At 47.4% G+C, this 57,671-nt stretch carries 9 protein-coding genes (1 of these 9 cut by a window edge); 1 reads left to right on the top strand and 8 read right to left on the bottom strand.

What is annotated here, in order from left to right; genetic code table 11:
* Positions 1-110 precede the first annotated feature (110 nt).
* Positions 111-2,054: a serine hydrolase domain-containing protein gene (locus ACUYLD_RS06165; RefSeq protein WP_446674623.1), complete on the top strand. Its 1,944-nt coding sequence runs from the start codon at positions 111-113 to the stop codon at positions 2,052-2,054.
* A 185-nt stretch (positions 2,055-2,239) separates the two neighbouring features.
* On the opposite strand, the gene aspS is transcribed toward ACUYLD_RS06165, so the two are convergent.
* The 8 genes from aspS to ACUYLD_RS06125 form a co-directional block, all read right to left on the bottom strand.
* Positions 2,240-4,009 (bottom strand): aspartate--tRNA ligase, encoded by a 1,770-nt coding sequence (gene aspS, locus ACUYLD_RS06160; RefSeq protein ID WP_446674921.1) that lies wholly within the window; start codon positions 4,007-4,009, stop codon positions 2,240-2,242.
* A 65-nt stretch (positions 4,010-4,074) separates the two neighbouring features.
* Positions 4,075-6,348 (bottom strand): ACP S-malonyltransferase, encoded by a 2,274-nt coding sequence (gene fabD / locus ACUYLD_RS06155; protein ID WP_446674622.1) that lies wholly within the window; start codon positions 6,346-6,348, stop codon positions 4,075-4,077.
* 31 nt (positions 6,349-6,379) lie between these two features.
* Positions 6,380-7,333 (bottom strand): acyltransferase domain-containing protein, encoded by a 954-nt coding sequence (locus ACUYLD_RS06150; protein WP_446674621.1) that lies wholly within the window; start codon positions 7,331-7,333, stop codon positions 6,380-6,382.
* 61 nt (positions 7,334-7,394) lie between these two features.
* Positions 7,395-8,270, bottom strand: a complete 876-nt coding sequence (locus tag ACUYLD_RS06145; RefSeq protein WP_061828465.1) for an SDR family NAD(P)-dependent oxidoreductase — start codon at positions 8,268-8,270, stop codon at positions 7,395-7,397.
* A gap of 60 nt (positions 8,271-8,330) precedes the next feature.
* Complete coding sequence (locus ACUYLD_RS06140) at positions 8,331-17,210, bottom strand: SDR family NAD(P)-dependent oxidoreductase (RefSeq protein WP_446674620.1); 8,880 nt, start codon at positions 17,208-17,210, stop codon at positions 8,331-8,333.
* A 31-nt stretch (positions 17,211-17,241) separates the two neighbouring features.
* A complete protein-coding gene (locus ACUYLD_RS06135) occupies positions 17,242-30,642 on the bottom strand; it encodes an SDR family NAD(P)-dependent oxidoreductase (RefSeq protein ID WP_446674619.1) in 13,401 nt (4,466 codons plus the stop codon).
* 50 nt (positions 30,643-30,692) lie between these two features.
* Complete coding sequence (locus ACUYLD_RS06130) at positions 30,693-50,390, bottom strand: SDR family NAD(P)-dependent oxidoreductase (RefSeq protein WP_446674618.1); 19,698 nt, start codon at positions 50,388-50,390, stop codon at positions 30,693-30,695.
* Positions 50,374-57,671, bottom strand: the 3' portion of a protein-coding gene (locus ACUYLD_RS06125) for an amino acid adenylation domain-containing protein (RefSeq protein ID WP_446674617.1). Its footprint extends 3,844 nt past the window's final position; 7,298 of the gene's 11,142 nt are visible here — the last part of the coding sequence; its start codon lies beyond the right edge, outside the window; its stop codon occupies positions 50,374-50,376. Before ACUYLD_RS06125 ends, ACUYLD_RS06130 begins: the two co-directional genes overlap by 17 nt.

Here is a 57,671-nt window from a genome sequence, read left to right as displayed (position 1 = left end):
AAAAAGTAAGGAACAGGAGAGAAATAAGAAAGACTTGACTGCTACACTAAAAATGTTCCAAAAAACAGACTGCTCTTAAAGATCCAAGCGCAGCAAAAAGGAGACTTGATATGAAATTGAAAAAACGATTTGCCTCTTTGTTCCTGTTGGCATTGATGGCATTTATCCCGGTTCAGGCATATGCTTCTGGGTCCGTTCCAACCACTCCCTCTGGAATTCCGATTTCCGAAATCGAAAACAGAACAGATCAAATTATGAAAAAATATATAGGAACGGCGATTCCTGGTGCTGCGGTTTCCATAGTAAAGGACGGAAAAATTGTTTTTTCAAAAGGTTACGGATACGCAAACATCGAGAAACAAACACCCATGAGTACGGAAACAACCTATATGGAGGCCGGTTCCGTATCGAAATTGTTCACCTGGACGGCAGTAATGCAACTGGTTGAGCAAGGAAAGCTGGATTTGAATACGGACATCCGCACATACTTGCCTGACGGCTTTCTTAAGCCTTCTTTTGATAAGCCTATTACCCTGAAATCACTGATGAGCCACACGGCAGGTTTTGAGGAGCGCCTGGAAAAACTTCTGGTTCATGACGCTGCTGATCTTAGGCCTCTCAAGGAGCATATCGCACCCGGAAATCAGCCTCAACAGATTTATGAGCCTGGAACAGTGATTGCTTATTCCAACTATGGGACCAACTTGGCCGGTTATATTATAGAACGTGTATCCGGAATGCCTTTTGAAACCTATATTCAGAAACATATATTTGAGCCCCTAGACATGAAACATTCTTACTTTACACAACGATATGATCTTATCCCGGAAGTTATCGAACATAAAGCAACAGGCTACTCCAAGAAGGATGGAAACTGGGTGCCAAAGCCGAATGTTTTCTTTAATGATGTGCCGGCTGGTGCGTTAAACATTACTTCGGAGGACATGGCTCATTTTATACTTGCTCATCTGAACATGGACCATTCCTTAAAATATTCGCTGTTCAACAAGAATGAAACCTTGCGAGAAATGCATGAGGCTTCGTATACCCACTATCCCGAGCTTCCGGGGAATGCCCATGGCTTTTGGGAACGGTTCGCGGGAGATTATCGTGTTATCGAGCACGGTGGAAATACAGATTCATTCTCCTCTCTGGTCTCTATCGTGCCGGATCAAAACTTTGGGATCAGTATTCTGACTAATGTGGAAAATGAAATGTCCGGGGCGAGAAGCGAACTCATTGACCTGTTTGTCGGGGGTTCCGACGCTACTCCGCAAGCGGACAGCACGTTGAAGCATAGCGGGGATGTGGCGGGAAAATACCGTTCTGCTCGCGCAGTATCATCTGGTATATTGAAGCTTATACCCGTATTATCCAATGCGGAAGAAGTGGTCACAGCCAACGGCCATGGCGGAATCACTCTGAGTATTCCATCCATGAATATTAATGTTGATTATGTAGAAACCAAACCCTATTTTTTTGAACGCGTGACTCCAGGGAGCACTCCTTATGATCACGCGGGCCTAAATATCAGCCGTCTTTTTTTCTTAACCAATGCCGATGGTAAAGTGACGCAGTTGTCATATGGAGTGATTGATGACCAATTGCCGATATCCTTCCTGCAAACATCCATTTTCAGTTATATTCTGGTCGGGGGATGTGGTATTTGGTTTGCGCTTGGGTCTATTCTCGGTATTATTGGATGGCTGCGGAAGCTCAAGGACACAAGAAAACAGAAGAGTACTTCGCGGCTTCCCTTCCCTGACAGTGTAACCGTAATCCCCTTGCTGGGTCTGCTTGTGATCGTCAATCTCATTGCTTCAAGCATCCAATTGATAGGCGACCCCTATCAGCCTATGTCCAATTTCAATTTGAATATTATCTTTTTCTGGGTACTGGGGCTTGCCTTTGTATCGGCCGCCTATCTTGCTGTAAGAAGATGCAGTGTTACCCAAACTACATTGTTAAGAAAGGCATACACCGCGACGCTGATTCTTTCGTTTCTAGCTATTTCGATTTTCCTGTATTCCTATAATTTCTACTTTTTGGTATAGCTCCACTCGATAAGCCTGCATACCTTCCAGTGTACCGATAAAGATTGTCATCGTGAACAACCCTAATCTGAGCTAAATAAAAAAAACTCTCCTCTGCATCTAGCAGGGAGAGTTTTTAACACACTCAATGAGATTTAAATACGTGCCGGATTGAGCCTTTGCTTTCAGTATGTTGTTGAATCTGTTTATTCTGTTTCTGGCTGAGTATTTACCAATTTTATATGAACATCTCTCAATTGTTTCTCAGTAACCTCCGAAGGTGCTCCCATTAATATATCCTGCGCTTTGCTATTCATTGGAAAAGCAATAACCTCGCGGATATTCGATTCATTTGCAATGATCATAACAATCCTATCAATTCCAGGTGCTATACCTGCATGAGGCGGCGGCCCAAATTGAAAAGCATTAAAGAGTGCAGGAAATTTACTCTTGATGTCTCCATATGTATAACCTGCAATCTCAAAGGCTTTTACCATAATCTCCGTATCATGATTCCGGACAGCACCCGAGGACAGTTCAATCCCATTACATACAATATCATATTGGTACGCAAGGATATCAAGAGGATTCATATTCAGCAGCGCATCCATACCACCTTGTGGCATCGAAAAAGGATTATGGCTAAATCCAATTTTATGAGTATCAGGATCCAATTCAAACATAGGAAAATCAACTATCCAGCAAAATTTATATATATCCTTTTCCAGCAAATCCAGTCTTTTTCCTAATTGATTTCTGACAGCACCGGCTATTTTTTCTACATTTTTAAGTTGGTCAGCAGCAAAAAACAGTGCATATCCTGAACTAGCTTGCGTAACATGTATTAATTGGGTTTTCACCTCTTCAGAGATGAATTTTGCAATAGAGCCACTAAGAGACATATCATCATTGAACTTAATCCATGATAGGCCTTTCGCTCCAGCCTCAACAGCAAAGTTTACTATATCGTCATAAAAGCTTCTTGGCTGTGCTCCACAACCAGGAACAGCAATAATTCTTATCGTTTTATTTTTAAATACTTTAAAATCAGTCTCTGTAAACAGCTCTGTAACATCATGGATAATTAATGGATTTCTTAAATCAGGTTTATCGCTCCCGTATTTGAGCATGGCTTCTTGATATGGAATCCTGCTAAAAGGCTTTGAGATTTTAAAATTTGTAAATTCGGAGAAAACTTCATATAGCATATTTTCAACTACATTAAAGACATCTTCCTGTGTTGCGAAAGCCATTTCCAAATCCAGCTGATAAAACTCGCCTGGTGATCTGTCTGCCCTTGCATCCTCATCTCTAAAGCAAGGAGCAATTTGAAAATATTTATCAAAGCCCGAAACCATTAATAATTGTTTAAATTGTTGAGGTGCTTGAGGCAAGGCATAAAATTGACCTGGATGCACTCTACTAGGAACTAAATAGTCTCTGGCGCCTTCTGGAGATGAACTTGTCAGGATAGGTGTCTGAATCTCTAAAAAATTCAAATCGATCATCTTTCTTCTGATACTTTGAATTACTTTAGAACGAAGTATAATATTATTGTGTAGTTTTTCATTCCGCAGATCCAAGAAACGATACTTTAATCTTAAATCCTCCCGAGCTTCATTTGCTAAAGTTACTTCAAAAGGTAATGGATTCACTACCTTCCCTAAAACTTTTATCTCATTGGCAGCTAACTCAATATGCCCGGTTTTCATAGTGGGACTAATCGTATTTTCAGATCTGTTACATACAGTACCTGTAACAGAAATGGTTGACTCCCTGCTGATCTTTGATACAAAATCTTTCAATTCGTTATTATCAGAAACAACAACCTGCGTTACTCCATAATGGTCCCTAAGGTCAATAAAAATAACCCCGCCATGGTCACGCATATTTTTTATCCATCCTGCGATTCTCACTACTTCGCCGACATGTTTTTGATCCAGTTCTCCACAGTTATGAGTCCTATAACTATGCATGAAAAACCTCACTTTCTTTTATCCCCTATTATCTTAGTAATTTCTATTTTTCTCCATACTTATACTCACATTATCGTTAAAGCTTTATACCTTTCATTCAGGTATTCCGCAGTTTCAACCATTATTTTTTGTCCTATTTCATCAACATGCCTGTTCTTCCAATTCTCAAAGACTGTTCCCTTGACCCATTGGTTAAAAGCGCCAAGGGCTGGTCCGCAGTGTACTTGATAATCAACCTTACTGTGTTTGTCTCCATTCATTGCAAGTCGTGTAGAATAAGTAAAGTACCATCTAAATATCAACGCCATCTTACGTTTAGGAATCCTTTCAGCTTTTTCAATGATCTCAGCCGGGTAATAAGCTTTAATATCTTCATATACTTGTTCAATACTCTTCTTAAAATACTTTTCTTCAATATATTTTTTGGTTCCGCTATCAATTTCATCTATGGAGTTATAATTACGGTAAAGATCATATAATTTATTCGCCCTGGCCGGGAAAAAAACTCCTTTTTTCATAACCTGAATTTTCGCTCCTATTTCAAACATATCCCCTGCGGGAGCGTAGTCTGTATCCTGTATATTTAACTGCTGGAGCAAATCTTTTACATCATCACTTGTCCCTGCTTCAACCGTACATTGGTTGATTGATCCTGTCATGATAAAATCCGCACCCAGTATAAACGCTGCCGCAGCTGCTTGTGGAGTCCCTATCCCCCCGGCTGCCCCTACCCTTATACTTTTATTGTATTTATACTTAAGTAACGCTTCATCCCTCATTTTAAGCATCAACGGAACCAGTACATATGCAACCGCATGATCCGTATGCCCGCCTGAATCAGCCTCGACGCACAGATCGTCTACCATAGGAATTTCCATCGCCATCCGGGCCTCATCCCGGCTTATCCTATTTTCCTCTAGCAGTTTATTTACGATATTCTGAGGCGCAGGACTCAAGAATGCGTCCACAACCTCGGGTCTTGATACTTTCGCTATAATCCTGTTCTGCGCTGTTACGATCCCCTTTTCATCTCGTTTCAAACCTTTCAATCTGTACCTTACCAAAGAAGGCGTTATACTCATATACGCAGAGGCTTCAATAGTTCTAACACCGTATTTTATGTATAAATCAACGATGTTATTTTCTATTTCCAGGTGATCAGGAACATGAATAAGATTCATTCCATAGGCTTCGCCTTGGTTCAATTCTTTCTGAATATACTTTATAGCTTCTTCAAGGGCCCCAATTTTGACTCCCCCTGCCCCAAAGAATCCCATCATTCCTGCCTTACCTGCCTTAACGACCATCTCTTTTGAAGATATTCCCTTATACATCGAACCCATAAGATACGCGTATTTAAGTCCATAATATTGTTTGAATTCGCTATGGCCAAGAGACTCCGCTGTAAATCGTTGGCCGGATATACTATTCCTCGACTTTACTTCCTGTACCTGCTCGCTATGTTCTTCATCCTCCCTCACAATCAGCGGTTCTGCTTCTCGTTGTATTGCATTAACTAACCCTGTTATGACTTTTCCAGGTCCAACCTGGATGAATTGGGTTACATTTTTACCCATTAGATATCTTATACTTTCCGACCATTTGACCGGACTTACGATCTGGTTGATCAGCGTATTTCTTACATCTTGCTGCCTGTAGGGTCTGGCATAGATATTTGAAATGACTGGTATTTTTAATTTTGAGAATTCGAACTGTGACGCATAGGCCTCAAATCTCTGTCTGGCATCTTCCAAATACCTAGAGTGAAATGCTCCGCTTACATTTAAAATTACATAGTTTGTGGCTCCTGCATCCTCAAAAATTGGCTGCGCCCGTTCAATCATGCCCTTCGGTCCTGAGATGACAATCTGGCTTGGCGAATTAAAATTAGCAACATCAATCTCCCTTAAATTATTTTTCTCGATAACTTCTCTAAATACTTCCTCCTTCAAGCCTATGACCGCAGCCATACCACCACCGGTAGCCTTGACCATCAGCTCTCCTCTTTTTTTAACCAGCTTCAAGCCCGTTTCAAAGTCAAATGCCTCTGCGGCAAATAAGGCATTGTATTCACCCAGGCTATGTCCTGCAACATAATCGGGTTTTCTTCCAGTCTCTTTTAATGTATTAAGATAACTCAAAGCGTTTACGACAAATAGCGCCGGTTGGGTAAAATCCGTTTGTCCTAGTTGATTGGCAGGATCTTCAAGACACAGTTTTTTAATAGAATAACCAAGAATAGCATCCGCTTTTGCAACCAATTCCTGAAATTCGTCAAATAGTTCTACTCCCATGCCTTTGGCTTGAGCCCCTTGTCCAGGGAACAGATATGCGATCATTTGTGTCCTCCTTTTTGCTAGTGAATGCATATTAGTCGAATATTTCAAATAGACGATCCAAATTTTTCATATCGTTTTGAAAAGGTGAAAGAATAGAACAAATACTTGCCATTTTCTTGCTACCAAAATTGTACTTCACAAAATTAGCAAGAGTGCCTGAGGGGCCAAGGTCAATATAGATAACCCCGTCCCCGTCTCCCAGACATTTTAAAGCGTTCCGAAAACGGATAGGTTTTCTAGCAACATCCCAAAGAAAACGGTTGTCAAGGGATGTCGCCTTGCCTCCGTACATAGATGAGACCATATTTATGGTCGGATTCCTTAGAGTTTTAAGCTTTAAAAACGCTGTATATTCCAAGGCTATAGGGTCCATTAAGGAAGAGTGAAAAGCAAACTGGACCGGCAGTCTTTGACATATAATCTCATTAGCTACCAAGTATCGTTCAATTTTTTCCAGTTCCTCACAGCTGCCCGAAATGACAAAATGCGAGTCATAATTGATTGATGCTAACTCTGAGTTGGCATTCAATACGGATATTTGGTCATACAGACTGAGGTCGCCAATTACGGCCAGCATGCCACCCTTTGGACAGTAGTTTTCTACCATTTGTGCTTGCTTGACAAGGCATTGAAGAGTATCTTCATAACTCATACAGCCAGCCACAGCAACAGATGCAAACTCACCGAGGCTGGAACCCAAAACATAATCAGGATAAATCCCCTTTTCCAGTAATACCTGTGTGAGGGCATACTCCACCATGAAAATTGCAGGGTGAGTATATAACAGGCTATCAAACACGTCCCCCCTCCCACGGTTGTCGTCGTACAGCATTTTTAATACGGACCTGCCTGTAATATCCGTATGAATCTCATCCAGCTTGGTCATCCATTTCCGAAAAACTGAATTTAACCTATATAATTCTCTTCCCATGCCGTAGTATTGTGAGCCTTGGCCTGAAAACATAAAAATCACAGATCTGTCCATTCTAACCTCCCACAACATACTCATTGATAAAATCCTAATAAAACCATTTAAAATAAATATTTCACAGTAAATTGCGAACTAATTGCATTTGGGAAGGTGTAGGATTGCTTTCGTTAAGAACATTCTCCATATGTTGTCTTATTGCAGGTTTGAATTTCGGCTCTGTTATGATATATAGCTGCCCTTTTTTGATTCCCTCAAACATCTGATTTGCTACATCCTCTGGAAGTATTCCATTCTGGACTGCCTTGCGGGCCAATTGATTAATGACTTGTCTTTCCGGGGGAAGATTTCCTAGTCCAGTCTGCTTACTCAGCTCCGTCGGTCGGTTCCGTTCCGCATCCATAATTTGGGTACGTACGAACCCAGGGCAGACAACCGAAACTCCTACATTGGAACCTATCAATCTGAGTTCTTGGTGTAGCGTTTCAGACAAGCTTAAAACGGCATGTTTTGACGCGCTATATATTCCATTACCGGGGCCGGACAATAGTCCAGCGATGGATGCTGTATTCACAATATGACATGCGGTTTTCTGTTTCAGCATAATAGGAACAAAAACTTCAGTTGCAAAGAGAATCCCCCATATGTTTACGTTTATTACCCACTGCCAATCTGCCACCGTATTTTCCCACAATAAGCAGCCCGTGCCGGCGTCCACCCCTGCATTGTTGAACAAAAGATGCACAGCTCCAAATGTCTGAACCGTTTTTTGCGCTAATGCACGTATATCAGCTTCTTTGGAAATATCCGTCACTACGGATAACGTTTCTGCGCCCATGTCTTTCAATTGTTTTTCGGCCCTTAGAAGGGCCTCCTCCTCAATGTCCGCGAGGACGACCTTCATGCCCTCATTTACACATCGGTCCGCAATAGCGCGGCCAATCCCACTGGCAGCTCCTGTAACTACGGCTATCTTATCTTTAAATTCCCTCATGATTTACCTCCAGAATAATTTGTAATTTCCATCTGATAGTGATCGGTTCCCTGTTTATGTTTAAAACTGGGTTATCGGTAGGGGAATCCTGCAGACATCTTTATCCTCATGGAGTGCCTCCCATGAAATCCTGCCCCCCTGGGTCCAATACATCGCTATATTTTCCATGTTTTTCTCCTCTAGCAGCAATTGAGAAACGGTCTCTCCTATTTTCCCTGAGAGAAGCGCACTCGTGTTTGAGTCTTCTACGCTTTCTCCTATAAATAAAGGAATAGATGCCCCTTCGGGTCCGTTGCCGCTATCAGCTATTTCGAGAAGTTCCCTAAGACCCGTGAGTAGATCCTGCCGCGTACTCGCTACGATTGCCGCCCGGCATGTCATCGCTTCGCGACCTGTCTGAAGTGTAAAGGCAATATCTTGTAAGGCATCATCGCTCTGCTGCTCCAGATATCCCAGTAATTGATTGGCAAGCGCCATCAGTCTCTCCCGGTTTATGTCCGAGAGAATCACCACTTCGGGCTGATCTGCCACTCGTAAATGAATGTTGTCTTTTTCTGAAGGGATATATTCTTCCAGAATGAAATGCACATTAGAGCCTCCCGCACCAAAGGAGCTTACGGTTGCCCGCAACGGGAATTCCCGTTTTTCTCCCTGCATCTCAATTACAGGCCGCTCCCATTCCTGAACTTCCCGCTGCAAATAAAATGGAGTATTACTGAAATTAATATTAGGGTTAAGCTTCTCGGCCTTAATGGTAGGAACCAGTTTTCGATGCCATAATTGCAATATGACCTTGGTTAGCTGTGATATCCCCGAAGCCGCTTCTGCATGCCCAATATTGGATTTGACTGAGCCAATGGCACAAAATTGTTGCTCGGTTGTGAATTTCTGGAATGCTTTATTCAAAGCAGCGAGTTCAATAGGGTCTCCCAATGTAGACCCATTTGCGGCTGCCTCTACATAACTGATCGTCCGGGGGTCTATACCGGCTTTCAAAAAGTTTTCTTCGACTAGTTGCGCCTGCGCATTGGGGTTAGGGATTGTATATCCATTGCTATGTCCCCCATGATTGGTTGCCGTGGATTTAATAACCGCTAAAATGCAATCTCCATCCTGTACAGCCTTATGAAGCGGTTTTAAGAGTACCGCTCCAACTCCTTCCGCTGGAAGGTACCCATCCCCATCTGCAAAGCTTCTGCTATCTTCATGACTTCCAATCAACTGATTTTGACTGGATTCAATATATTTTTTGGGACTGGTCAATAGATTCCCCCCGCCAGCTACCGCTATTTGACACTCTCCCCTGATCAGGCTTTCACATGCCATATGGACAGCTACAGCTGAGGAAGAGCTCATCGTATCAATGGATATGCTCGGTCCCTGGAAATTGAAATAATGCGACATGGGGTTTGCGACTGCAACAGACCCAAATGATGTTACCCGTTGAGCAGAGTCCGGTTCGGTATCACAGGAACAGTATTTGTGATACGTAGCGCCCACATAGACGCCAACCTTGTTCTGGTGTTTCTTCTGTAATGCCTCTCGCGTATATCCTGCACTTTCAAGCAAATTCCATATTATCTCCAGGAAGAGTTGCTCCATCGGGTCCATTAAACTGATCTCATAGGGGGTGAGATGAAAGAATGCTGGCTCTGACAGGCTTATTCGTTCCATGAAACCGCCCCACTTGCAGTAGGTTTTTCCCGGCTTGTTTCTCTCCTTCTCAAAATAAAGATCATGCTCCCAACGATCTTTTGGAACTTCGGTAATGCAGTCCTTGCTTTCTTGGAGATTGCTCCAGAACTCCTGAATATTTTCCGCACCTGGATATTTCCCGGACATCCCGATGACAGCAATGTCCATCGCTCCTGTTTCTTGTTTCTTCTCCTCTGGAGGCTCTACCTCAGTTGCCGAAAATTGGGGATGAAGGAATATCGGAGAAGGGGCTTTAACCTGCTCCATACCAAACCATTCAATCAATTCGCCTCGATGCGATTCCAGGAAATATTCTATTAAACTCTGGATATTCGGATATTCAAAAAGTAAGGTCCTCGATAGCGGTCCGAAGTTTTTTTCCAGCTCATCGGTTAATTCCATTGACTTTATGGAGTCAACACCATAGTTTTCCAGATTTTTGTCCTCTTCAATGCGATGTTCCGGCAGTCCAGTGGACGAAGAGAACAGGCGCTTTAGGTAACTTGTCATTTTTTCACGTAGTAGCTCTTCTTCCAGGCTGGACACTGCCTTATTTGTTATAGAAGTTGTGTCGGCTTTTGCACCCGTAGCTGCTGCCTGATCTATGCCAAACAAAGCGATCAATTGGTCTCGATAGGCTTCCATAAAATATTCCGTCAAACTCCAAATATCTGGATATTCAAAAAATAGAGTCCTCGACACCTGATCGAATGTTTTTTCCAGCTGGTCGGTCAACTCCATAGACTTTATAGAGTCAACCCCATAATTCTCAAAAGGTGTATTCTCTTCGATTCGATATATTGGCAGTTCGATGGACGATGAAAGCAGGGTCTTCAAGTAATGAACCGTCTTTTCACGCAGCAGGTCCTCTGCTCTGCCGGACACTTCCTCGTTTGCTGCAAAAGTTGTGTCAGCTTTCGCGCCTGCCACCGCTACCTGATCTATACCAAACAAAGCAATCAATGGGTCTCGATAGGCTTCCACAAAATATTCCGTTAAACTCCGGATATCCGGATATTCAAAAAATAGAGTCCTAGATACCTGATCGAATGTTTTCTCCAGCTGGTCGGTCAACTCCATAGACTTTATAGAATCAACCCCATAATTTTCAAAAGGTGTATCCTCTTCAATTCGATATACGGGCAGGCCGATGGACGATGAAAGCAGGGTCTTCAAGTAATGGACCGTCTTTTCACGCAACAGGTCTCCTTCACGGCCGGACTCTGTCTTGTTTGCTGTGGAGGAAACGATGTATGCTTCAGCTTCTGATCCGAGCGCCTGATCCCGGGATGCTTTGCCGCTTTCTTCAAGCTGTCCCTCCATGATCATCATGTTGCTGATTAGCTCTACGTCTCCTTCGATCACCATGACCTGATCCGAAATACAGGCTATGCTTTGGTACAGGGCGCTCATTCCTGTCTCTGTCCTCATCGCATACATACCCACCTTCTGCATGGCCTTCTCCGTCTCCTGGTCAGGCCGCATTCCGCCATCTTTCCATAACGGCCAATTGATGGACAGCGTTTTGCCTGTACGCTCCATGGAGGATACCAAGGTATTGCGGTACCAGGCATATGCGTCCATAAAAGCATTCGCGGCAGCATAGTCAGACTGACCTGCATTACCACCCACTCCCGAACCTGACGAAAAAAGGATAAAGAAGTCAAGAGCAATGTCCTTACTGGCTTGGTCCAGATTTACCAGTCCCGCAACCTTGGGCGCCAGCACTGCCCTGAATTCCAGGCTAGTCTTTTTAATAATGTAGTTATCCTGGATTATTCCAGCACTGTGCAGGATGCCGTTGATTCCGCCGTATGTCTGTTTGATATCTTCAATTAAGCCAACCACAGCTTCCTTCCGCGTGACATCCACCTGTCTGTATTCCACCCGGGCGCCCAATGCCTTCAATTCCTCCAATGAGGTCTGCTTGTCCTGGTCCAGTAGGGAACGTCCACTAAGAATCAAAGTCGCTTCCTTGGCCTGACGCGCAATCTCTTTAGCAAAAATAAGACCTAAACCCTTTGCTCCTCCAGTAATCAAATAAACCCCGCGGTCTTTCCATGGAATATCCGGTGTCTCTGACGGCATTTCTGCTTTACTCCAGACAGGAACCCAACGTTTGCCTTCTGCAAACCGGATGCGGCTATCCGCAGGATGTCGGCTGCTTGTCTTTAGTATTTCGATGAGCCCTTCCATTTTTTCTGTACCCTCAACTTCAATTAACTGACCATGGATCTTTGGATTTTCCTTTTGCGCAGTTTTGAGTATGCCGCACAGCCCAGCGAAGAGCAGCTTTTCATGTTGAGGCATCGTTACAATCTGCACCAGCACCTTGCCTTTGGGTTTATCATTCAGGATACTTTTTATTTTTTCAAAAACCTGGACAGCATACATTTCGAAGCGGCGATCGATCTCTTCCATACCGGATTGCAGAGTGATACATTCCATTCCTGCCAAGGAGAACTCGATATCTCCTGCAGCAATGGTATCTATTTCGCAAAGCATTACTACATGTCGTTCGTAAATGGGAACCATCGTGTCCTCCGCAACAACCGCCTGTTCTTTCCAGAAGGGTTGGAGCATCATTGCACCAGGTGTTTTCTCACATGCGCCCACTACCTTGTAGGAGCATCCTTTTATACGCACGCAGACTTGGCCTGCCTCATCACACAAATCAATGTCATACTTCTGCGTATTATGACCAGCCCCGCTTCCTCTGCTATACCGGATCAACGCCCACATTTCACAGGGACATTCCCGAAATATTTCGAGTCCCTCAATGGCAGTCGGCCGTATTTTCTGTAGAGGATCAATGCCTGAAGGCCGCATGATATTTTCATCATTCGAAAATAAGTATGCCGGCGGCATTTGCAAAGCAGCGTTTATTATAAAGGGATGCAAAACAAATAAGCTCTCAGTATTCCTAATACCGGAAGGCAACGATAGCTTGGCCAGCACTAACCCCTGTCCTATATGCACTTGTTCATTGGTCTGATGTCCCAGACTGTCGTCGGCTCCCATGTCCCACACTGCTTCGTCGTCTATCCCAGGCGAAACATGCTGAAAGCATTCCATCTGCAAAGCTTGTATATCCCACGTTTCCGCTTCATTCAACATCTCCAGTGCGGCATTACCCTGGCTGTGTAAGACAGGGTCTCCGGCTTCTGTTAATCTGCTGTAGATTTTAAAGCCAATCGCTCCTTGATCTCCCGGAAAGAGCCCTATATGTATTTCTAACGGCTGATCTCCTATAGCGGGAGCATGTGTCCATACAATATCTTTAATAATGATGTTTGCCTGCCCCTTCTCCTGTACTGTTAACGACTGCTCAACCGCTGCCCGCACCATTTCAAGGCATGCCGCTTCTGACAGGACAAGCTTTCCGTCAATTACGGAGTTTTTCAGATAAAACTCCTGGCCGCTAAAGGTTGAACTAAATCTTTGCTCAGAAAGTACGGAGGTGTTTTGATGCAGTAATGGATGTAGATGTGCAACCGCATTGACGACAGGCTTTTCTTCATCTAAATGTATCCAATAGCGTTCTCTGGCAAAAGGATAGGTGGGTAAAGGGATACGGCGGGGCTGGACATTACCGTAAAGTCTGCTCCAGTCCATATGGACACCCTTGACCCACAAGTCTGAGATTCTGCCGTACTTTTCCGCTAGAATCTGTAAATCAACCGTTTCATCGAGCGTTTTCTCCTCTGAGGCCATGTTCAAGCTCTCCTTGTCTCGCTTGGCCTGTCCCCGGTAAAGCTGTGCAATACTCTGTCTTCCTCCAATAAAGCCCCGCAACTTGCTTCTAAGTTCCTCCACTGACTCAACGACCACAGCGAGGCGCTCTTCCATCGCTTCGCGTCCTGTCTGCAAGGTATAAGCCACATTCACCAGATCGTGATCGGAAAACTCATTCCGATCCATTGCAGCAACCAATTGGCTTACCTGCTCCTTCAATGCTCCATCACTTTTTGCCGACAGAACTACGACGACTGGTCTTGGAGGAGTAAAGGCATTTTGAAAGTCATCCTGTTCCGCAGGGAGGTATTCCTCAAGGACGATATGGGCATTAGCCCCACCGGCTCCAAAGGAAGATATCCCGGCGATTCTCGGGTATTCCCGTTGCTCGCCGTCCTCCTCCACTATCGGACGCTCCCATTCAGAAAGCCCCTGTTGGACTACAAATGGCGTTTTGGAAAAGTTTATATTAGGGTTCAGTTTTTGGGAATGCAGGCTAGGGGCAATTTTCCGGTTTTTCATTTGCAAGATGATTTTAGCGATGCCTGCGATCCCTGCGGCCGCCTCTAAATGGCCTATGTTTGATTTTACCGAGCCAATAGCGCAAAACCCCGTGTCCTGCGTATCTTTCTTAAATGCCTGGGTAAGCCCGGTGATCTCAATAGGATCGCCGAGCTCCGTTCCAGTACCGTGGGCCTCAATATAACTGACTGCCCGGGCATTTACGCTTGCTTTATCAAAAGCCTCTCTAATCAGTTCACCCTGTGCTACCGGGTTAGGCACGGTATACCCGTTTGTTTTTCCTCCATGGTTGATACGGGTTCCCCGAATAACCGCATAGATATGGTCTTTGTCTGCAATGGCTCGTGATAAAGGTTTGAGCAGCACGACCCCTGCACCTTCGCCAGGGACAAATCCATTCCCGCCTTCCCCAAAGCTTTTACACCGTCCCTCAGGCGATAGCATTCTCATCGTACTGAGAAAGATATAGCTTGAAGGATGAAGATATAAGTTGACTCCTCCAGCAACAGCCATTTCGCATTCACCGTTAAAGATATGCTCACAGGCCTCGTGGATTGCAGTTAATGAGGAAGAGCACATGGTATCAACCGGGATACTAGGCCCCTTTAAGTTCAAGAAATAGGATATTCTGTTGGCTACCGAGCTGAAGGAGGTTCGCGGAAAGACGGGTTGTCCTTGTTCCCACAGCTTTGGTCCATATAGATTGAACCCCGTTCCGGTAATTCCTGCAAAGACGCCAATCCGGCCATTATACTGTTCGGCGAGCTGTTCTCTGCTATATCCTGCATCCTCGAAAACCTTCCAGCATTCTTCCAGGAATATTCGCTCCTGAGGATCCATACTCATTGCTTCCCGGGGAGATATATTAAAGAAGAGAGGATCAAAATCTGCAAAATCCTCCACGAATCCTCCATATTTACTATAGCTTTTGCCCTTCTCAACCGCTTCTTTGATGTCGGAACAGTAGAAACCTTCCCTCTTCCAGCGTTCCGCAGGAATTTCTGTTATACAGTCTTTGCCCTGTTCCAGATTACTCCAGTACTCTTCCATATTTTTGGCCTGCGGATATCGTCCGCTTATACCAATAATCGCTATTTGCTCGTGTTTCACACGGTCTCTGTTATTAGCCGTGTTGCAGATACGATTGTTTTCTTCCTTTGGCAGGGGTGACAAAGAAAACTCGCTGGCAGCATGCAAGGTTGCGGAAATGGAGACGGATTTCTCTTCCGTCTTTATCGGGCTTCCGATTCCTGTCCACCGTACGCATTCCTTGTGATAATCAGCAATAAAATATTCGGCCACTGCTTCCAACGTCTGATATTCATAAAACAAGGTCATTGATATTTCCCCAAAAATCCCCTGCAGCTTTTGATTAAGCCTTGTAATCATGATGGAGTCTATGCCATAGCTCTCCAAAGGCTCGCTGACATCAATCTTGTCAATGCTCAGCTTGGTAACTTCTCCAAACAACAGTTTTAACTGATGTAAGGTTTTTTCCAGAAGCAGTTCAAGATTCACCTCTGAAGAAGCTGACTCTTCAACATATTCTTTCTCCTGCGGTTGGGACTCCAAGAAATACTTTTGCAATCTGGATTGCTCACCTTCTATGACCAATAACTGATTTAGACCAGCGGCCAGACCGTTATATAAAGCCCGGATACCGTTTGAAGCTTGCATAGCTACCATGCCAATACTTTGCCAAGCCCTCTCCGTGTCATCGTCCACATGCATCCCTCCGTCCTTCCAGAGAGGCCAATTGACAGATAGCGTCTGCCCTCTGCGCTCTTTTGAGGATACAAGGCTGTTTCGATACGCGGCATAGGCATCCATAAAGGCATTTGCGGCAGAATAGTCGGCTTGACCGGGGTTGCCCATAATCCCAGCTATTGAGGAGAAGAGAATAAAGAAATCAAGATGTAGCTCCTTGGTCGCCTGATCTAAGTTCACCAGTCCGGCAACCTTTGGTGCCATTACTCCCGCGAACTCTTCCTGTGATTTATTCATGATAAAACGATCCTGTATTACTCCAGCACTATGAAGAATACCATCAAGGCCTCCATACTCTTCCCTGATCTCAAGGATCAATTTGGAGACCTCTTCCTTCCGTGCTACATCTACCTGTCTGTACTCAACGCGGGCCCCCAGCGCCCTCAACTTCTCCAATATGGCCTGTTTGCCTTCGTCCGGATTTGACCGGCCTACAAGAACTAGCGTGGCTTCCCTGACTCGCTGGGCGATATCCTCCGCAAAAATAAGTCCTAAACCTCCTGCACCGCCTGTAATCAAATAAGTCCCCCGATCCTTCCAGGGCACTCTCCCCGTTGTCTCGGTGGGTTTCATCTCGTTCCAGCCGAGAACCAGACGTTGACCATCCTCATACCGTATCCTTTTATCCTTTGGATATTGACTGTTCTCTTTTAATTTCTCAATCACCTCTTCCAGACCTACAGATTCCAATTCTACGAACTGCCCTACGATTTTCGGGTTTTCTTTCTCAGCTGTCTGCAGTAATCCCAATAGTCCTGCGAAAGGTTGCTGCGCGCTGTGTGCGGAAACTGCAATCTGTATTAGTACGCTACCCTTGGATTCCTCTTTGAGAACCATTTGCACTTCCGTGAGCAGCTGGGTGGCATACGCCTGAAAGCGTTCATCCATGCTGCTTTGGCTGGCATGCAGCTTGATGCAACGGGTTCCTTTCATGAGCGATTCAATGCTGCGCTCTGCGAAATGATCCAGTTCGCAAAGTACCACCAGATGCTGGCTAAATTCAGGGCGTGCCACTTTCTGGAGAGCAACTTGCTCTTTCCAGAAAGGCTCAAGCATAAGGACTCCCTTATCCGCCAAGGACCCCGAAGTCCTTATTCCGCTTTGCGGGGTCTCATGCGAAGCCATTTGAGCTTGAAATTGGCGTATTTTTACAATGGCGTCCTCTTTCTGTATCCGTCCGCTTTTTACCTCGCCTAGAATATATTGAAAAAAGTCCTTCATCTTCTATTGCCTCCCAGCACGTAGAAACTTCTCATTTACGTATACATATATTGAGGATTTCACTGGCAGCCTCATCAACAGACAGGGTATCGTTCATCATTTCATCCAAGAGTCTGCCGCACAATATATCATCAAAGTCTACATCGCTCTCACCTTGCGAAAATAATGCATAGGCTTTTACTTGATCCTTGCTTTCAGAAGTCCAGTAATGCTCTTTAGCAAAAGGGTAGGTAGGCAGGCTGATACGGTGAGGCATCTTCCCTGTGTAAAGTTTTTTCCAATCCAAATTTATCCCTTTGGCCCACAGCTCCAAAAGCTTGGTATATTTCTTTTTGGAAATCCAAAGATCGATCATTTGTTGCAAGTCTTCGTCCCCCGAAAAAATAGACAACGATTCTCTGTTGCGTTTAGCCTGTCCCCTATATAGGTTGAGCATGTTATGACGTCCATCCACAAAACTCTTTAATTTTTCCTCAAGCTCTGCGGTAGATTCCACAAGTACGGCTAAACGCTCCTCCATCGCCTCGCGTCCCACCTGAAGCGTGTAGGCAATATCCGATAGGCTTGCGGAGGATAGCTGACCCTGAAGAGCATTCAGCAACTGCCGTCCCTTTTCCTTAAGCTGCTCCTCGCTCTTGGCTGACAATACGATCATAGCAGGTCCCTGAGAGTCAGATTCTGTTCCAGACTGTTCCTGATACTCGGGAGTATACTCTTCAATCACGATATGGGCGTTTGCCCCGCCTGCACCAAAAGACGATATTCCAGCCCGTCTTGGATATTCTTTTGTGATTCCATCGCTTGTAATTACCGGTCTCTTCCATTCCTCCAGGCTTTGCTGAACGATAAATGGAGTATTGTTGAAATTAATTTCAGGGTTCAACTTCCTGGAATGTAAGGATGGTACTAGCTGGCTGTGCTTAAGCTGCAACAATATTTTAGTCACTCCTGCAATGCCTGCTGCACTCTCACAATGGCCTATATTCGATTTGACCGCCCCTATGGCGCAGAACTGCTTATCCGTTGTGAATTTTTCGAAAGCCCTTGTCAATCCTGCAATTTCAATAGGATCTCCCAGAGCTGTACCGGTTCCGTGGGCTTCAATATAACTAACTGTCCTTGCATCAACATCCGCACGCTGGAGCGCCTTTTCAATCAACCAGGATTGAGCTTGAGGGCTAGGTACTGTATAACCGCTGGTTTTACCTGAAGCATTTAGCATGCTCCCTTTGATAACTCCATAAATATGGTCGCCATCTGCAATGGCCTTCTCCAGCGGCTTCAACACAATCGCACCGACACCCTCTCCGTCGACAAATCCATCTGCCTGGTCTCCGAATGACTTACATTCACCCGTTTTAGAAAGCATCGTCATAGCCGACAGCTTGATATAGTGGATAGGATCTACAATTAAGTTGACTCCCCCGGCAATGGCACACTCGCTTGTACCGCTATACAGACTTTCCAAAGCCAAATGGATCGCCGTCAATGAGGAAGAGCAAGCGGTATCTAAGGACATACTCGGACCTTGGAAATCCAAATGATAGGAAACCCGGTTCGAGATGGAATTATATTGAGGTCCCAAACCGTAATTTCCGTTCATAACACCTGCAAATACACCGACTCTTCTACTCTCACAAAGATTGGCAGGGGTATACCCAGCATCCTCTATGCTTGCATATGCTGCTTCCAGGAACAGTCTTTCCTGCGGGTCCATTGTTTCGGCTTCTGCGGGAGAAATTTTGAAAAATAGCGGATCGAATAAATCAATGCCTTCGATAAAACCACCCGATTTCGTATAGATTGTGCCCCTTTTCCCTTTTTCTTGGTCAAAGTAGGTCTTCCAATCCCAACGGTCTTTCGGAATTCCAGTTATGCAATTTTTACCTTCTCTTAGATTGTTCCAATATTCCTCTATATTACGAGCTCCCGGATAGCGTCCTGACATCCCAACAATCGCAACATCCCTGATATTGGAGGATCGTGTCGTTGGCTTTTCCATTGTGCTGTCAGAAGGCTTAAGGAAACGCCCTCCCCGGTCAAACCTCATTGGGACAGTAGCGAGTAATTGCGAAGCAGGGCCCTCTTCAACTCTGGAAGTCTCTTCGGTCAACTCCTGTTCCTTCATTCCTACCAGCTTCTTCAACGAGTCCTTTTGCGTTTGAAGAAGGTATGCTACTAGATCATCTATGGTGTTGTACTCAAAAAACAGCGTGCTGGCAAAATCCTCGATGACTTCACGCAAAACATTTGTGATTTGCACTACCAATATCGAGTCAATTCCATACTCTTCCAGGGCAACCGTTGAGTCGATACTTCCCGGTTCCATTTTTAGCGTCTCACCAAGCAAATGTTTAAAGTACGCCGTACTTTTTTCACGCAGCACATGTTCTACCTCTGCTTGTGCTACCTCTATTTTGGGTTGAGTTCGTTGTTTCACTGATACCGTTTCTACGGTTCTTTTCTCTATCAATATTGATCTTCGTTTGTGCTGTCGCTTTTGCCGAACCAAGCCATCGCTTTGGGCTGCAACAATCTGCTGGCCCCAATCATGCGCCTCTTGCGCCGGGAAGAACGCTGCATGGAAACCTTCTTTGTCCAATACGGTTTCCCATATTTGAGGGTGGAGCCCTGGGCATCCAGGAATACGCCATTCCGGATCCTCATACGCCCACCAGCCATCTAGCAATCCGAAGGTAAGGTGGGTAAACACGCTACTACCTGTGATTTCATTGAGCAGGAGCAAGCCGTTGCTTTTCAAAACCGCTTTTGCATTACGTAATGCCTGACGGATATCTTTTGCGGTATGAAGCACATTAGCGGCAATGACAATATCATATTTCCCCGTCTCAATACCTTGCCCGGCAATAGGTTCTTCAACATTAAAAATCTGATAGCTGAGATACGGATTATGCGGCCCATACTCTTTTTCCGCGTGCATCAAAAAGGCTTTGGAAATATCGGTATAGCAATATTCCTGAATGTGTTTGCGATATGGGCGTAATTTCAGGAATAGCGTAGCACTGGTCCCTCCGGTGCCCGCGCCGATTTCCAGAATTCTGATTTCCGCAGCGGCGTCGGCCATAATCCTCTCCTGGATATAAGCGGCAGTAGTATCGGCAAGTACCTCATTAAAGTAGTCCACAACCAGATTATTCTTATAAATTCCTTCCACTAGTTCCATTGAGGAATTGGGGAAGATGATTTCGGTCGCAGGCGATTTTCCGGTAAGCACTTCCGGTAAAGCTCGTAGCGTTGTCTCAACCAAATTGACCCTTGCTCTCATCTGCGGATATTGCAGCCAAGTACGCTTGCGCTCTTCCCATTCCTGCCAGACATCATCTCGATCCGTCAAGCTGGAGTTTCTACCTGATAGGTCGTTATCCATCTGTGCCAAAATCTCCATGCTCTCTTTCAGCCATTTGCCATATAGCTCAGGAAGTCCGAGTTTATTTTTGAACTCGTCGACAGACTGACGATCTGTCCCTGATAACCCCATGGACAAGAGCTGCTCCCGCAACAACCTGTGTAGGAGATGTTCCATCTCCCTTTCCTGGAGATCGCCCATATCGTCTGCGGCATAATTTTCGATAAAATGGCTTCTTGATTGTATTGCTGTAGCAATATTTTCCTGTATATCCCTGAGGTTCGGATCCGAATTAGGCGGGTAGAGATCAATCTCTTCTGTCGGATTAGTCCCTTCCATCTCCAGATGTCTTGTTGTTTTCATAAGCCCCATTTGGTCGATCGGTGAGGCAAGAAGCGTCTCAAGCGCCTCCATCCCCTCCTGCGGGTCAATGAGCCCAACACCTATTTGCGCAAGTCTGGAGTAGTTTTCTACCTCCTGCCGTCCATTTTCGGAGGCATTGTTTTCGCCGCTCCCCCAATATCCCCAGTTCATGACCTTCACCGGACAACGCCATTCCTGCGAAAGACGATGCGCAAACGCGTCTTTAAAGGTACTTCCGGCAGCATAGCTACTTTGTCCCGGATTCTTTACATAGGTAATCATGGAAGAGAAGAACAATACGAAATCCAACGGCTCATTTTGGAAGACCTGAGCCATGCGTACACTGACATCAACCTTTGCTGAAAGCCCTGACCGGAGCTCTTCCTCCGTCAAATCTTCCAAGCCCTTCTCCAAAAATGAAATGGCTGAGTGGACTACTCCGTTTATGTTGGAGTACCGCTGTTTTATTTCCTCATATGCCCGCTGCAGCTCCCTTTCGTCTGCTACATCCGCCGTGATATAGCATGGAACAGGTCCCAGGCCTTCAAATCCGTCCAGTTTGGCCTGGATAGAGGCATCCTTTTGCCTTCTGCCTAGCCACACCATCTGGGCCTGGTAGGTACAGGCCATATACTTGCTCCAAGCCTCTCCGATAGTGCCGGCGCCCCCGATGACTACATAGACGCCTCTGGCTTTGTATAGCGTCTGTCCTTTTAAACCTGAAGTCTGTTTGAATGGAATCAATTGCTGCCGATACCACTGTCCATTTCTGAAAACCCACATCCGTCCTTGCCGGTCCGAAGGCAGCGTAAATATATCGGATAGCGGCCAGTCATCATCGGATTGCAGGTCAAGGATACGGATTTTCCAGTTCGGATATTCTTTGGCCATGGTGCCTACCAGCCCATGAAGACTTGCGTGAGTCGGGTTGACTGTATCGTTCTGATCCATCGGCTGAGCTTGATTGGTTATCGTTGTCCAGCCTAGCTTTTTCGTCCCGTATCCCAATAAAAGCATCGCTTTGACCATTCTAAAGAAGAGTAGGACTCCCTGCTCCTGTTCCTTGATCAAGGATTCGGCAATCACCGATTCGACGGGAGCACAGGGTGCAATCCACAGAATATGGTCAACGGCTCCATATTCTTCTATCTTTGAGGCAACTGTTTCAATGGAATCGTGCGCTTGAAGCTCCAAGAAATGCGCCCTAGGATAATACTCCCGGATGGCCTGTCTGTCTTTGACAGTACCACCTGCAATGACCAATCGGTCTGTCGATGACGGGGAAACGACATCTTTTTTTATAGCAGCTGGGTCCCATTTCGGGATGAGCATTACAGATCCCACAAGCGGATCGGCGGCACTTTCTCCTGCCGCTGCGCCTTGTGCATTTTCAATGACGACTTCTCCGTCCAGCGCCCGGGTGGATAATCCTGTTATTCTGACGAAAATAGTTCCTTCCTCATCACACAAGTCAATATTAAGCTTCTGTACCTTGTCTTCTTTCTTGCTGCCCTCGCTGTATTGAATCAACGACCACATGGTCGGGGTGCATGCCCCATAAATCTCAATCTCTTGGAGGGCAAACGGCATATGAGGCGTAGCTGGTACAGCGCTACCCGGTAGCCCTCCGTTCTCTTGGCCCATGATTAACCCGATGGATGCATGCAAGGCCGAATCCAGCAAGCTGGGGTGAAGGACCAAGCTGTCCGCCATATTAGAAATGAAGGAAGGCAATGCCAGCTCGGCTAGCACCCTGCCCGGATGTGTATATACCTTCTCCACACATCTGTATGCCGGGCCATAATCCATTCCCATTTCCTCGAAGATTTCGTAACATTGCGATCCGTTAAACCTGTGTTGACCAAAATCTGTCTGTAACGCCTTAAGGTTTAGTCTCGGTTTTTGCTCTACGCAAACCTGCACCGCATCACCTTGGCTATGCACGGTATGCCCTCTTTCGCTTCCTACTTGCCCGCTATACACTTCAAAGCTGATTTTTCCGGTGTCTTCCAGGGATAGCCTGGTGTGTACAGGAACTGGCTGGTTGTCCACCACAATGGGCCGAATCCAGTTTACATTTTTCAAACGGATTCCTGTTGTGCTGTTGTCCATATCGCCTGTGGAACGTTCTACAGCCGCCCGTACCATCTCAAGATAGGCTACGCCAGGCAGAACCTTTTGGCCTTTCACAACATGATCCTTGAGGAAAAATTCCTCGCCTGTAAACGTTGAACTGAACCGCTGCTCCAGAAAGTCTGAAGTGTTCTGATGCAATAAAGGTGTCAAAAAGGAAGATTGGGACGAAGCGGCTTCTGTTATTGCGGCGCTCTTTCCCTCATGTACGGGTATCCAATAGCTTTCCCTAGCAAAAGGATAGGTTGGCAGACTCATCCTACGAGGCTTCACATCCTCATAAAGCTTGTTCCAATCCAAAATCAGTCCCGTAACCCAAAGTTCAGCGAGCTTTCCATACTTCCCTTTGTCCACCCATGCATCAATCATTTTAGCCATATCTTCATCGACTTCCTGAGTGACAAGCCCTCCTCTATTACGCTTTACCTGTCCTCTATACAGTTCTTCTACGCCTTCCTTTTTTTGCAGGAAGCCTTCCAATTTCCAATCAAGTTCTTGGATGGATTTTGCAATGATCGCCAGACGTTCATCCATCGCTTCCCGCCCGATTTGCAGCGTATAGGCGATATCTGAGAGACTTGTATACGGGTCATTCAGTTCTCTGATTGCAGACAGCAATCTTTGCACCTGCTCGTCCAGCCTTTCCTTATTTTTGGCCGACAACACGACCATGACAGGATTCAGGGATGTAGGAGCAGCTTGCTGCTGACTAGCTTCTTCTGGAATATATTCTTCGATGACCACATGAGCGTTAGAGCCCCCAGCACCAAAAGCCGACACTCCTGCTGCCCTTGGGTATTCTCTGGTTTCACCGTTGATGGCAACTACAGGTCTTTTCCACTCTTCTAATCCCTGCTGAACTTTAAAGGGACTATCGCTGAAGTCGATATTGGGATTTAAGGTACTTGCATGTAGCGAGGGCACGATTTGTTTATATTTCAACTGCAAAAGCACCTTTGTCACCGCGGCGATACCAGCAGCGCTCTCACAATGCCCGATATTAGACTTCGCCGACCCGATTGAACAGAACTGCTTATCCCCGGTATATTTACGGAAAGCCTTTTGTAAGCCTGCAATTTCAATCGGATCTCCCAGTGGAGTTCCTGTACCATGAGCTTCTATATAGCTGATGGTTCTGGGGTTGATTCCTGCCTCCTTAATTGCCTGACCAATTACACTGGCCTGTGCGTTGGGGTTAGGTACGGTATAGCCGTTGGTTTTCCCCCCGTGGTTCACTGCAGTTCCTTTGATAACTCCATATATCCGGTCTCCGTCTGCTATAGCTTTGGCTAATGGCTTGAGCAGCAAAGCTCCGACTCCTTCTCCCGGTACATATCCGTCTCCCTGTCCGAAGCTTTCACATCTCCCATTGCTTGATGCAAAACTTCCCTGTCCCAACAATAGGTATTTGTTAGGATGGATGGAGACGTTGACCCCTCCTGCTACTGCCAGTTCGCATTCTCCATGCTGTAGTCCATGACAGGCCATATGAATGGATGTCAGTGACGAGGAGCACATGGTATCTACAGCGATACTTGGCCCTTGAAAATTACAAAAATATGATACCCGGTTGGCAACCGCCGAGGCATTCCCGAAAAGTCCAATCATCCTCCCCTTGGCTTGTTCCTGGGCTCCATAGAGTTGATACTCATGGTACATCACTCCAACGTAAACCCCGACATTGCCTTCTATGCCGCCAAGCTCCCGCTCTGCACAAAGGCTTTCTCTCGTATAACCTGCATCCTCTATCGTTTCATAAACGCATTCCAGGAATAAGCGCTCCTGCGGGTCCATCGTTTCCGCTTCCCTTGGCGAAATATTGAAAAACAACGGGTCAAACCAGTCCACTCCATCGATGAATCCTCCCCACTTGCTGTAGGTTTTCCCAGGCTTGCCTCTGGTTTCATTAAAGTACAGACTGTGATCCCAGCGCCCCTTGGGAATCTCTGTAATGCAATCCTTTCCATCCCTTAGGTTTTCCCAGAACTCTCGGATACCTAGTGCTCCCGGATATCTTCCTGACACGCCGATAACTGCAATGTCTAATGCCTTCTTCTCCTGATGTGGCTGTATACCTGTCGGGAGAAGCCATGGGCGTCTACGATTAGCCGATATCGAGGTCAAAGGCTCTATGGTTGCTTTTATAGGTGCTTTCGGGCCTGCATCAGGAGCCGTATTCTTCTCTGTCGCTTCTACAGCATCAATCAGCCGACCGCGATACGTTTCAAGGAAATAACCCGTCAATGACCGGAGATTTTGGTATTCAAAAAATAATGTTTTCGGTAGTGAGCCGAAAGTCTTTTCCAATTCATTGGTAAGCTGCATAACCAGTATGGAGTCAATCCCATACCTGTCCATTGGTGCATGTACATCTATACTTTCAGCGGGCAGCTTGATCACGGTTGAAAGTACCGTTTTCAAATAACCCTCCGCTTTTTCCCTTAGCCATTCTTCTCCGATAAGCGGTGCTCCCTCGCTTTCCATTACAGATCGGCCTGAGACATCAGTTTCCGAGAGCTGGCCTAAAATTGCCGCTTTAATCCTTTGGGGATATCCTTCGATCACCATAACCTGACTTCTGCCGGAAGACAGACTTTGATACAAAGCTTTGATTCCACTCTCCGTTTGCATGGCAATCATGCCTAGGCCCTGCATCGCCCTTTCCGTTTCCAGGTCGACATGCATACCTCCATCCTTCCACAGAGGCCAGTTTATCGACAGCGTTTGCCCCTGGCGCTGCTTTGCTGTCACCAAAGCATTTCGATAGGAGGCATAAGCATCCATAAAGCCATTAGCAGCGGAGTAGTCAACCTGTCCTACATTGCCAAGGCTTCCTGCGCCCGAAGAAAATAAGATAAAGAAATCCAGGGGCAGGTCTCTGCTGGCCTGGTCCAGATTCATCACCCCTGAGACCTTCGGAGTCAGCACTTCTCTAACCTCTTCTTTAGTCTTCTTGATGATGAAGTTGTCTCGAATCACTCCGGCTGTGTGCAAAATACCGTTAAGGCCGCCAAATTGCTCGACGATGCCATGAATTAGCCCGGTAACCGATTCGTTGTGGCCCACATCCGCCTGTTGGTACTCTATATGACCACCCAGCGCTCTCAGTTCGTTTAACAGAGCCTTTTGGTCCGCAGAAAGTGATGACCGACCCACCAATACGACGGTGGAGTTTTTCACATTGCGCACAATGTCTCTGGCAAAAATAAGCCCGAGGCCGCCTAAGCCACCAGTAATGAGATAAATCCCACCATCTCTCCACGGCAGGTCTGCATCTTCACGTAAGGCTTCAATTTCTTGCCATATTAAAGCCTGTCGTTTGTCCCCTTGGTACCGTATCCGTTCGTTATACCGGCCACTCCGGTTCCCTTGTAGTTTCTCAATGATTCCTTCGACATCATCCTCCACATCAAGCTCAAGCAACTGACCCATGACATTCGGATTTTCTTTTTGAGCGGTTTTCAGCATTGCAAAAAGCCCGGAATAAACCTGTTGGTCCTTCCGAGCGTGGGTTGCAAGCTGTATCAAAACTTTCTGTTTGGGTATGTCTAGCAGGATACTTTGCAATTCTTCAAATATCTGAATGGTATAATCTTCAAACCGACCGTCCATATCCGCGCTGGAGGACTGTAAAACAAGGCAGCGAGTACCATCCATGCGGGCTTCAATATCCTCCCCGGCGATACCATCCACTTCACACAGGATCACAACATACCGGATATCTTCGTTTGCGTTCACCCCTGCGGTGACAGGCATCTCCTGCCAGACAGGCTCAAGCATCAGTGTACCCATATCCTCAGTGATGCTGGCTTGCCCCATATCTCCTTCAAACGCTCTGGATAAAAGTCCTTTGAGCTGCACGCAAATCTTTCCGGTCTCATCGCACAGATCAATATCCACCTTACTTAATCCATTCGACGTCTCTTCACTGCCATCGTGAGAGATCCGGGCCCACATCTCTGGAGTGCATTTTTCGGATATCTTCAGTTCCTCCAAAGCAAAGGGTAACGCAGGCTTGCCTACAGGCAAATTTTCTTCCGAACTCATTACCAAGCCGATTGTGGCCTGCAAAGTTGAATCCATCAAAGCTGGATGCAGTACAAATTCACTTTGAGTATGGAGTACAGCGGATGGTAGGGACAGCTTGGCCAGCACGTAATCCTTTCCTCGAAAGATTGCCTCAATGCCACGGTGTGCGGGTCCATAGTCTATCCCCATGGCTCTGAAAGCTTCATAGCATTGGCTTGAAGAAAGTGGTGTGCGGGTACAGTCTGCCCGCAAGACATTCAGGTCCAGATACTGTAGCTCGCCAGCCCTCTCCAACACAGCCATTCCCTGACTGTGTATAATCCCTTCGGCGTCGGCTCCTTCCATGCCGCTACATATTTCAAACGCAATCTCTCCATTGTCTTGGGGATATAGACTGATGAGTACCCTCACCAGTTCGTCTGCTACAACCACAGGCCGAGCCCATACGATATTTTTCAGCCGAATATGAGTCTCACCTTCTACTACGGCCCCCACTGCCTCTTCTACAGCTGCTCGCACCATTTCGAGGTAAGCCACCCCGGGTAATGTTTGTTGACCCTTGATTCTGTGGTCTGACAGGAAAAATTCCCGGCCTGTAAAAGTAGAGCTATAACGTTGTCCGGAGAGGTCGGAAATATTCTGATGCAATAAAGGATGAATTTGGGCAGTCATAGCCAGATTTACACTGCCTTGTCCAGTGTCTGTTTCGGATAACCAATAGCGTGCCCTTTCAAAAGGATAGGTCGGCAGACTGATTCGTCTGGGCTTGGTATCTCCATAAAGTGCGTCCCATTCAATGCTTGCGCCATTGGCCCACAATTTGGCTACCTTATCAAGTCTTTTCTTCTCAGTCCAGGCCCGAACCAGGGTTCCGGTGTCTTCGTCCGAATCCAAGAGTTCGATTCCGCTACCTGCATAGTTCACACGGCCGATCAGCACTTTTTCCGACGAGCTTCCGTTAATAAAAAGTTCAAGTTCATCTATCAGATTTTCTCTTGAATCCGTCAAAAACGCGAGACGCCAGTCCATAGCCTCTCTTCCCACTTGCAAGGTATAGGTCAGGTCCGTCAGATTAACGCTTTCTTGCAACTTAACAAAATTCATCATATCTGCTGCATAGGTTTTCAAGGATTGTTCACTTTTAGCGGACAGCACAAATAGTCCCGGGTTGTCTTTACCCACTGGGGGTAGATTGACCGCAGAGACTACAGGAACATATTCTTCAATAACCATATGAGCGTTAGTGCCGCTAAATCCGAAGGAACTTACGCCCGCACGCCGGGGTACTCCCGGTTCGGGCTCCCAACTTTGTAGACCGGTGTTAATGTAGAACGGGCTATTCTCCAGAGAAATATGCTCATTTAAGGATTCGAAATGGATGGTAGGCGGCAATTGGCGGTGCTTCATGGCCAGCAGCACTTTCATCACACTGGCCACCCCGGCCGCAGTCATCATATGACCCATATTGCTTTTCAGTGACCCCAATGCGCAATAGCCCTTCTTGCTTGTATAGGATCGGAATGATTCCGTAAGTCCCTCCACCTCGATAGGATCACCCAGCTTTGTTCCTGTCCCGTGAGCCTCGATCATGGAGATGGTTTCGGGATGAATGTTAAACCGTCGATATACGTCTTTTTCCAGCGAGATTTGTGAATTTACACTTGGGGCAGTTATTCCGTTGGTTTTTCCATCCTGGTTCATTCCCCATCCCCGAATAACTCCATATATGGAGTCCTTGTCTCTGACTGCATCAGAGAGCCGTTTTAATAAAATGACCCCAACTCCTTCTCCGGGGACAAACCCGTTTGCACGGGCATCAAAGGTAAAGCACCGTCCATCCTTGGACAGCATTCCTGCCTTGCTAGTCATAACATGCATTCCCGGACCAGCCATAATCATGACTCCGCCTGCCAAAGCAAGGTCACTTGTTTCTAAAAGGAGACTGTTGCAGGCTTCAGCAATGGCCACCAGAGAGGAAGAGCACGCGGTATCAATAGCCAAAGAAGGACCTTTCAAATTTAGCAGATACGAAATCCGAGCGGATAGAATTGAAGGAGCCCCTCCCATGAGAACCTGCGCATTTAACCCCTGCCCACTCATGGACCTCCCATAATCACTGGCTGCACAACCTACAAAAACACCGCATCGGCTCTCCGACAGTGAGGCTGGATTCAATCCGGCATCTTCAATGCATTTCCAGCTGCTTTCAAGAAACAGGCGCTGTTGAGGGTCCATCATCTCTGCTTCAGCAGGGGATATATTAAAGAACAACGGGTCAAATTTATCTACATCCTCTAAAACACCCATCCATTTGCTATAGGTTTTTCCCTGAGCCTTGGGATCGGTATCGTAATATTCATCGATTGACCATCGCGTTGAAGGGATTTCCGATATACAATCCCTTCCCTGAGCCAGATTGTCCCAAAATTCAGCCAAAGTCTTGGATTCGGGGAATTGCCCTGCCATACCAATAATCGCGATAGACTCCTTATGTTCCTGACCGCGCGGCATATCTGGCATAGCTTTTTTAGAATCAATATGCTTGACCGTTTTGTGGGAATCATTGCTATTCGGCAGCTGTCCATAGGCGAATTGAATCCGTTCTTTAACTTCTTGCTGATTCACAAACGTTTTATCCTGCATTTTTATTTCTTTTTCAATAGTAGCCGCCAGCTTTTCTCTTATCGATTGAGCCATATGGTTTTTCAGCTCAATTAATGACTCCCTGGGAGACTCGGACAGTTTTCTTGCCAACTGCATGGCGTATGGCACTACTTCATTCCTCGGTACAACCGGAAAAGGAACCCCTTTGGTTTCCAGTTCCGAACCGCTATATCTAGTACCTGTAAATAAAATTTCCTGTGCCATACTAACCCCGAATTTCTCAGGGAAAATCAGGGTTGAACCCGCTCCGGGGGTAAAGCCGTACTTCATAAAGTTAGTAGTATAGATGCTTTCCCGACTCATCACGATAAAATCGCAAAACATCCCCATGCACCAGCCAGCACCAATCCCATGTCCCTGCATAGCAGCGATGACGGGCAGCTTGCAATCCAAAGCAATCTTGTAAACATTGGTATCGCTATATTTTGCCTTTCCCTCATGGATAGCCAGCAATCCCTCTTGGGTGCCTCCTGTGGCAAAGTAGGTGTCATATCCCGTCAGAATCACAACTTTATAATTCTCGTTAGCCTGCACTGTCTCAAACGCCTGATTCAGGCCAATAATCAGTTCATCGGAAAATGTATTTTTGTGCGCCGTGTCCTTCATTTTCAATAAGACAATCCCGTGCTCAAATTCCTGCAATTCAACCACAGACTGTACCTTTATTTTGGGGGGGCTTATCTCCTCCCCATCCTCCGGCGTGTGGAAGCTGTCCAATGGTTGCAACGTGAAAGCCATTCTTTCTGATAATTCCTGTGGACTGGCTTCCAATGATTCATCCGGGAGCTCGCCAATAAATTGAAGCAATTGTTTTTCAGCATCTTCATAATTTATTTCCCCTGCTTGCACCGCACGAAAAATATCTTTTGAATCCATAAACATGTCCTCCTAGCTGTATGAAATAGGACAAATATTGTGTTGGCTGTCTACGAGTGTAATTGGTTGAATAACTGGTCGGCCTGTTCAAAATCCAACTCACCCTGCAGTACTTTCTGTATCAAGGCTTGCATGGGCTGCTTAGGCTTCGGCTCTGTAGAAGCCTGATTTGTATCTCCCGCCGACTTGTTCAATTCCTTTGCCAAAAATTTGGAGAATTCTTTAATGTTAGGATAATCGTACACTCTGGTTGCTGGAATAGCTGTTCCAAAGCGTTTATTCACAGCCTGCACCCACTCTACACCTATAATAGAGTCCAGCCCCATATCAATAAATTGATCGTCCCGGCCAATATCCTTTTCATTCATACTCAGGGATTTCGCAAGACTTTCTACCAGTTCCTTCTCCAATGTTTCTATCCGTACAGCCGTTGGCGCATATGTCGACCGCTTTGCCTCATCCCTGGCAGCGGGCGGCGACGAAGAAGGCTTGGCCTCAGGTTGCGGCGGGGCAGGCTTGGATTCTGCCAGCGCGGCTGACTTCTCCGGCTTATCTGCTACCATCTGGATGTTGGAAACGGAGCTCAGCAAAATGCCCTGCGGTTTTTCAGGTACTTTCGCCAAAGTCTGTCTCTGCACATTATCGTTGCTATGGTTAACTGCAGGAGGGCTGGAAACGAGCTCTTGTACCGACACCTCGGCTACAGGAGATTCCGCCTCGACGTCCCGGGATTCGCCCCCACGCGCGAAGATCCAATAGCTCTCCTTGGCAAATGGATAAGTTGGCAGACTAATCCGACGAGGGCTGGTATTCTCATAAAGTCTAGTCCAATCGAAGAGCAGCCCCTTAACCCAAAGCTCCGCCAGCTTTGTATACTTACCCTTGCTTATCCAACTATCCACCATTTTTGCCATGTCTTCGTCCGCCTCAAGAACAGCTAGGATGTCTTTATTCTTCTTTGCCTGACCCCAATATAGCCCGTCAATATTCTCATCCCCCGCTAAAAAGCTCTCGAGCTTTCCTGTAAGTTCACGGGTAGACTTAACTATAACTGCTAACCGTTCTTCCATGGCTTCCCGTCCCACCTGCAGAGTAAATGCTATATCCTCCAGGCTGGTTTGCGAGTATTCCGGCTCTTTGAGTTCAGCCAGCAGCCTTTGTACCTGTTCATCCAGTCGCTCTTTATTCCTCGCCGACAGCACGATCATTAAAGGATTTTGCAGTGAAGTGGTAGCCTGTCTAGTCTCCTGTTCCTCAGGGATATATTCCTCAATAAGCACATGTGCGTTGGAGCCTCCGGCGCCAAAGGAGGAAATACCTGCGATTCTTGGGTATTCAACCGTCTTCCCATTCATTGTGACGACGGGTCTTTTCCACTCTCCCAGCTCCTGCTGAACTATAAAAGGACTATCGCTAAAATCGATATTCGGGTTTAGTGTTTTTGAATGCAGCGAGGGCACGATTTGTCCGTATTTGAGCTGAAGGAGCACCTTTGTAACTCCGGCAATCCCTGCCGCGCTCTCACAATGCCCAATATTTGATTTTGCTGATCCGATTGCGCAAAACTGCTTATCCTCCGTATATTCCTGGAACACTTTTTGCAATCCGGCGATTTCAATGGGGTCACCTAAGGATGTCCCAGTGCCATGCGCTTCGATGTAACTGATGGTTCTGGGGTTAATTCCTGCTTTCTTAAATGCCCTTCCAATGACACTGGCCTGCGCATGGGGATTCGGAACTGAGAATCCGTTTGTCTTCCCTCCATGATTCACCGAGGTCCCCTTTACGACCCCATATATATGATCGCCATTTGCAATAGCTTTGGCCAGTGGTTTGAGCAGTACAGCTCCTACGCCTTCTCCCGGCACATATCCATCTCCGCCTTGTCCAAAGCTTTCGCACCGTCCTTTACTCGATACAAACCTGCCTTGCCCAAGCATCAGGTATTTGTTCGGATGAATGGATACATTGACGCCGCCAGCAATGGCAAGCTCACACTCGCCTTGTTGCAAGCTTTGGCAGGCCAGATGAATGGTCGTCAATGAAGAAGAGCACATGGTGTCCACAGCCATGCTCGGACCGTGGAAGTTACAGAAATAAGATACCCGGTTTGCAATGGAAGCCGGATTGCCAGGAACGGCAATCATTCTGCCCCTAGCTTGTTCCTGTGCTCCATAAAGTTGGTATTCTTCATACATGACCCCGACAAAAACACCTACATTCCTATCCTGCCCCAGGCCCCGCTCCAGTCCAAGCGCTTCCCGGGTATAGCCTGCATCCTCTATCGTTTCATAGACGCATTTTAGGAATAGGCGCTCCTGAGGATCGATGATCTGTGCTTCTCTAGGAGAGATATTGAAAAACATGGGGTCAAACTGATCCACACCTTTAATAAAGCCTCCCCACTTGCTGTAAGTTTTTCCGGACTGGTCCCTGTCCTCGTCAAAGTGCATACTGTGATCCCAGCGATCTTTGGGGATTTCCGTAATGCAATCCTTCCCATCGCGCAGATTGTTCCAGAATTCCCGGATATTTTCTGCATCGGGATACATGCCCGACAAACCGATAATGGCAATTTCCTCCGATCCGCCTGCTCTTTCCGGTTGCGGTTGGAAACTTGCCTGAACTGGCATGAAACGCGATTGCTTCCGACTATTAGAAAGTGACCTTACCGGGTCGTTTTCCACCGTAGAAGGCTTGAAATCTTTCGTAGCGTCCTCTGTCTCGATTCCAAGTAATTTAATCAGCTGCTTCTGGTGGACTTTGAGGAAATATTGGGTCAATTCCTGGATATTCTGGTATTCAAAAAATAAGGTTTTGGGCAGTGTTCCAAACGTTTTCTCCAACTCACGGGTTAGCTGTTTAATCATAATGGAATCAATGCCATACTTCTCCATAGGGGCATCAGTTTCAATCTGCCTTGCCGGTAGCCTGATGGATGTAGCGAGCAATTGCTTTAAATAATTTGCCGCTTTTTCGGCAAGCAGGTCTTGTCCGATGACCGAACCCATCTCGCTTTCCCTTATCATAGAGGAGGCATCTCCAGTCTGATTCAGGGACGGTTGCTGTAGGAGCGTTTCTCTTAGCTGACTGGCATGCCCTTCCAACACCATGACTTGATTCTTTTCGGAAGCCAGGCTCTGATACAAAGCCCGAATTCCTGCACCCGTCTCCATTGCAAACATCCCCATCCCTTCCATGATCTTTTCTGTTTCCCCATCAATACGCATTCCGCCTTCTTTCCAGAGCGGCCAATTGACTGAAATCGTCCGCCCCTGGCGTTGTGCTCGCTCTACCAGCGTACTGCGGTACTTGGCATAGGCGTCCATAAAGGCATTGGCAGCAGCATAGTCAGCCTGTCCTATATTCCCGAGGCTCCCTGCAACGGATGAAAAAAGGATGAAGAAGTCCAGCGGAATTTCCTTACAAGCCTGATCCAGATTCACCAAGCCCGTAACCTTTGGTGCCAAAACGTTTTGCAATTCCTCCCGTGTTTTTTTAATAATGAAATTATCGCTAACCATTCCTGCGCTGTGCACAATTCCGTCCAGTTTCCCAAACTCTTCTTGAATATCCCGAATCAAATCTTCAACCACCCTTTTATTGGCGACATCGGCTTGCCGGAATACTACTCTTGCACCTAAAGCCTCTATCTCCTCAATCCTTGCTTTGGTGTCACCACGAAGCGGGGAGCGTCCGACAAGAATTAAAGCAATATCCCTGGCCTGTCGTGTAATTTCTTCGGCAAGAATCAAACCGAGACTTCCAGTTCCGCCGGTAATCAAATATACTCCCCTGTCCTTCCACGGAATGCTGATCACTTCGCCGGAGGCTTTAATTTCCGTCCATACGGCAACATGCCGTCTACCCGATTGATAGCGGATATGTGGTTCTATAGAGCTGCGACTGTTTTCTTGCAGGATATTTATCATACCTGCTGAATCCTGCTCCACATCCATTTCTATCAGCTGGCCAACCAGTACTGGATTCTCCAGCCATGCTGTTTTTAAGAGTCCGGAAAGTCCCGAGAATACCTGTTGGTGATCCTGCACCGGAACGACAAGCTGAACCAATGTTTTGCCTTTTGATTCCGTTTTAAGAATATGTTGAATTGCCTCAAACACCTGTGTCGCATAAGTCCTAAACCGTGCATCAATGCTCTTCTCTTCGGATTGGAGAATGAGGCACTGCACCCCGTTCATTTGCGATTCAATAATTTCCCCGGAAATATATCCCGGTTCGCATAAAATTACCAGATGCTGTTGATAGTCAGGTGCTGTTCCTTCCAGAGCAATCGCTTGTTCTTCCCACACAGGCTCAAGCATCAAAGTCTCAGGTGCAGTCCATTCATCTGGGCCCCCTGTTCCTCCTTCAACAACTCGTGATGAGAATCCCTTCATTCTCACACAAACATTCCCCTGCTCGTCACACAAATCGATATCTAACTTTTGCAGCGAGCCATTTTGCCTGCTGTCTTCACTATTACGGATCCAGGCCCACATCTCTGATGTACATTTGTTAAACACCACCAATTCTTCCAATGCAAATGGTAAAGCTGGCTTAATGGAAGCTTTGCGATCACCCGCACTCATAATCAAGCCTATCGTCGCCTGAAGAGCGGAATCCATCAAACTGGGGTGCATCACAAAATGTTCCATCGTAGGGTAAACGGAAGAAGGCAAGGACAACTTGGCAAGCGCTTGACCAACCCCGATATATATTTTCTCAATTCCCTGGTGTCCCGGCCCATAGGACACCTGCATCGTCGCAAACGCCTCATAGCACTGACGGGATGAAAAGGAGCCCAAACTGCACTGCTCCAGCAAGGTTTTAATATCTATAGCAGGGATCTCTGCCACCGGAACAATTACTGCCCTGCCTTCACTATGCACCACCAGCTCCGTGTCCGTTGCTCCAGACTTGCTGTAAATTTCATAGGCGATCTCCCCGCCATCTTGAGGATAGAGCCCAATACTGACGTCTACCGACTCCTCCCCAACCACAACAGGCCGGATCCAATCCACATCTTTTAACCGGATGGACGTCCACTTGTCTTCTGGAGATCCTGCAACCTGCTCTACTGCCGCCCGCGCCATTTCAAGGTAGGCCACTCCAGGCAAGAGCTTCTGCCCCCTTATCACATGGTCAGACAGGAAAAATTCCTTCCCCGTAAAAATGGAGCTGAACTGCAGTCCATAAATATTGGACGTATTGCGCTGAAGTAGGGGATGAATGCCGACTGCTGTCTCCCTTTCCAGCACAACACCGCTTGCTCCCGTCCGTTTATTGATATCGGTTATGCAATATCGTTCTTTGGCAAAGGGATAGGTTGGCAGACTGATACGGTTTGGTTTAGCCTCTCCGTACAACAGGGCCCAGTCAATAACGACTCCTTTTACCCAAAGGTCAGCGATTTTGCCATAGTTGCCTTCGCTAACTAACATATCAATCGCCGTGCCCGCACCCTCTCCGTCTTCACGAGCTCTATTTTCTTCTCTATGGCGTTTGGCGTGTCCCACGTATAAGCCGTGGATACCATCCCGGCCTTCCACAAATCCTTTTAATTTTTCTTCTAGCTCCCGGAGAGAGCCTGCAACGAAAGCCACACGTTCTTCCATCGCTTCGCGCCCCACCTGAAGGGTATACGCTATATCTACCAGACTGCTGTCTGTGAACGGATGCTCCCCGATTGCAGCTAGTAATAGCTGCGCTTGCTCTTGCAGTTGTCCTTCACTCTTGGCTGACAGCACCACAATAGCCGATTTTGGGGTGGTACGGGTAATAGAATTCTGCTCCTGCTTTCCAGGAATATATTCTTCGATTACCAAATGGGCATTGGCACCCCCGAATCCAAAGGAGCTAACACCTGCTCTCCGAGGAATATTTTCCCCTAGAGTATCCCGCTGTGGCTTCCACTCCTGCGCCTCCTGAACGATATAGAACGGACTGCCTTCAAGTTTTATATAAGGATTAATTGCATCACAATGAAGGCTTTTGACCAGCTTTTTATGCTTTAACTGAAGCAGTACTTTTATGACGCCTGCGATTCCAGAAGCCAGTTCCAGATGTCCGATATTGGTCTTCACCGAGCCCAATCCGCAATGGGATTCTGTGATTCCGGGCCCTTCTGTATTCTCATAAAGCTCTTTGAAAGCTGCTTTCAGTCCGTTAATTTCAATCGGATCGCCCAGCTCGGTGCCTGTCCCGTGGGCCTCAATGTAGGAGACAGTCCTTGGGTCGATTCCGGCCTTTGTATATGCATTTACCAACACATCCGCCTGAGCCCTCGGATTAGGAGCTGTCAGGGAATTGGCCCGGCCTCCGTGATTGACGGCAGTACCCCGAATCACACCGTAAATATGGTCTCCATCCTTCTCTGCATCCTTCAGCTTTTTCAGAAAAAGCATGCCGGCCCCTTCACCACGCACGTAGCCATTGGCCTTATTGGAGAAGGTTTTGCATCGACCGTCCTCACACAGCATCCCTGCTTTGTTAAAGCTGATATGGAGTTCAGGTGTGATAATCACATTAACACCACCCGCAATCGCCATCTCGCAGCTTCCATCCTCTATGGCCCTAACGGCCCGGTGAATGGCCACCAGTGAACTGGAGCAAGCCGTTTCGACAGGCTCGCTCGGACCATGAATATTAAGGAAATAGCTCATTCGATTGGGCCCAACAGACGGTGCCATACCGCTGGAGGAATACGCCTCGACACCCACATTTCCCTGATAGATCATACCGCTGTAGCCGCTGTTCGCGGTACCTACAAAGATTCCTGTGCGGGTTCCCGATAGACTCCCTGCCTGAATGCCTGCATCTTCAATCGCCTTCCAGATATAGGTCATCAACAGACGTTGCTGCGGGTCCATGAGTGCGGCTTCCCGCGGTGAAATTCCAAAGAATAGCGGGTCAAACTCATAGATCCCGTCAATAAACCCGCCCCACTTGATGTTTGTTTTATTGGCCTCCTGCTCAGGGTCACCGTAATACGTCTTCCAATCCCAGCGATCTTCAGGGATTTCAGTGATACAGTCCCTGCCTTCCTCAAGATTTTTCCAAAACTCATCCACATCCCGGGCCATGGGAAATACACCGCTCATTCCCACGATGGCAATGGGTTCAGGAGCAGCCTGAGTCAGTTGCGGATTGGACAACACATTCCCGCCTGCAAACCGGAAACGCTGCCGTCTACCGCGGGTACTGTCTTCCCTACCATCCTCCACGGCCTGCACAGCAGGCTCAGTCCGGGCATGCACGGCAAACTGCTCGCCAAGCACGGCATCATATTCGTCCACCAAATATCTGGTGAAGTCATGAATCGTTGTGTATTCAAAAAATATGTCCGGCGTCAGCTCAAGCCGGTATGAGTGATTGATGTTGTTGGTAAATTGTGTGAGCAGGATGGAATCGAAGCCATACTCACTCATTTCTACATGTGCATCAATATCTTCAAGTTTGACTTTCAGCAATTTTGACACAGCCTGTATCATCGCGGCCTGCACTTTGTCCAGCAGATCTGGTACGACATTGCTTTCAGAGGAAGCTTCTGAAATTCCTGTCACCTTTTCAGGCTGCCTAGTCTCTGGAGTCGTGATTAACCCCATGGTTTTCTTCATTTTTGCAAGATTGCCTTCCATCACCATAACCTGATCAACGCCTGCGATCATGCCACGGTACAAGGCCTGAATGCCGGAAGAGGTTGACATGCCGCTCATGCCTGTACGCTGCCTTACCAGCTTCTCCGTCTCCTCATCAATACGCATCCCACCCTCTTTCCATAGCGGCCAATTGATGGATAGCGTTTGACCCTGTCGCTGCTTAGATGCTATCAGAGTGTTCCGGTATCCGGCATAAGCATCCATAAACGCATTAGCTGCAGAATAGTCTGCCTGTCCCTGATTACCTAATCCTCCGGCTACAGACGAAAATAGAATAAAGAAGTCAAGCGGCAGGTTCTTGCTCGCCTGATCCAGATTCACTGTCCCTAATACTTTGGGAGCGAGAACCTCCAGCATCTCCTCGCTATTTTTTTGGAGTATGCGGTTGTCGCGAATGACACCTGCACTGTGAATGATGCCATTGATGTTTCCGAATTCCTCCTGAATTTCCTGGATTAAATCGGTCACCGCCTGCTCCTGAGTCACATCGACCTGTCTGTATATGATTCGTGCCCCTAATGCCTCCATTTTCTTTATCTCAGCCCGTTTGCCCTCATCCAGCGCGAAACGCCCCGTTAAAATCAAGACAGCTTTATGGACTTTATCCGTAATCTCTCTGGAAAAAATGAGTCCCAATCCACCGGCACCGCCGGTAATCAGGTACACTCCGCCCTCCTTCCACGGGTTACCCGCCGCTTCCTGAGAGATGTGAACTTCGTTCCAGCAGGAAACCCACCGTGTTCCTTTCTCGTACCGAATCTGGATATCCTCGAGGCTACGGCTGTTTTCTTTTAAAATGTCTATGATTGCTTCCCAGTCCTCATCCTGCCCCAGTTCTATTAACTGACCTACCAGTTTTGAATGCTCAAGCCGGGCCGTTTTTAAAAGACCGGAAAGTCCCGTGAAAAGCTGCTGCTCCTCCTGTCTACTTATGGCAATCTGGATCAGCACCTTACCATTGGGTTTTTCCCTGAAAATGCTTTGAATCTCTTCAACCACCTGGACGGCGTAACGCTGGAACTGTTCCGCGATTCCGTTTCGGTCGGGTTGCAGTACAATGCATTGCACGCCGTCCATCCGAGCTTCAACTTGTTCACGGGAAATCCCGGACGGCTGGCAGAGTAACACGACATGGCGATCATATGCAGGCATTTCGGCCTCTAGAGCAATCCCTTGCTCTTTCCACACGGGTTCAAGCATCAAGTTACTAGAATTAGACTGAACATCCGAGGAAATCGAGTCCCTATTCAAGATTCTTGATGAATATCCTTTTATCCTGACACAGATGGCTCCGGTTTCGTCGCTCAGGTCAATATCCAGCTTCTGTGCCTTTTCCTCAGCTATACCGTCTGCATTATAACGAATCAACGCCCACATGATGGAGCTGCAATTTTTTATAATTTCAACTTCTTGAATGGCGTAAGGCAGAGAAGGTTTGATCTCGCCAGACCCCAGCGTCAAGCCTATGGTTGCCTGCAAGGCCGAATCTATCATAGTTGGATGCAGGACAAATTGGCTTTGGTTGTCAGAAACGGAAGACGGCAAGCATAACTTAGCCAGCACTTGACCCTCTCCCGCATACACCATCTCAATCCCTTGATGTCCAGGGCCATAATCCATTCCCATATCCCTGAAAACTCTATACAGTTGTGTGGGATCGAAGTTCCGACTACATACATTCTGCAAGTCTTTAATATTCAGTGCTGGGACTTCCGCAGCCGATCTTCGTGCAGCACTGCCGTAGCTATATATCACAATCCCTGCATCAGCTTCTTCGCTCTCCCCATATATTTCATAGGAAATCTCTTGATGATCATCTAGGAAAAGTCCGATGTGTAACTGCAGTGGCCCATGCTCTACGATAATAGGCCGTGCCCAAACCACGTTTTTAAGGCAAATTCCGGTTGGCCCGCCCTCATCAGATCCTGTTGCCTGATCCACGGCCGCCCGGACCATTTCAAGGCAAGCAGCCCCGGATAGAACCTTGCGTCCATTCACCACATGATCCTTCAAGAAAAACTCCTGGCCTGTAAAAGTCGAACTGAACCGCTGTTCCGAGAAATCGGAGGTGTTTTGATGCAGTAAAGGATGGAGCGAAGCAGCAGTGACAGAAGTCATGCCTTTGCCTGCCTTGCTGTCAAGCTCAGGCGCCCAACAGCGTTCTCTCGCAAAAGGATAGGTCGGTAGACTGATCCGGTAAGGTTTGATGTCCCCGTACAGCTTGTTCCAGTCAATAGTTAGCCCCTTTACCCACAACTCCGCTATTTTTTTTAGTTTTCTCTTCTTGATCCAGGTTTCAAGCAACGATTTGGCATCTTCATCCGCCTCAAACATCACAATCCCGTCTTTGCTCTTTTTCACCTGAGCCGTTAGGACGCCAGCAAGCGGATCATGATTCACAAATCCTTCCAACGCTTTTAGCATTGCCTCTTTTGAATCTGCCACAAAAGCCAGCCGGTAATCCATCGGCTCGCGGCTCACTTGCAGCGTATATCCCATATCCGAGAGGTTAAGATTTTCCTGGGATGCAATAAAGCTTCTCATTCTTTCGGCATACGTTTTTAGTTGCTTTTCACCTTTGGCAGACAAAACGAAGAGAACGGGATTATGGATATCGGCGGCTGTTGGTGATGTCGCAGATGTTCCCGTCCCGGGACGATATTCTTCAATAATAAGATGGGCGTTCGTACCGCTAAAACCGAAAGAGCTCACAGCGGCGCGCCTTTTGTCCCCGCGGGAAGGTTCCCACGCGTTCAATTCTGTATTGACATAAAAAGGAGAATTATCAAAATCAAAATGCTCATTCGGGTTCTTGAAATTCAGTGTCGGTACTAGTTTTCTATGCTTCATGCATAGCAACACCTTTTGCACGCTTGCTATGCCCGCTGCTGCAGAAGTATGCCCGATATTGCTTTTTACCGAACCTATGGCACAGTAGTTCTTCTGATCGGTTTTTTCTTTAAAAGCGGTTGATAAAGCTTCCAATTCAATAGGGTCGCCCAGCTTGGTTCCTGTCCCATGCATTTCAACATAGCTAATGCTTTCAGGCTCAATCTGATATTTGTTGTATATTTCCCGCTCCAGCTCAATTTGGCTGTTTGTGCTTGGAGCGGTAATCCCGTTGGTTTTTCCATCTTGATTGATTCCGGACCCGATAATAACTCCGTATATATGATCCCGATCAGCTTCAGCATCCTTCAGCCGCTTCAGAACCAGCGCCCCTACTCCTTCCCCTGGAACAAAGCCGTTGGCGCTATTGTCAAACGCTTTACACCGGCCATCTGGTGACAACATTCCGGATGCAGACATGCCTACATACGATTCAGGAGTCAGATATAACGACACCCCGCCAACCAACGCCATTTCTATCTCTCCGTTAGATAACGCCTGGCATGCCAGATGGGTTGCAACCAGCGATGAGGAGCATGCCGTATCTACGGATATGGCTGGACCTTTCAGATTGAGAAAATAAGAGATTCGAGCCGCCGCAATAGCGTTGCTGTTCCCAGTAGTATTGGTGAACTGCGCTTGATGCTTGTACCGCAGCATACTATATTCATTATTTAAAATTCCAAGGTAAACCCCGCATTTTTTATTTCCCAACTGTGAGCCACTATAGCCTGCATCCTCAATTGCCTTATATGCTTCCTGCATAAAGATGCGCTGCTGGGGATCCATCCCTTCCGCCTCGGTAGGAGAAATATTGAAAAATAACGGATCAAAATATTCCATATCCTCTAAAGCACCCAGCCACTTGCAATTGATTTTCCCCTCTTGCGCTGGACGAGGATCATAATATTGGCTTACATCCCAACGGTCCTTCGGGATTTCAATAATGGAATTTTTGCCTAGAGCGAGGTTATCCCAGTATTGCTGCACATCTTCCGCACCAGGATATCTTCCCGAAATCCCGACAATTGCAATTACGTCTTTATTTTCCGAAGGCAAAGGCGATGAATCCTCTGCTACCTTTACCAGGTGGAATGGCTCTGAATCCTCCTTGGGCGATAGCCTTGGAGAGCATTGCATCATGTCAGGTCCCTTCGAATGGACTTCCGCAATAGGCTTGTCTGTGTCCGGGACTGTGCTCAAGAACTGTTGATTGAAGCTTCCTCCATGCTTATTGATTTCTTGTGCCAAAAATGTAGCGAATTGGCGAATGGTCGGATAGTCGTAGACCTTGGTCGCTGCTATGGATGTGCCAAATCGTTTATTTATGTTTCGAACCCACTCTACGCCTATAATGGAATCTAGTCCGGTATCTATAAAGTTTTTATCCGCCTCGATCTCGCTCCGTTCCATGTACAAAGCCTCTGCCAGGCTTACCGTCAGTTCTTCCTGCAACAGCTCTGCAGAGGCGCTGCACTCAGCCATGCTGGCCTGCGCCTGCTTTTCAAACGAAATCGGCATCAAATTCACCTGAATGGAAGCCTCTGCCGATTTCTCCGGCTCTAATGCAACGGATGACGGTGAATACTCTGCTGGAGAATGATCCGAAATAGACTGGGCAGAGAATGGCGCAATTGATTTGCTCAACAATTCCTTCTCTACAAATTTGCTAAAATCCCGGATGGTTGGATAATCGTAGACTTTTGTCGCTGTTATGGATGTATTGTAATGCTTATTAATGCTACGAACCCACTCTACGCCTATAATGGAATCCAATCCAAGATCAACAAAGTTTCTATCCGAATCGATATCGCTCCGATCTATATATAAAGCCTGCGCCAGGCTTGTTGTCAGCTCCTCCTGCAATATTTCCGCTGATATTATAGAAGGAATAGACGACAGCGCTTCCGTCTTCTTCTCATCCTCTAATGTGTGCGATGTCTCCTCCAGTGAAGTTAACATGATCGTTGTCCCCTCCTGGTTGGCAGACTTGCTTAGGTGCGGCTGACGGTCCAACAAATTCGGTAAGGATATGGCGCTTGGTTTTTCAGAACTATTCAAAAACCCGGATTGTATTAGGGCTGTTGGCTGCAACGCATGAGTCTGGACGGGAACTGCCTTTTTCTGAGCTTCCGTAACGGCTCTTTCTACAGAAGAGACTCTTTCTACAGAGGGACTCATAATATCCGTGATCCAGTACCGCTCCCTCGCAAAAGGATAGGCCGGCAGGCTAATTCGCCGCGGCTTGGCATCCCCATAAAGCAGGTTCCAATCCATCGACAATCCCTTGACCCAGAGATCAACAACCTTCGAATATTTCCTTTTCCCTATCCAGGCAGCAATCATTCTCTCCATGTCTTCATCTTCTACCAGCGCCGTCAGCGCCTCCTTATTCCGTTTGACCTGGCCCCGGTACAACTCAGGGATTCCGTCTCGTCCTTCCAGGAATCCCTCCAGCTTATCCACCAGCTCCTGCATAGACCCTGCAATCACTGCCAAGCGCTCTTCCATGGCTTCGCGTCCCACCTGCAACGTGTAGGCCACATCGGCCAGACTGCTTTCGCTGAGCTGTCCTTCCCGCATAACGGCTAGCATTCTCTCGGTCTGCTTTTTCAGTCGTTCTTCATTTTTGGCTGACAATACGATGATCGCAGGCTTTTGAGCCGTAACGCTCATGGGCACCTTCTCTTCCGCAATGTACTCTTCGATGATGACATGTGCATTGGAGCCTCCCGCTCCAAACGATGAAATCCCGGCAATCCTCGGATATTCCCGCGTCTCTCCATCGATCTCAACCACCGGCCGTCTCCATTCCCCCAGCTCCTGCTGGACGACGAACGGCGTCTGACCGAAATGGATGTTCGGATTCAATTCTTGGGCATGCAGGCTGGGAACCAGCGTCCGGTTTTTCATCTGCAAGATGATTTTTCCCACCCCGGCGATGCCCGCTGCTGCCTCCAGATGTCCGATGTTGGACTTCACAGAGCCTATGGCGCAGAATCCCGTATCCGGCGTATCCTTCCTGAATGCCTGGGTCAGACCCGTCACTTCAATCGGGTCTCCCAGCTCCGTGCCTGTCCCGTGGGCTTCAATATAGCTGACCGTCCGCGCATGTACCCCCGCTCGCTCTAGGGCCGCCCGGATCAGTTCCCCTTGGGCTGTCGGGTTCGGCACCGTATAGCCGTTGGTCTTACCTCCATGGTTAATGCTTGTCCCCCGGATCACCGCATGGATGAGGTCCCCATCAGCGATCGCCTTGGACAGCGGCTTTAATAGGACGACCCCCGCGCCTTCTCCAGGGACAAACCCATTGCCTCCTTTGCCGAAGCTCTTGCACTGCCCGTCTGCTGACAGCATGTGGTTGGCGCAAAGTCCCACATAACTGAGCGGATGGAGATACAGATTTACTCCGCCTGCAATAGCCATTTCGCATTCTCCGCGGTACAGATGCTCACAGGCTTCATGAATCGCGGTCAACGAGGACGAACACATCGTATCGATCGGCATGCTTGGCCCTTGCAAATTAAAGAGATACGAAATCCTGTTGGCCACTGAACTAAAGGATGTATGAGGGTATATTTGCGTTCCTTTTCTCCATAAATCCAGTCCGTATAGATCGAAACCCGTTTTGGTAATTCCGGCAAATACGCCTACCCGGCGGTTATGCCGCACCGCAAGCTGTTCCCGGGTGTAACCCGCGTCCTCCAACGCTTCCCAACAGGCTTCAATGAACAGCCTTTCCTGCGGGTCCATACCGAGTGCTTCCCGTGGCGCAATATTGAAAAAGCGCGGATCGAAATCCGCAAATCCTTCGATAAAGCCACCCCACTTGCTGTAGCTTTTTCCATTCGCCACCGCTTCCTGTGAATCAGGATGGAAGAACCCTTCCAGCGTCCAACGCTCACTTGGGATTTCGGTGATACAGTCCTTCCCTGCTTTTAGATTTTCCCAATATTCGTTCATGTCCCTGGACCAGGGATACTTTCCAGCCATCCCAATGATCGCTATCGGTTCACGCATTTCCGCAGGAGCAGACCCCGCCAAGCTTCGGACAGGCTTCGCTTCCTCCTTTGCCACAGCCGGCACGGCTTCTTCCTCGGCGCACAACGGTGCTGCAAGTATTTCCTCTACAGGCTGCATGTCATGGCTTATTCCGGTCCACTGCATGCACTCCTGCGGGTATTCCGCCACAAAATATTCCGTCAAGGCGTGCAAGGTCTGGTACTCATAAAACAACGTCTGGGACAGCTCTCCAAAGAAGCCCGCCAGCTTGGCATTCAGCTGGGTAATCATGATCGAGTCGATTCCATACCTCTCTAGCGGCTCATGGGCTTCGATGCTGCTGACGCTCAGCCGAGTCACCTCTCCCAAAAGCACCTTGAGTCGATATAAGGTTTTATCGTAGAGCTGGCCTGCATCCAGCTTAGGGGTTGCCTGATTAGAAATAGCTACTTGGATGGCACGGACGCCGACTTGTGAGACGCCTTTCGCCAAGTAGGCCTCGATTTTCTCAGGCTCCCCTTCCATGACCATTACCTGCTCCTTGCCGGAGGCCAAGCTTTGGTATAAGGCCCTCATTCCCGACCGGGTCTGCATGGTTGTAATACCCATGTTTTGCGTCATGATCTGTTCCGTGTCCGCATCGATCCGCATTCCGCCCTCTTTCCATAGCGGCCAGCGGATGGATAACGTCTGTCCCCGCCGTTGCTTGGCCCCTACCAGGGCATTCCGGTATTCGGCGTATGCGTCCATAAAGGCATTGGCCGTCGAATAGTCAGCCTGTCCAGGATTGCCCAGGCTGCCCGATATGGAAGAAAAGAGCACAAAGAAGTCTAGGTTCTGGCCGCTGCTTGCCTCATCCAGATGGACCAGTCCGCTCACCTTCGGTCCCAGCACCTCCAAAAATTCTTCACTAGTTTTTTTAATGATGAAATTATCTTGAATCACCCCTGCGCAGTGGATGATCCCATGGACACGTCCAAATTCCTGCTGCATGCTGTCCAATAAACCGATAACCGTCTTCCTGTCGGTGATATCAGCTTGCCTGTACACCACGCTGGCGCCTGAAGACTCCAGCTCCTGCAGCTTCGTCTGCTTGTCTCGGTCCAGCGGCGACCGCCCCGTTAAAATGAAGGTCGCTGCTTGCGTCTGCCGGGCAATCTCTTCTGCAACCAGCAGTCCCAGACTGCCGGAGCCGCCGGTAATCAGATAGACCCCACCGTCTCTCCATGGAAGCCCCTCTTCTTGCCCAGATGTTTCAAGCCTGCTCCAGCAAGCGATTGTCCGTTGTCCGTTCTCATAGCGAATCCAGCCATCCATCGGGCTACGGCTGTTATCCTCCAGCTTCGCCAGGATGCCTTCCGCCTGTTCTCCCTGTTCCACTTCGATCAGCTGCCCGATGAATTTCGGGTTTTCCAGCCGGGCTGTCTTCAACAGTCCCGAAAGTCCCGAAAAGAGCCGTCCTTCCCCAGAGTTCCGCACCACAATCTGGACCAGTACTCTTCCCTTCGGCTTGTCTTTGAGCATACTTTGGATGCTCTCAAAGGCCTGAATAGCATAGGCCTGGAACCGCTCATCAATCCGGCTCTTCCCGGATCGAAAGGCAAGCACCTGCACAGCTCCGTTCAAACTCGCTTCGAGTCGCTCGTGCAAAGCTTCGTCTGGCTCACAAAGCAAGACCATTCGCCGATCATAGACAGGGACTTCGGCTTCCAGCGGTACATCCTGATTTTCCCATGTAGGCTCAAATAGCAGTGTACGGCTACTCGTAACGGCAGGCGCTTCCGCGGCTCTGGCGACCGTAAATTTTGGTTCACGCTCTGCCGCTCTGCTGCCTGTAATTTCGTCCTCACTCCTAGGCGCCCAATACTGCTCTTTTGCAAAAGGATAAGTTGGCAACGGAATCCTAGAATACTGTTCATTTGAAAACAAGCACTCAAAGTCTAACGAATATCCCTGAACATACAGATCTGCAATCGTAGTCAGAAGCTCCAAATACTCGCGGGTATCGCTTGCGTTTTGACAATTGTAAATACATTCATCCCCGTATCTTTTCAAAGATGTTTGTATGCGTTGATCTTTTTCGTGCAGTTCAGAATGATAAACTTGAGAAGCACTGCCCTTTTCCAGCCACTTTTTAAGGGACATGACAAGCTCGCCTTGATTACGAGCAACACATGCAAGCCGATGATTACAGTGCTTTCTCCCAAGCAATAATGTATAGCTCATATTACCGCAATCCGCCTTAGGCTCCTGTTCACAATAAGCGAGCAGTTGCTCTACCTGCTGGCGTAATTGTTTTGAAGTCCGTGCCGACAGCGGAATGAAATAACCTGGCTTTTCGGAATGTCTCCGTTCCGTCTGTGGAGCCTCTTCTATGACCATATGAGCATTCGTACCGCTAGCACCAAAGGAGCTGACCGCAGCACAGCGTCTGACTCCAGGCTCAACCTCCCAGTCCTGCAGATACGTATTGACATAAAAAGGACTATCCGCAAACTGAATGTTTGAATTGCCCGACCGGAAATGAAGTGTAGGAGGAATTTGCTTATTCTTTAATGACAATAACAGTTTGATCATTCCCGTAATTCCTGCCGCAATTTGCGTATGGCCAATATTCGTCTTAATGGACCCTATGGCGCAATATTCCTTCTTGTCGGTATACTTTCTAAAGGTTCGAGTCAGTGCCTGATATTCAATGGGATCTCCTAATTTGGTGCCAGTTCCATGTGCTTCCACCATCTGGATTTGCTCTGGGTGGATATGAAATGTATCGTATACATTTTGCTCGAGTCGCTCCTGAGATTTCTGACTTGGCGCAGTAAGTCCATTCGTGGTGCCGTCCTGGTTGATTGCTGAGCCTAAAATCACTCCATAGATGTGGTCTCCATCAGCAACAGCTTCATGAAGTCGCTTGAGTACAATCGCGCCAAGCGCTTCTCCCGGAACCATTCCATCTGCCCTATCATCAAAGGTATAGCAGCGTCCCGAGCGAGACAGCATTCCTGCCCGGTCACCATATAAATAGCAGCGAGGAGTCGTATGAATATAGACACCACCAGCTAAAGCCATATCCGTTTCTCCGGTCCATAAGCTTTGGCAGGCCAGATGAACTGCAACTAACGAACTGGAACAAGCTGTATTTACAGCTATTGCTGGTCCGTGAAGATTCAAGTAGTAGGAGATTCTAGCGGGTATCACGGAACCCATATGACCCCAAAGCGCTTGTGGAGGCAGGTCTTCACCCAGCAATTGTTGGTAATCTCCCTCGGCACAGCCCACATACACTCCACAACGGCGACCCTCCATCCCTGTCCCCGCATAGCCGGCATCTTCCAGAGCATGCCACGCTTCCTCCAGGAACAATCGCTGCTGCGGATCCATATAGGTCGCTTCCAATCCTGAGATATTGAAAAAAAGTGGATCAAACTTATCAATATCCCCCAAAAAACTGCCGTGATTGCAGTAGCTTGCATGTTTTTCCTGGTATTTCGAAAGATCCCACCGGGTTACCTCTTCCACTAAATCGTCACCGTTCTTAAGGTGATTCCAAAGCTCATGTACATTATCAGATCCAGCAAACCGCCCGCTCATTCCAATAATCGCAATGGGCTCCCTTGGTGTTAAAGCTTTCTCTTTATCCTTCTTATTGGATCTGTCCAGCTCAAAGGATATACTTGCCGTTTCAACGGGATGAAGAATATGATCCGTGTCTTTAGTTTTTTGGATGTCGCGACTTGCATCTTCCATGTTGTCTATTGGATTAGCGCTCTGGTCCAAGACTTGTGAAACTTTATCTCCATATTGGCTTAAAATGTATAGCGTCAGTTGTTTTACCGAACTGTAATCGAAGATGTCGGTAGTTTGTAAATAAATCCCCAGCCCCTGATTGACAGCCTGCACAAAGTTGACGCCAAGAATGGAGTCCAGCCCATAATCTGCGAATGACTCATGAATATCAATCATAGTAAAGTCCACATTCAAAGCCTCTACCAGCTTCCCTACAATAAGCTCCTTGACATACTCTTCAGCCATCTCGCTTGTTACATCAATATCTGATCGAATTCCTTCGTCACGCTGTTTCATTTGAGATTTGTCGTGTTCAGGCTCCTGTTTGTTCCGAATCATACCATCGCTCTCCGCCACAATAATTTGTTGACCTATATCATGCGCTTCCTGAGCAGGGAAGAAAACGGACCGGAAACCCTCCATTTCCAATACCTTTTGCCAACTTTCGGGATATAACCCGGGAGAGCCTGGAATGCGCAGCTCCGGGTCATTATAAAGCCACCATCCCTCTAAAAGGCCAAAGGATAGATGGTTTAACAGAGAGTTACCGCTGATTTCATTTATAAGAATCAGACCGTTTTCTCGCAGCGCCGCTTTGACATTGCGTAACGTTTGGCGAATGTTCCGTGTGGCGTGCAATACATTGGTGGCAATCGCAATATCATATCCACCTGTATCAATATCTTGTCCCTGAGCCGACTCTTCCACATTAAAAATCTGATAAGTCAGGTAAGGATTTTTCGGACCGTACTCTTTTTGTGCATGTAATAAAAATGCTCTGGATTTGTCGGTATAGCAATATTCTTGAATATGCTCCCGATAAGGTTCGAGCTTCTGGAAGACCAAAGCGCTAGTACCTCCAGTGCCTGCACCAATTTCAATGATTCGAATCGGTACCGACGGGTTATGCTTGATCCGCTCATTTAGATAGGAAACTACGATATCTCCCAGCACTTCATTAAAGTAATCCGCTGCAGGACTGTTCTTATATATACCTTCTACCAGTTTCATGGAGGAATTAGGAAAAATGATATCGGTGGCTGGTATCTTCCCGGTTAAAATTTCCGGCAGCTTGCGCAAGATCGATTCTACCAAAAATACCCAAGCTGAGAGATCCGGATTTTTCAGCCATGCCCCTTTCTTCCATTCCCACTCCTTCCATACAGCCTGCAAATCGACCGAAGCAGTACCCGCTACGCTATATGACTCTCCATTGCAGTACAAATACTGATTCCGTACCAAAATCTCTATGCTTTCTTCAAGCCAACGATCGTATAAATTCAGTAAGCCGTTTTTTGTTTTAAAATCCGCGATCATAGCTTTCTTTTCCATTTGCGCATATGGACATAATCCCATCAAGCGCAAATGGCTCCATAACAGTCTGCATAAGATATCATTCATTTCCTTCATCTGTAAGCCTCCATTCCCGTTCAGTCCCTCGTGTCGCTCCATCCTGTTGCGAGTAAGCTTTGCTGTCGACTGTAGTCGAGGACATTGTCTCGTATGCAGCCGCTAGATAAGAAAGATCTGGCATCTTCTTTATTTTTACACTGGCAGAAATATGACTCTGGATGTTTTGGATATACGAAGGAATAGCTTCGGGATTTGAAGCATCGATGTCTTCCTTATTCATTTCCGAAACATTTGCCGTTTTGGCAAGTGCCTTTTGGGCAATGAACGAATCTGTTGGCTTTACAGCATCTGCAGATTCAATGGAAGCCGATTTAGTTTTAATATCCGTGATCCAGTACCGCTCCCTCGCAAAAGGATAGGCCGGCAGGCTAATTCGCCGCGGCTTGGCATCCCCATAAAGCATGTTCCAATCCATTGCCAGTCCCTTGACCCAGAGATCAACTACCTTCGAATATTTCCTTTTCCCTATCCAGGCAGCAATCATTTTCTCCATGTCTTCATCTTCTATCAGCGCCGTCAGCGCCTCCTTATTCCGTTTGACCTGGCCCCGGTACAACTCAGGGATTCCGTCCCGTCCTTCCAGGAATCCTTCCAGCTTGTCCACCAGCTCCTGCATAGACCCTGCAATCACTGCCAGCCGCTCTTCCATGGCTTCGCGTCCCACCTGCAGCGTGTAGGCCACATCGGCCAGACTACTTTCGCTGAGCTGTCCTTCCCGCATAACGGCTAGCATTCTCTCGGCCTGCTTTTTCAGTCGTTCTTCATTTTTGGCTGACAATACGATGATCGCAGGCTTTTGAGCTGTAACGCTCATTGGCACCTTCTCTTCCGCAATGTACTCTTCGATGATGACATGTGCATTGGAGCCTCCCGCTCCAAACGATGAAATCCCAGCAATCCTCGGATATTCCCGCGTCTCTCCATCGATCTCAACCACCGGCCGTCTCCATTCCCCCAGCTCCTGCTGGACGACGAACGGCGTCTGACCGAAATGGATGTTCGGATTCAATTCTTGGGCATGCAGGCTGGGAACCAGCGTCCGGTTTTTCATCTGCAAGATGATTTTCCCGACCCCGGCGATGCCCGCTGCCGCCTCCAGATGTCCGATGTTGGACTTCACAGAGCCTATGGCGCAGAATCCCGTATCCGGCGTATCCTTCCTGAATGCCTGGGTCAGACCCGTCACTTCAATCGGGTCTCCCAGCTCCGTGCCTGTCCCGTGGGCTTCAATATAGCTGACCGTCCGCGCATGGACCCCCGCTCGCTCCAGGGCCGCCCGGATCAGTTCTCCTTGGGCTATCGGGTTCGGCACCGTATAGCCGTTGGTCTTGCCTCCATGGTTAATGCTTGTCCCCCGGATCACCGCATGGATGAGGTCCCCATCAGCGATCGCCTTGGACAGCGGCTTTAATAGGACGATCCCCGCGCCTTCTCCAGGGACAAACCCATTGCCTCCTTTGCCGAAGCTCTTGCACTGCCCGTCTGCTGACAGCATGTGGTTGGCGCAAAGTCCCACATAACTGAGCGGATGGAGATACAAATTTACTCCGCCTGCAATAGCCATTTCGCATTCTCCGCGGTACAGATGCTCACAGGCTTCATGAATCGCAGTCAACGAGGACGAACACATCGTATCGATCGGCATGCTTGGCCCTTGCAAATTAAAAAGGTACGAAATCCTATTCGCTACCGAACTAAAGGATATTTGGGGAAATATTTGCGCTCCCTTTTTCCATAATTCCGGCCCATAGAGTTCGTAGCCCGTCTTAGTAATTCCGGCAAATACGCCTACCCGGCGGTTATGCCGCACCGCAAGCTGTTCCCGGGTGTAACCCGCGTCCTCCAACGCTTCCCAACAGGCTTCAATGAACAGCCTTTCCTGCGGGTCCATACCGAGTGCTTCCCGTGGCGAAATATTGAAAAACAGCGGATCGAATTCTGCAAATCCTTCGATAAAGCTCCCCCATTTGCTGTAGCTTTTTGCATTCACCATTGCTTCCTGTGGATCAGGATGGAAGAACCCTTCCAGCGTCCAACGCTCACGCGGGATTTCGGTGACACAGTCCTTCCCTGCTTTTAGATTTTCCCAATATTCGTTCATGTCCCTGGACCAGGGATACTTTCCAGCCATTCCAATGATCGCTATCGGTTCACGCATTTCCGCAGGAGCAGACCCCGCCAAGCTTCGGACGGGCTTCGCTGCCGCCTTTGCCGCAGCCGGCACGGCTTCTTCCTCGGCATACAGCGGTGCCGCAAGTATTTCCTCTACAGGCTGCATGTCACGGCTCATCCCGGTCCACTGCATACACTCCTGCGGGTATTCCGCCACAAAATATTCCGTCAAAGCACGCAAGGTTTGGTACTCATAAAACAGCGTCTGGGACAGTTCTCCAAAGAAGCCCGCCAGCTTGGAATTGAGCTGGGTAATCATGATCGAGTCGATTCCATAGGTTTCCAGCGGTTCATTGGTTTCAATGCTGCCGACGCTCAGCCGGGTCACCTCTCCAAACAGCACCTTGAGACAATGCAAAGTTTTGTCGTAGAGCAAGTCTGCATCCAGCATAGGTACGCTTGCCTGGTTAGGTACAGCTGCCTGGATGGCACGGACGCCGGCCTGTGAGAAGGCTTTCGTCAGGTAGGCCTCAATTTTCTCAGGTTCTCCTTCCATGACCATTACCTGCTCCTTGCCGGAGGCCAAGCTTTGGTACAACGCCCTCATTCCCGACCGAGTCTGCATGGCTGTAATGCCCATGTTTTGCGTCATGATCTGTTCCGAATCCGCATCGATCCGCATACCGCCCTCTTTCCATAGCGGCCAGCGGATAGATAATGTCTGCCCCCGTCGTTGCCTGGCCCCTACCAGGGCATTCCGATATTCGGCGTATGCGTCCATAAAGGCATTGGCGGTCGCATAATCAGCCTGTCCCGGATTGCCCAGGCTGCCCGATATGGAAGAAAAGAGCACAAAGAAGTCCAGGTCCTGACCGCTGCTCGCCTCATCCAGATGGGCTAGTCCGCTCACCTTCGGTCCCAGCACCTCTATAAATTCTTCCCTTGTTTTCTTGATGATGAAGTTATCTTGAATCACCCCTGCACAGTGGATAATCCCATGGACACGTCCATATTCCTGCTCGATGCTGTCCAGTAAATCGATAACCGTCTTCCTGTCGGTGATATCGCCTTGCCTGTACACCACGCTGGCCCCTGAAGCTTCCAGCTCCTGCAGCTTCGTCTGCTTGTCTCGGTCCAGCGGCGACCGCCCCGTCAAAATGAAGGTCGCTGCTTGCGTCTGCCGCGTAATCTCTTCTGCAACCAGCAGCCCCAGACTGCCGGAGCCGCCGGTGATCAAATAGACCCCACTATCTCTCCATGGAAGCTCCTCTTTTTGCCCAGATGTTACAAGCCTGCTCCAGCAAGCGGTTTTCCGTTGAGCTTCCTCATAGCGAATCCAGCCATCCATCGGGCTTCGACTGTTGTCTTCCAGCTTCGCCAGGATGCCTTCCGCCTGTTCTCCCTGATCCACTTCAATCAGCTGCCCGATGAATTTTGGATTTTCCAGCCGGGCTGTCTTCAACAGTCCCGAAAGCCCCGAAAAGAGCCGTCCTTCTCCAGAGTTCCGCACCACAATCTGGACCAGTACTCTTCCCTTCGGCTTGTCTTTGAGCATACTTTGGATGCTCTCAAAGGCTTGAACAGCATAGGCCTGGAACCGCTCATCGACCCGGCCTCTTCCAGATTGAAAGGCAAGCACCTGCGCAGCTCCATTCAAGCTCGCTTCGAGTTTCTCGTGCAAAACTTCTTCCGGCTCACAAAGTAAGACCATTCGCCGATCATAGGCAGGGACTTCAGCTTCCAGCGGTACATCCTGATTTTTCCATGTAGGCTCAAATAGCAGTGTACGACTACTCGTAACCGCTGGCGCTTTCGCTGTTTCGGTTCCTACTGCTCTGGCCTCAACCTCTGGAGCCCAACAACGCTCCTGTGCAAAAGGATACGTAGGTAGACTTATTCTTTTCGGTATGACATTGGAATATAGCAATCGCCAATCTATATAGAAACCTTTGGCCCATAACTCTGCCAGCTTGTTTATTTCACAATTTGCAATCCATTTGTTCATTAATTCCTTGAAAACTTCTTCCTGTTCAAATAATTGCACTGAATCTTTTGACTGATTGTTTTCTCCCCTCCAGCACTTCTCGATATGTGCTTGTTCATTCGTGAACGATTGGAGCTTTTGTACCAGCTCGCTCGTATTCTTTACGATAAAAGCTACCCGGTTTTTCATTGCCATTCGTCCTGTCTGAAGCGTGAAGGATACATCCGACAAATTAATGTCTTCAGAAGCTATCAAAAAATCTGAAAGCTCTTGTGCATACACTTTAAGCCGATGATGATGCCTTGCAGATAATGGAATCAGATAGACAGCATCTTCGTTCACAGAATGATCTTTAAATCGTTCTAATTCAGCATTGGCTACAAATTGTTCAAATATGGCATGAGCGTTAGTTCCGCCTATTCCAAAGGAGCTTAACGCCGCCCGGTGAGGAGCCGACGCCTTCTCCCATTTTTGGAGACGATCCACAACATAAAAGGGTGAATCGGGCAAATGGATATCAGAGTTTGGTTTTTCGTAATTTAGCGAAGGAGGAATCTCATTATGGTATAGGCTTAAAGCAACTTTAATGCACCCCGCCAAACCTGCTGCAGTATCCAGATGCCCGATATTGGTTTTGACCGATCCAATACCGCAAAATTGTTTTTTGGTCGTATACTGCCTGTACGTTTCATTTAAGGCAGCAAATTCAACAGGATCGCCCAATTTTGTTCCGGTTCCATGCGTCTCGATATAACTGATAGATTCGGGATGAATTCGGGTTGATTCTATCGTCTTCTGAATAACTTCAGCCTGACCTTTGACACTTGGGGCATAAAACCCTAATTTGTCGGTTCCATCGTTGTTCACACCTACTCCCCGTAAAAGCGCATAAATATGGTCACCGTCTCTAACGGCATCTGTCGCTTTCTTCAGTAGAACAACCCCGACCCCTTCTCCGCCAATCATCCCATCTGCCGACTCGTCAAAGGCTTTAATATGTCCATCACTGGAGAAATTCAAGCCGGGTTGATGCACATAGCCTAAACTGGTGAAAGGAAAGATCGTGGATGCTCCGACTAAAGCGTACTTGGCTTCACCGGATAGCAGGCTTTGCGAAGCCAGACGCAATCCGACTATTGAGGAAGAGCAGTTCGAGTGCACAAACAGACTCGGACCTTTAAATCCTAATTTATGAGAGATCATAGTAGGAATTGTCCCACCCTGTGCTAAGATCCAGGTTACATATTCATCCGCGTTCTTCAGGACATTAGGCGATTGCGATGCCAAATTGGGAATAAATGCTTGATAGAAGCTGCTGCTTGCCGACATAAACACACTGGTATCAGGAATTTCTTTGCTAATATAGCCAGCATCCTCAACGGCTTTCCATGAATGCTGCAACAGCAATTTCATTTGAGGATCCATAAACTCTGCATTTTTCTGTGATAAACTGAAAAACTCAGGGTCGAAATACTCTTTTCCTTCAATCGTGCATCGTCCGGGAACATAGCCTCGATTACCGACGATTTCTTTTTCCAGCCCTAATCCAACCAATTCTTCCTCGGAAAAGAAGCGAACACTCTCTACCCCTGCCCTCAAATTGCTCCAAAACTCGGCATGGTTTTTGGCCCCTGGAAAATGACATGAAATCCCTATAATTGCGAGACTATCCTCAAAATAATCTGGGTAGGGTGGCTTGAGATCATCTTCGCCTGAATCCATTTTCGGTAGGGATGTCTCAGCTGTATCTGTTTGTTCCGGTGTATGTGATTGTTCCGTTTGAGAATCAACATTCTCGCTTCTTGTTTCTGTAATATAGGCACTGAGTTCCTTAACTGTCGGATACTTGAACAATGCTGTCACCGAAATATCGCATTCCAACAATTCCTTGACCCTTCCGATCATCTCTGCTGCTGAAAAAGAATTCCCACCTACGTCAAAGAAAGCATCATCTGTACTTAGATCATCAACATTCAGAAGTTTTTTCCATACCGTTAGAACTTGATGTTCAACATCCGATTGCGGTAAGTGAATCTTTCTTGTTGGTGCTAACTCGATCCTGCGATTCATTAATTCTTTTCGATCTATTTTCCCATTAGGGGTCAAAGGCAGCCTATCTAGCTCTATAAAAAATGCGGGTATCATATAATACGGCAAGAAAGTTTTTAAATAGTTTCGCACTTCCTTCGGATCGAGAGGAGGCTTACCAGACTCGGAATTGTTCAGCAAACAGTAGGCAACAAGCTGCTTATTCCCCCCCTGTTCCTTGGCAATCACGACACAATCATCGATTCCTGGATATGTTCTGACCTGACCTTCAATTTCACTTAGCTCGATCCGAAACCCGCGAATTTTCACTTGATAATCCATCCGTCCCACATACTCAATAGAGCCGTCCGAAAGCCACCTGCATAAATCTCCAGTTCTGTAGAGCTTAGTTTCCGGATTGAATGGGTTGTCTATGAACTTTTCAGCCGTAAGCTCTGGCTGGTTCCAATAGCCTCTGGCCAATCCGCTGCCCGAAATAAAAAGCTCTCCCGGAAGACCGACAGGCACAGGTCTAAGATGTTTGTCCAAAATGTAAATCTGGGTATTTGCGATAGGCTTACCGATCGAAATAGGCTTATCTGCGTCGATCTTTTGAATTGTAGACCAAATTGTGGTTTCAGTCGGACCGAACATATTCCATGCGTCACAGCTGTTATGAACAAAATAAGATTTCAACGTTTCCGAAAGGGCTTCCCCTCCGCAGAGAACTTTCATATTCTCTTCGTTCTTCCAGCCGGCTTGAAAGAGCAGGGTCCAAGTCACAGGAGTGGCTTGCATGATTGTGGGTTTTATTCTTTGAATTTCCCGCTTAAGTCTTTCGGTATCCTTTATGTTTTTGGAGCTGCAAATATAGCATTGAGCCCCCTTAATCAAAGGCAGATATAATTCCAGTCCCGCTATATCAAAGCAATACGTTGTCACTGCAAGTAGTTTGTCTTGCTCTGTTAAACCGGGCTGCTCTCCCATGGAAATAAGAAAGTTGGTCAACGCTTTATGTGGAATCATGACCCCCTTGGGTTTCCCTGTACTTCCAGAGGTATATATCACATATGCCAAATGGTGAGGTTGTACTTCCCGTTTGATTGTCTTTCTACCCTTCACATCACTTTTCAGATGATCCCAATCTTTATCAA

The sequence above is a fragment of the Paenibacillus sp. SER-28 genome, from assembly GCF_052906305.1.
The sequence above is the reverse complement of the archived record's forward strand: the minus strand, read 5'-3'. Positions and strand labels throughout refer to the sequence as shown.

Coding starts and splice junctions, on each gene's coding strand:
- ACUYLD_RS06150 (WP_446674621.1), bottom strand. CDS start 7,333: ATGGACAGATCTGTGATTTTTATGTTTTCAGGCCAAGGCTCACAATAC.
- ACUYLD_RS06165 (WP_446674623.1), top strand. CDS start 111: ATGAAATTGAAAAAACGATTTGCCTCTTTGTTCCTGTTGGCATTGATG.
- aspS (WP_446674921.1), bottom strand. CDS start 4,009: ATGCATAGTTATAGGACTCATAACTGTGGAGAACTGGATCAAAAACAT.
- ACUYLD_RS06135 (WP_446674619.1), bottom strand. CDS start 30,642: ATGGATTCAAAAGATATTTTTCGTGCGGTGCAAGCAGGGGAAATAAAT.
- ACUYLD_RS06130 (WP_446674618.1), bottom strand. CDS start 50,390: ATGAAGGAAATGAATGATATCTTATGCAGACTGTTATGGAGCCATTTG.
- ACUYLD_RS06140 (WP_446674620.1), bottom strand. CDS start 17,210: ATGAAGGACTTTTTTCAATATATTCTAGGCGAGGTAAAAAGCGGACGG.
- ACUYLD_RS06145 (WP_061828465.1), bottom strand. CDS start 8,270: ATGAGGGAATTTAAAGATAAGATAGCCGTAGTTACAGGAGCTGCCAGT.
- fabD (WP_446674622.1), bottom strand. CDS start 6,348: ATGATCGCATATCTGTTCCCTGGACAAGGGGCTCAAGCCAAAGGCATG.